Here is a 46,131-nt window from a genome sequence, read left to right on the forward strand (position 1 = left end):
CTCCGCTGGGGTTTCAACACGGCCAGTTTGGCACATTCGATGCCGCAAGGGGCCGTCCACCCATCATTCTAGGGCGAAGCAAGGAGGGAAGCGACGCGGCGCAGACCCTAGAATCTATTCCGCAACGTCGATCGAGGAATGCGGCGCTCCAGAATTGGCGCTTGTGGGCGCGCGTGTTTGCACCCCAGCGGTGCTCGAAAGTCACGGAATTCTCGGGTCAAGCCCGAGAATGACGAAGTGGCCGAACGATCGGCCTGCCGCTCAGCCGTAGATCTGCTTGTGGATCTGGTAGAGCATCTCGGAACGGTCGGCGCGCAGATCGGCGAGATCGCGGCTGGACAGGTTCTCGATTTCGGCGACGAGGCGGTTGTAGTGGCGGCGCTTGGCCATGGTGGCGCGGGCGCGGGAGACAATATTGTCGAACATGACAGGGTACCTTCTTCGTTGTTCCTCCCTGACGATTGCCAGCATGACACAGGAATGATGCATTGCAAAAGAAAGATGTTGCAATGCACCATTGCATCCAGCGCATAGCCGGTTAATTGCGCGCTAACGGGCCGTGTATCCGGCGCGCGGCCATGCAGGGTCGTCCGGCGTCATGCAGTTCTCATCCGTTTTTGTCATACAAATTGCTGGCCTGCCGTCTTGCCAGAACGGCTGCGGGCTGGCTTGATCCGCCCGTCACCTGATGCCGGGAGGAAATTGATGGCGGCCGCTGACTATTACGAAGTTCTCGATCCGCGCTTCGCGCGCCTGTTCAACGGCAACGCGCAGGTGGAGAAGTTGTTCACCGGATGCCGCTGGGCGGAAGGACCGGCCTGGTTCGCCGCCGGTCGCTACGTCGTCTGGTCCGACATCCCGAACAACCGCATGTTGCGCTATGACGAGACCGACGGCAGCGTCAGCGTGTTCCGGCAGCCGTCCGGCAATTCCAACGGCAACACGGTCGACCGGCAGGGCCGGCTGGTGACCTGCGAGCATTCCGGCCGCCGTGTCAGCCGGACGGAGTTCGACGGCTCGGTCACCACCATCGCCGACAAATGGAAAGGCAAGCGGCTGAACTCGCCCAACGACGTGGTGGTGCGCTCCGACGGCTCGATCTGGTTCACCGATCCGAGCTACGGCATCGACACCGACTATGAGGGCGACAAGGCCGAAAGCGAGATCGGCGCCTGCAATGTCTATCGCGTCGATCCCGAGACCGGCGATGTCGAGGCGGTCATCACCGACATGGTGCGGCCGAACGGGCTCGCCTTCTCGCTCGACGAAAGCCTGCTCTATGTCGTCGACACCGGCCGCACGCATGGCGAGAAGAACCCCGCGCATATGCGCGTCTTCAATGTCGGCAAGCACGGCAAGAAGGTTTCCGGCGGCAAGGTGTTCGCCGACTGCACCGCCGGCCTGTTCGACGGGTTCAGGCTCGATTCGGACGGGCGCATCTGGACAAGTGCTGCCGACGGCATCCATTGCTACGACCCCGACGGCACGCTGATCGGCAAGGTCAAGGTGCCGGAAGTGACCGCCAACTGCGTGTTCGGCGGCAACAAGCTCAACTGCCTCTACATCGCCGGCACCACCTCGCTCTACATGGTGCGGCTCATGGTGAACGGGGCCAAGACGTACTGACAGCGAGGCATATCAGCGGGAGAGAAAAATGCCATTCGTCAACATCCGCATCGTCAAGGAAGTGATCGCCGCCGATCCGGCCGGCAAGAAGGCCGACATCGCCAAGAAGGTGACTGCGGCCATCATGGACGCCACCGGGCTCGGCAATGACGATGTCTGGGTGGTGTTCGAGGAGGTCAACGCCCGCGACTGGTATATCGGCAAGACCGATGTCGAGACGCGGAGGAAGGGGTAGCTCTTTTCCTTCTCCCCTTGTGGGAGAAGGTGGCCTCGCGAAGCGAGGTCGGATGAGGGGTGCTCCAGCTTGGCGACGCCGTTTGTCCAGCGACGAGGTCGCCGTCGTCTCACTCCGCTGGAACACCCCTCATCCGTCTCGGCGCTGCGCGCCGATCCACCTTCTCCCACAAGGGGAGAAGGGGAAGACGCGCCACTCACCGTCCGCCAATAACCCCCACGAAAGCCTCGATCGCTCCCCGCATCGCCTGCCGGTTCGCATCTTCGCCAAGGATCATCTCCACCTCCGCCGGCTTCTTGCCCAGCAGCGCGATCTCCAGCGCCGTCTCCTCATACATCGCGAACGACATCGTCCGCATGATCTCGGCCAGCGCCGCCCGCGCATAGAGCGAGCGGGGCGAGGCGTGAACCAGCATCGCCGGCTTGCCGACCGCGGCGTCGCGCGAGACCAGCCAGTCGAGCGCGTTCTTCAGGCCGCCCGGCATGCCATGCGCATATTCCGGGCAGGAGACGATGACGCCGTCCGCGCGGGTCACCGCCTCGATCAGCGCCGCCGCTTGGGGCGGCGTGCGCGCGCCCTCGTCGTCGGGATTGAAGATCGGCAAGCGGCCGAGGCCATCATAAACCTCGACGCGGCAGGCCGCGGGCGCGTTGGCGGCCAATGCGGCAACCAGGGCCGAGTTGGTCGAGGCGGCGCGCAGGCTGCCCGATATGGCGATGATCTCGATCAAGGGAGAGCCGGACGAACGGTTGAGTCGTTCGGCAAGCCTACCACATGGTCTGGCGGTAATCGTGGTCCAGCTCGCGGTCGATCTCGCCGGCGCTTTCGCTGAGCGCCAGCTGGTCGCGGATGATCTGGCCGAGGGTCGGCAGGGTCGCGCGGTCGTACCAGGTCTCAGGCTTCCACAGATCAGAGCGCATGAAGGCCTTGGCGCAATGCATATAGGCGGCCTTGACCGTCACCACGATCACGCTCTGCGGCTCCTTGCCGTCGACGGCCAGGCGTTCGCGCAAGGTGGGATCGACGGTGATGCGGGCGTCGCCATTGACGCGCAGCGTCTCGTTCATGCCCGGGATGAGGAAAAGCAGTCCGACCGGTGGGTTGCGGATGATGTTTTCCAGCGTGTCCAGACGGTTGTTTCCGGGACGGTCGGGAATGGCGATGGTGGAGTTGTCGAGGATGGCGGCGAAGCCGGGCTTGTCGCCCTTGGGTGTGACGTCGGCATTGCCGGCGCCGTCGGAGGAGCCGATCAGGACGAAGGGGCTCTTGCCGATGAAGGAGCGGCAATGGCCGTCGAGGGCCTTGAGCTCCTTGCGGATCGAGCCGTCGGTCGGCCGGGGCGTCTTGTAGACCGTCCTCAGCTCGTCATGCGTAGTGAGGAATTCCATACCGCCCCCCTTTCTGACGCAATTCCGGACGGAGATTACGGCGAAGTCGCCGAACCCGACCGGCAGCCGCTTTTCCTGGAATTGCTTTAGTTTCCGGCCTTCTCTTGCTTGGACTTTTCCTCCAGCGAGTGGCGCATGATCAGCGGCATCTGGCTGAAGGTGAACAGCAAAGTGATCGGGATGGTGCCCCAGACCTTGAAATAAAGCCAGGTCGCCTCGGAAAAGTTGCGCCACACGACCTCGTTGAGCACGGCGAGGAACAGGAAGAACAGGCCCCAGCGGAAGGTCAGCTTGCGCCAGCCCTCGGCATCGAGCTGGAAGGCGGAATCGAAGACGTAGCCGAGCAGCGAGCGGCCGAACAGCAGCCCGCCGAGCAGCGTGACGCCGAACAGCGAATTGATGATCGTCGGCTTCATGAAGGCGAAGGTCTTGTCCTGCAGGTAAAGCGCCAGCGCGCCGAAGACGAACACGACGATCGCCGAGACCAGCGGCATCAGCGGCAGGCTGCGCGTCAGCAGCCAGGAGGCGCTCAGCGAAAGCGCCGTCGCGGCCATGAAGAAGGCGGTGGCGATCAGGATCGGCTCGCCGAGATGGGCGAGCACCGGAAATTTCTCGGCCAGCCACTCGCCGCGGATGGTGGTGAAGAAGAACACCAGGCCAGGGCCAAGCTCGAGCAGGAACTTCAAGCCGGGGTTGATCGGCTTGCGGCGTGGATCGGACGGGTCGCGTTCGATGATATTCATAAAAGTCCTTCTTGCGCACGATCTGGCCGAAAAGCAGGCGGCCTTGCAAGATCGCGCCTTGTTCAAGCCACGCCGGCGATGGCTCTCGCGAATTCGCTGGCGGAAAACGGTTCAAGGTCGTCGACCTGCTCGCCGACGCCGATGAAATAGACCGGCAGCCGGTGCTTGGCGGCGATCGCCACCAGAATACCGCCGCGCGCCGTGCCGTCCAGCTTGGTCATCACCAGGCCGTTGACGCCGGCGACGTTGCGGAAGATCTCAACCTGGTTCAGCGCGTTCTGGCCGGTTGTGGCATCGACCGTCTGCAGCACCGTGTGCGGCGCTTCGGGATCGAGCTTGCCCAGCACGCGCACGATCTTCTCCAGCTCGGCCATCAGCTCGGTCTTGTTCTGCAGGCGCCCAGCCGTGTCAATGATCAGCACGTCGGAGCCGGCCTCCTTGGCCTTCTCGAATGCGTCATAGGCAAGGCCCGCCGCATCGGCGCCGAGCTTGGAGGCGACGACCGGCGATTTCGTGCGCTCGCCCCAGATCTTGAGCTGCTCGATCGCGGCGGCGCGGAACGTGTCGCCGGCGGCTAGCATCACCTTGAGGCCGCCATCGGTGAGCTTGGCGGCCAGTTTGCCGATGGTGGTGGTCTTGCCGGTGCCATTGACGCCGACGACCAGGACGACATGCGGCTTGTGGCTGAGGTCGAGCTCGAGCGGCCTGGCGACCGGCGCCAGCACCTTCTCCACCTCCGCCGCCATCACGGCGCGGACTTCCGAGTCCGAGACATCCTTGCCGTAGCGGCTGGAGGCAAGCGAATCGGTGACGCGCAGCGCGGTTTCCACGCCGAGATCGGCGCGGATCAGCACGTCCTCCAGGTCCTGCAGCGTGTCTTCGTCCAATTTGCGCTTGGTGAAGACGCCGGCGATGTTGCCGGTGAGCTCGCGCGATGAGCGGGCAAGCCCTTCGCGCATGCGCTGAAACCAGGAGCGCCGCGGCGCCGGCTCCGGCGCCTTCACCGGCTCGGCCTTCTGTTCGACCTTTTTTGAGACCGTTACCTTGCCGGCAGAGGGGGCGGGTGTCGACGGCGACGGCAAAGCCTCCGGCTCCGGTGCGATCTCGGCATGGATCGGCTGCAGCTCGACGGGCGCGGGCTGTCGAATAGGAGGCGCGATTTCCGCTACGGCTTCGGCGGATGGTTCCACAGAGGGCGGCGCCGCTGGCGGAACCTCGATGGGCGCCGGCGTTTCGACCGGGACTTCGGCAGGCGGCGTCGGCACTTCGACCGGTGGCTGCTCAGGCAGCGGTTCCGGACGCGAAGGCTCGATGTCAGGCTGAGTCGGCACAGGTGCGGGCACTTCCTGCGGAGCAGGTTCGGGTGCTGGCGCGGGTAAAGGCTCAGGTTGTGCCGGCGGCACTTCCTCAGGGGCAGGCGTCTCCGGCTTCTCGGGCGCCGGTTGCGGCTCTTCTTCCGGCTCGGGCTGAGGCAGCGGTTCCGGCTCGGCGGGAATGGTGGGTTCTGGCACCGGCGGGATGGATGGAGCGGGCTCCGGCTTCGGCTCTTCGGGGACCGGTTGAGGCTCAGCCTCCGGCTTCAGCGCCTCCAGCGCGTCCCATTTGATCGGCGGCAGCGTCTCGTCGACGCGCTCCTCGACGACTTCTTTCCTGCCGAACGAAAATATCTTCTTGAAGAAACCAGCCATGCGTCTCGCAGTTCTCAGGCGGCTTGCGCGGCAAGCGGGGCCGCAATCAGTCGGGCGCCGTCATGGCCGGCGACCATGGCGTCGACGATTTCGCCGGGCGCGCCGGCGTCGATCGCGGCCAGCGTAAAACCTTCGGTGCGGCCAAGCCCGTCGCGCTCGACCAGAATCGATTGCCGTGTGCCGGAGAGCGACGACAAGTGACGACAGTAGGCGGCCTCGCCGGCGACGCGCAGCCTCGCGGCGCGCGCCTTCACCACCTCACGGCGAACCTGCGGCATGCGCGCGGCCGGCGTGCCTTCGCGTGGCGAGAACGGGAAAACGTGCAGATGCGTCAGGCCGCATTCCTCGACTATTCTTTCCGAATTCTCGAACATCGCCTCGGTCTCGGTCGGGAAGCCGGCGATGATGTCGGCGCCGAAGACGACGCCCGGACGCAGCTTGCGCACGTCCTCGCAGAAGCGGATCGACTGGTCGCGCAGATGGCGGCGCTTCATGCGCTTCAGGATCATGTCGTCGCCCGACTGCAGCGACAGATGCAGATGCGGCATCAGCCTCTGTTCAGTGGCGATGGCGTCGAGCAGGTCGTCGTCGGCCTCGATGGAATCGATCGAGGACAATCTCAGCCGCTTCACGTCGGGCACCTGGCGCAGGATCGTCTTCACCAGCTTTCCGAGTTTTGGCGCCCCCGGCAGGTCGGCGCCGAAGCTCGTCATGTCGACGCCGGTCAAAACGATCTCGGCATAGCCGTTGCCGGCCAGCCGCTTCACCTGCTCGACCACCGCGCCCATCGGCACGGAGCGCGAGTTGCCGCGGCCGTAGGGGATGATGCAGAAGGTGCAGCGATGGTCGCAGCCATTCTGCACCTGCACGAAGGCGCGCGCGCGGCCCTCGATGGCGTCGACCATGTGGCTTGCCGTCTCGCGCACCGAAAAAATGTCGTTGACGCGCGCCTTCTCGGTGTCGTTGACGCCGAAATCGGGCAGCGCGCGGTAGGAGTTGGCCTTGAGCTTCTCCTCATTGCCGAGCACCAGGTCGACCTCGTCCATCGCGGCGAAATTCTGCGGCTCGGTCTGGGCCGCGCAGCCGGTGACGATGATGCGGGCTGAAGGGTTCTCGCGGCGCGCCTTGCGGATCGCCTGCTTGGCCTGGCGCACCGCTTCGGCGGTGACGGCGCAGGTGTTGAAGATGAAGGCGCCGCCATTGAGCTCACCCAGGCCGGCGTTTTCGGCCTCGCGGCGCATCACTTCCGATTCATAGGTGTTGAGGCGGCAGCCGAAGGTGACGACGTCGATGCCTGTCGTGGTGGAGGCTTGGGATACCACGCCTTTTTGAAGGGCGGACATCAGGCGGCGCTTTCGGTGTCGCGAACCCAGGCGCCGGTCGAGGGATCGAAGCTGCCGGAAAATTCCCATTCGGCGGCACCTGTCAGGACGACGTGGTCGTCGTCGCGCCATTCGACGTTGAGCTCGCCGCCGCCGGGCGTGAGCAGCGTGACGCTGCGGCCGGTGCGCCTGGTGCGGGCCGCCGCCACCGCGGCGGCGCAAGCCGCCGAGCCACAGGCCTTGGTGAGGCCGGCGCCGCGCTCCCAGGTGCGGATGATCATCGTGCGAGGCGAAGTCACCTGGGCGATGGTGATGTTGGCGCGCTCGGGGAAGATCGGATGGTTCTCAAGCAGCGGGCCGAAGCGGTCCAGCTCATAAGACCAGACGTCGTTGTCAACCCAGAAGATCACGTGCGGGTTGCCCATCGACACCGCCGAGGGCGAATGCAGCACCGGGGCGTCGATCGGGCCGATCTGCAGCTCGATCATGCGGGTGTCGCGAAACTCTTCCGCCAGCGGGATCTCCTGCCAGCCGAAACGCGGCTTGCCCATGTCGACCGAGATAAGGCCGTCGGCATGCTCCTGCGCATTCAAGATGCCGGCGCGGGTCTCGAAGGTGAAGCTCTTGTTGCCCGTCTCGGCGGCCAGAGCCTGCACCACGCAGCGCATGCCGTTGCCGCAAGCCTGCGCGCTGGTGCCGTCGGAGTTCAGGATGTCGACATAATAGGCGGTGCCCGGCGTCTTCGCGTCGTGGATCGCCATGATCTGGTCGAACTTCGTCGCCGCGTCGTCATTGAGGGCGATCGCGGCCGCCGCCGTCACCTTGTCGGCGCGGCCGCGCATATCGGCAACGATGATCTCGTTGCCGATGCCGTTCATCTTGGCGAAGGGGGCGCTGCCTGCCATCTAACCGGTCGTTCCAATCCGTTTGGCCAATCCGTTTGGGCGCTATATGGCGGAAACGGGCGGGAATTACCAGTCCGGCGTTGGCTCTGGCGACGACGAAGAAGAGGCCGCGCGGCGACCGGTCGCGCAGCGACGATCTGGCGGTCGCGCCAGCGACGACCAAGTGGTCGCGCTTATGTTACCGCGAAGACGCCGAGCACGATCAGCAGGAAGATGATCAGCACGATGCCGATGAGGATGCGCGCGCCGGTAGCGGCCGCGCCTGCCAAAGCCGGCATGCCGAGCAGGCTCGCGGCGGCGGCAATGATGAGAAGGATGATGATCCACCTGATCATGGGGAAGCTCCAGCGGTTTGCGTCGTCCGATCAACGCGTTTGGCCGGTTTGGGTTCCTTTGTAGATGGCTGGCACGTCCCATAGCTCTCCCGGTCGCATGGCACGGAAACGCTCCGGCGGCAGGTCTTCGGCGGCCAGCGCCTCGGCCAGTTTCCGGGCCGGCTCCTCGACCGGCTCGTCGGTAAGGTGGAAGGTGCCCCAGTGGCAGCCGGCGGCGAAGGCGGCGTTGCACAGCTTCATGCCCTGAACGGCCTCCTGCGGGTTCTGGTGCTGCGGCGCCATGAACCAGCGCGGCTCATAGGCTCCGATCGGCAGGATGGCGAGGCGGAAGCCGCCATGCTTTTGCGCCATCAGCCGGTAGTTGATGCCGTCATGGAAGCCGGTGTCGCCGGCGAAGTAGATCTTGCCGGCCATCGTCTCGATGACGAAGCCCGCCCACAGCGCCATGCGGCGGTCGCGCCCGCCGCGCGCCGACCAGTGATGCGCCGGCTCGACATGGATGGCTGCCGTGCCGGCATCGAGCCTGTCGCCCCAATCATGCACGCTGAGCCGCATGCCGGGCGCCGCGCGGCCGATGATGGCGTCATTGCCGAGCGGCGCGATCACCAGCGGGTCGTGTCTCTCCCCCAGCCGCTTCAGCGTGGCGAGGTCGAGATGGTCGTAGTGATTGTGGCTGACCAGGACCAGATCGATCGGCGGCAGGTCGGCAAAGGCAATCCCCGGCGCATTAACCCTTCTCGGCCCGACGAAGGCGAAAGGCGAGGCACGCTCCGACCAGACCGGATCGGTCAGGATGTTCAACCCCGCCGTCTGGATGAGAAGCGAAGCATGGCCGACCATGGTGAGCCTCAGCGCGCTGCCTTCCACCCGTATGTCCGGCTTCGCCGGGGGATACGGGCTCGGAACCGAAGCCGGCCAGTTCGCCCGCCCGCCGCCGAATTGCCATTTGAGGAGATCGGTGAAGCTCCCGGGCGGCTTGCCGCCGGGATTGAAGAACAGGGCGCCGTCGAAATGATCGCTGGGCGGCCCGCTGTAGTAGCGGTTGGCGGTTCCTGTTCTCGCGGCCATGCTGTCTCCCGCCCGCTTGCGTCGTTTCCTGAGATAAGGACGCGCCGGCCTGGCGCAAGCATTTTTGCCGCCGCATGCCAATGGCCGAAGCCGGGCTCGTCTACGATCGGCAGACAGGGGTGATCGTCATGGTAATGAAGCGAACCAAGACACCGTGGATGAAGGCCGAGGATTTCGGCCGCTCGCTGCCGCTTGGGGTCGGCGTCAACCTGCTGGTCACCGACATCGCGGCTATGGAGGCCTTCTGCCGCGACGTGCTTGGCGCCCGGATTATCTATGGCGACGAGGATTTCGCGGCGATCGAGCTGTTGGGCTCGATCTTCATGCTCCACGCTGACCATTCCTATCTGGACAATCCGATGACCGGCGTCACCGCAGGCGCCGAGACTCGCGGGGCCGGTATCGAACTGCGCCTTTACGGCGCCGATCCGGACTCGGTCGAGAAAAAGGCGGCCGCGCTCGGCCACATCGTGCTGGCCGGCTCGATCGACAAGCCGCATGGCTTGCGCGAATGTTACATCGTCGGCCCGGATGGTTATGTCTTCGTGCCGAGCGCCAGGATTTAATGTTGATATTTCAATAGACTATAAGGTTTTCAGCGGCAGCTTCCGGACCGTGGCCCTCAGCTGCGATAAATTTGCAACAGCCGCTTCGAAAACCCTATTTTAACCATATCGGGTTGAAATTCTGCCACCTTCGCCGTCTTGGTGAAGCGGAGATTACGCGGATGGCTCCCCCCGGCCAGATCCGACGGAGGTGGTAAATGCATTTTTCAAGGACTGGCCTTGTGGCCGTATCGCTGGCCGCGCTCGTTGCGGGCGGCTGCTCGACCTCGCGCTTCTCGTCGATGGACGACCAGCAGCCGGCGCCGCTGACCCCGGCGCCCTCCGGAACGGTGACGCAGAATCAGCTGCCGCCGCCGGCTTCCCCCGGCGCCGCCGATGCGTCGCAATTCCCGACCGCTCCGAAGAACACCCAGGTAGCCTCGCTGCCGCCGGACGGCACCGCGCCTGCCGGCGCCACCGATCTCACCGCGGCCAGCGTCGCCGGCGTCTGGAACGTCAATGTCTCCGGGCAGAGCTGCAAGGTGGCGACGCCGCAGACCAAGTTCGGCGCCGGCTACCGCGCCGGTCCGCTGCACTGCCCGGCGCCGATCGACGGCATCAAGTCGTGGAATGTCGCCGGCAAGCAGCTGACGCTTTACGACGAGAACGGCGGCACGCTGGCCAGGCTCTATTCGTCCGGCGGCGAAAAGTTCGACGGCCAGACTTCCAACGGGCAGCCGATCTCGCTTACAAGATAACGCGAGGGTGTGCTGATATTCAGGTGAGGCCGGCCTGCAGATGCCGGCTTCCGGTCTTCGCCGGCCGAAGCACTGAGGAGTGGCGTGGCAGTTAAATTAAGGCTATGGCCGGCGAAGGCCGGTGCTCACGTACTTCAAGTACGCTCCGCTCCGGTTCTCGGAACCCGCAATTTTCGACTCGGCCTGACCTGAATCTCAACACACCCCGGCCCTTCCTCAGGCGTTCCGCGCAAAAAAATGCAAAAGACCGGACCCATGCATCTGCGCGACGGTATCCAGACCCACGCGACCGTCAGGCAGCGCTACGACCATCTCGTCCAGAGCGGCGCGGCTGAGCGCGACCCGGCGCAGGAGCGCATCGTCGCCGCGCTCGACCGGCTGACCGACGAGATCTCGGCCAAAAGGCTGGCGCATAAATCGAGCGCGCTGGGCTGGCTGTTCGCGGCCAAGCGGCAGTCGCGCGAGCCCGTCAAAGGCCTCTATATCCATGGTGGCGTCGGGCGCGGCAAGTCCATGCTGATGGACATGTTCTTCGAGCTGTTGCCGGTCCGGCGCAAGCGCCGCGTGCATTTCAACGACTTCATGGCCGATGTGCAGGACCGTATCCAGAGGCACCGGCAGGCGCGCAAGGAAGGCACGGTCAAGGAAGACGATCCGATCCCGCCGGTGGCGCGGGCGCTCGCCGATGAAGCCTGGGTGCTGTGCTTCGACGAATTCTCGGTCACTGACATCGCCGACGCGATGATCCTGTCGCGCCTGTTCTCGGCGCTGTTCGCCAGCGGCGTGGTGCTGGTCGCCACCTCCAATGTGGCGCCGGAGAACCTTTATCGCGACGGGCTGAACCGCCAGCTCTTCCTGCCGTTCATCTCGTTGCTGGAGCGCAATGCCCATGTGATGGCGCTGGATGCCGAGAAGGACTACCGGCAGGAAAAGCTCAACCGCCAGCCGGTCTATGTCACGCCGGACGACGCTGCGGCCGAGCGCGCGCTGGACGAGGCCTGGAAGGCGATGACGCATGGCCAGCCAACCGGCGAGGTGACGCTGACGCTGAAAGGCCGCCAGCTTGTCGTGCCGCGCGCCGCCGGCGATGTCGCGCGCTTTTCCTTTGCCGACCTCTGCGAAAAGCCGCTCGGCGCGCGCGACTATCTGGCGATTGCCGGCCGCTTCTCGACCGTTTTCATCGACCATGTGCCGGTGCTGGGCGAAGGCAAGCGCAACGAGGCCAAGCGCTTCATCCTTTTGATCGACACGCTCTACGACCACCGCATGCGGCTGGTGATGAGCGCGGCGGCGCCGCCCGAGCGGCTTTATACGGCCAAGCGCGGCACGGAAGTGTTCGAATTCGAGCGTACAGCCTCGCGCCTGGTCGAGATGCAGAGCCGCGACTGGCTGGACGGCTGGGCGGAACGGCGCGACAGGACGCAGCCTGCGGGGGCGCTGTCCCGCCGGCGTTAGAGGGTGCCCTGCTTAAATCACAACCGCGTCATCGCCCGGATGAAGCCTTCTGATTTCGACGTTCATTGTGTAAATTCTCCTCGGTCGGCTCACAAACTTTGACGTTTACGTAATTCCCGATACATCTAACCGATTGAAAACGTTAGGCTCAAAATAATCGTTTGAATTTCTTCCGCGCCGGAGTTATTCGGTGCGGCCAAATCTCGCGGTTTCCCGCATCCTTTCGGCCCTCCGGCCCGTCACGACTTCGTCACAGACAAAGGAAAACATCCTCACATGGCACGCAACAAGATAGCGCTCATCGGCTCGGGCATGATCGGCGGCACGCTCGCCCATATGATCGGCCTCAAGGATCTCGGCGACGTGGTGCTGTTCGACATCGCCGAGGGCATTCCGCAGGGCAAGGGTCTCGATATCGCGCAGTCTTCGCCGGTCGACGGCTTCGACTCCAGGCTGACCGGCGTCAACGACTATGCCGGCATCGAGGGCGCGGATGTGTGCATCGTCACCGCCGGCGTGCCGCGCAAGCCGGGCATGAGCCGCGACGACCTTCTCGGCATCAACCTCAAGGTCATGGAACAGGTCGGCGCCGGCCTCAAGAAATATGCGCCGAAGGCCTTCGTCATCTGCATCACCAACCCGCTCGACGCCATGGTGTGGGCCCTGCAGAAGTTCTCCGGCCTGCCGACCAGCCATGTCGTCGGCATGGCCGGCGTGCTCGACAGCGCCCGCTTCCGCTACTTCTTGGCCGAAGAGTTCAAGGTCTCGGTCGAGGACGTCACCGCCTTTGTGCTCGGCGGTCACGGCGATTCCATGGTGCCGATGATCCGCTATTCGACCGTCTCGGGCATCCCGCTGCCCGACCTCATCAAGATGGGCTGGACCTCGAAGGAAAAGCTCGACCAGATCGTGCAGCGCACCCGCGACGGCGGCGCCGAGATCGTCGGCCTGTTGAAGACCGGTTCGGCCTATTACGCGCCGGCGGCGTCGGCGATCGCGATGGCCGAATCCTACCTCAAGGACAAGAAGCGGGTGCTGCCCTGCGCCGCGCACCTCTCGGGCCAGTATGGCGTCAAAAACACCTATGTCGGCGTTCCGGTGGTGATCGGCGCCGGCGGCGTCGAGCGCGTCATCGAGATCGACCTCTCCAAGGCCGAGCAGAAGATGTTCGATTCCTCGGTCGCGGCGGTCCAGGGCTTGACCGAGGCCTGCACCAAGATCGCCCCGCATCTCGCCGGCAAATAACAGTCCTTCCCGGAGACCACGCGCATGAATATCCATGAGTATCAGGCCAAGGCGCTGCTGAAGACGTTTGGCGCGCCGGTCGCAAGCGGCGTTCCGGTGTTCAAGGCCGGCGAGGCAGAAGCCGCGGCAGAAGCGCTGCCCGGCCCGCTCTATGTCGTGAAGAGCCAGATCCATGCCGGGGGCCGCGGCAAGGGCAAGTTCAAGGAGCTCGGCCCCGATGCCAAGGGCGGCGTGCGCCTGGCGAAGTCGGCGGCGGAAGTCGTCGCCAATGCCAACGAGATGCTCGGCCACACGCTGGTCACCAAGCAGACGGGGCCTGCCGGCAAGCAGGTCAACCGCCTCTATATCGAGGACGGCGCCGACATCGAGCGCGAGCTCTATCTGTCGATCCTGGTCGACCGCTCGGTCGGCCGCATCGCCTTCGTCGTCTCCACCGAGGGTGGCATGGATATCGAGACGGTCGCCCACGACACGCCGGAAAAGATCGTCACCGTCGCCATCGATCCGGAAAAGGGTGTGAGCGCCGACGAGGTGAAGAAGCTCAACGCCGCGCTGAAGCTCGACGGCGATGCGGCGAAGGACGGCGGGACGCTGTTCCCGATCCTCTACAAGGCCTTTGCCGAGAAGGATATGAGCCTGCTCGAGGTCAACCCGCTGATCGTCATGAAGGACGGGCATCTGCGCGTGCTCGACGCCAAAGTGTCGTTCGACAACAATGCGCTGTTCCGCCATCCGGACGTGATGGAGCTGCGCGACACCTCCGAGGAGGACGAGAAGGAGATCGAGGCGTCGAAATACGACCTCGCCTATGTCGCGCTCGACGGCAATATCGGCTGCATGGTCAACGGCGCCGGCCTTGCCATGGCCACGATGGACATCATCAAGCTCTATGGTGCCGAGCCGGCTAACTTCCTCGACGTCGGCGGCGGCGCCTCCAAGGAAAAGGTCACGGCGGCGTTCAAGATCATCACCAAGGATCCGGCCGTCGAAGGCATCCTGATCAACATCTTCGGCGGCATCATGAAGTGCGACGTCATCGCCGAGGGCGTGATCGCCGCGGTCAAGGAAGTGGGCCTGAAGGTGCCGCTGGTCGTGCGTCTCGAAGGCACCAATGCCGAGCTCGGCAAGAAGATCATCAACGACAGCGGCCTCAATGTCGTGTCGGCCGACGATCTGGATGACGCGGCCAAGAAGATCGTCAAGGCGGTGAAGGGCTAACCAAGGAGAGCGCTGCGTGAGTAGCTTCCCAGTCCATTGGGAGGAAGAAGTTCAAAGCCTCGATCAGCCGGCCGCGTGTCCGTATTCGATCGATGAAATCGAGCAGTATCTTTGTTGGTGCCACGATCATTCGAAGTTGGACGAGAAGCCGATGCACTACAAAGTGCACGGCGCGGTCGCTGAGCAAACGGAAGATGAGCGGCATTTCTGGCTGTACCGGGCATCAGACGAGGTTGGGCGCGAGTGGTACGTTGTCGTTGGAAGCGGGAAGAGTCCGTTCAAACCTTCGATGAAAATGAGAGGTTGGATGTACGGCAAAGAGAACGTTCTTGGCCTTATGCCTCACCATTATCTGAGAGATGAGATTGGCGACCAGCGCCTCGCGGACGCCAGATGAAAAGGAATGAGCGGATGCCTCCGCGCAAGATAAACCTGGTCGAGGCGGCGGACGCGAAGATCGCCAAGGTCTTCGATCCGCATATCGCCGGCGACGTCAACGATGCCCAGGCCAAGGTCGCCAAGTTCGGCGAGGTTTTCGACTGGCATGCGCATGACCATGAGGACGAAGCCTTTCTCGTGCTGCGCGGCAGGATCGCCATCGACTTCCGCGACGGGCCGGTCGAGCTCGGCGAGGGCGACTTCATCGTCGTGCCGCGCGGCGTCGAGCATCGGCCGCGCTCGCTGACGAAGGAGCCGGTGGTGCTGATGTTCGAGCCGGCGACGACGCTCAACACGGGCAACGCCCGGAGTGACCTCACCGTCACCGACCTGAAGCGGCTCTGAGCCATGAACGCGTCACCCTTCTCTTCCCTCTCGGGCGGCCACCAACGCCTGCAGGCGCTGGTCGGCGCGTGGCGCGGCGAGGAAGAGATTGCGGCCACGCAATGGACCGATGCCGGCACGGCAACGTCGGAAGTGCAGTCCGAGGCTGAGTTCGGCGGCCTGTTCGTGGTGCAGCGCTATCGCCAGCGCCGCGACGGCACCGTCTCGTTCGGCGCGCATAATGTGTTCGGCTTCGACCAGCAGAGCGGCCTCGTCACCATGCATCAGTTCGACTCGATGGGATTCGTGCCGATGTCGCCGGCTACCGGCAGGTGGAACGGCAGCGAGCTGATGCTGGAACGCTCGTCGCCGCGCGGTGCCGCGCGCGCGGCGTACAGCTTTGACGGCGCTGACGCCTACCGCATGAAACTTCAGTTCAAGCCCGCCGGCAGCGATGCATGGCAAGACATGGTGAGCGGCCTCTACCGGCGCGTTCCGCCTTCCTCGATCAACGGTTTTTAGAAAAGGGCCACGATGTCCATTCTCGTCGACAAGAATACCAAGGTGCTGGTCCAGGGTCTGACCGGCAAGACCGGCACGTTCCATACCGAGCAGGCGCTGGCCTATCACGGCACCCGGATGGTGGGCGGCATCAACCCGAAGAAGGGCGGCGAGACCTGGACCGGTTCGAAAGGCGAAAACCTGCCGATCTTCGCCACCGTCGCCGAGGGCAAGGCAAAGACCGGCGCCAACGCCTCCGTCATCTACGTGCCGCCGGCGGGAGCCGGCGAGGCCATCATCGAGGCGATCGAGGCCGAGATCCCGCTCATCGTCTGCATCACCGAAGGCATCCCTGTGATGGACATGGTCAAGGTCAAGGCGCGGCTCGACCGCTCCATCTCGCGGCTGATCGGCCCGAACTGCCCGGGCGTGCTGACGCCCGACGAATGCAAGATCGGCATCATGCCCGGCAACATCTTCCGCAAGGGCTCGGTCGGCGTTGTTTCGCGCTCGGGAACGCTTACCTATGAGGCAGTCTTCCAGACCACCAATGTCGGCCTCGGCCAGACCACAGCGGTGGGCATCGGCGGCGACCCGGTCAAGGGCACCGAATTCATCGACGTGCTGGAGATGTTCCTCGCCGACGACGAGACCAAGTCGATCATCATGATCGGCGAGATCGGCGGCTCGGCCGAGGAAGACGCCGCACAGTTCCTCAAGGACGAAGCCAAGCGCGGCCGCAAGAAACCGATGGCGGGCTTCATCGCCGGGCGCACCGCGCCGGCCGGCCGCACCATGGGCCACGCGGGCGCGGTGATCTCCGGCGGCAAGGGCGGCGCGGAAGACAAGATCGCGGCGATGGAATCGGCCGGCATAAAGGTGTCGCCGTCGCCGGCCAGGCTCGGCACGACGCTGGTCGAGGCGATCAAGGGTTAAGGGAGTAGGGGAGTAAGGGAATAGGGGAGTAGGGAAAGATCAGCGGCAAAAATGCCCTACTCCCCTACTGCCTTACTCCCCTACTCCCTTCCAGAAAAGGAGACGGAGCCAGGCTCCGCAGACGAAAATGGCAAGACAAGATCAGGCCAACGACCAATTCTCGCTCACCTCATTCCTTTATGGCGGCAATGCCGACTATATCGACGCGCTCTACGCGGCCTATGAGGACAATCCGGCCTCCGTCGATCCGGAGTGGCAGGATTTCTTCGCGGCGCTGAAGGACGACGCGGGCGATGTCCGCAAGAACGCTAAGGGCGCCTCCTGGGCGAAGCCTTCCTGGCCGCTGCAGGCCAATGGCGAGCTGGTCTCGGCGCTCGACGGCAATTGGGGTCTGGTCGAAAAGGCGATCGAAAAGAAGGTCAAGGAAAAGGCCGTCATCAACGGCGCCGTGCTTTCCGACGCCGACGTGCACCAGGCGACGCGCGATTCCGTGCGCGCCATCATGATGATCCGCGCCTACCGCATGCGCGGCCACCTGCACGCCAATCTCGACCCGCTCGGCATCGCCAAGCCGCTCGAGGACTATAACGAGCTGTCGCCGGAGAATTACGGCTTCACCGAAGCCGATTACGACCGGCCGATCTTCCTCGACAATGTGCTCGGGCTCGAATTCGGCAGCATCCGGCAGATGCTGGATATCCTGACCCGCACCTATTGCTCGACGCTCGGCGTCGAGTTCATGCACATCTCCGACCCGGAAGAGAAGGCCTGGATTCAGGCGCGCATCGAAGGCGCCGACAAGGAGATCACCTTCACCGCCACTGGCAAGAAGGCGATCCTGTCGAAGCTGGTCGAGGCCGAGGGCTTCGAGCAATATATCGACGTCAAGTACAAGGGCACCAAGCGTTTCGGCCTCGATGGCAGCGAGTCGCTGATCCCGGCGCTGGAACAGATCGTCAAGCGCGGCGGCCAGCTCGGCCTGAAGGAAATCGTGCTCGGCATGGCGCATCGCGGCCGCCTCAACGTGCTCTCCCAGGTCATGGCCAAGCCGCACCGCGCCATCTTCCACGAATTCAAGGGCGGCTCGGCGGCTCCCGACGAGGTCGAAGGCTCGGGCGACGTCAAGTACCACCTCGGCGCCTCGTCGGACCGCGAGTTCGACGGCAACAAGGTGCACCTGTCGCTGACGGCCAATCCCTCGCATCTGGAAATTGTCGACCCTGTCGTGATGGGCAAGGCGCGCGCCAAGCAGGATCAGTTGTCCGGCCGTGAGCGCGGCGAGATCGTGCCGCTGTCGGAGCGCGCCAAGGTCATGCCGCTGCTGCTGCACGGCGACGCCGCCTTTGCCGGCCAAGGCGTGATCGCGGAAATCCTCGGCCTGTCGGGCCTGCGCGGGCATCGCGTCGCCGGCACGTTGCATTTCATCATCAACAACCAGATCGGTTTCACCACCAATCCGCGCTTCTCGCGCTCCTCGCCCTATCCGTCGGATGTGGCCAAGATGATCGAGGCGCCGATCTTCCACGTCAATGGCGACGATCCGGAAGCGGTGGTGCATGCCGCGAAGGTAGCGACCGAATTCCGCATGAAGTTCCACAAGCCGGTGGTGGTCGACATGTTCTGCTACCGCCGCTTCGGCCACAATGAAGGCGATGAACCGTCCTTCACCCAGCCGATCATGTACCGCAACATCCGCAGCCATAAGACCGTGGTGCAGATCTATGCCGACCGGCTGATCGCCGAAGGCCACGTCACCCAGGCCGAGGTCGACAAGATGCGGGCCGACTGGCGCGCGCATCTGGAAGCCGAATGGGAAGTCGGCCAGCACTACAAGCCCAACAAGGCCGACTGGCTGGACGGCGCGTGGTCGGGCCTGCGCACCGCCGACAACCAGGACGAACAGCGGCGCGGCAAGACCGCCGTGCCGGTGCGCACGCTGAAGGAGATCGGCAAGAAGCTGACCGAGGTGCCGAAGGACTTCGAGGCGCACAAGACCATCCTGCGCTTCCTCGAAAACCGCCGCCAGGCGATCGAGTCGGGCGAAGGTATCGATTGGTCGACGGCCGAGGCGCTGGCCTTCGGCGCCATCCTGCTCGACGGCAATCCGATCCGGCTTTCCGGGCAGGATTCGGAGCGCGGTACCTTCTCGCAGCGCCATTCGGTGCTTTACGACCAGCGCGACGAGAACCGCTACATCCCGCTCAACAACCTGTCGGCGGCGCAGGCCGGCTACGAGGTGATCAACTCGATGCTGTCGGAAGAGGCGGTGCTCGGCTTCGAGTATGGCTACAGCTTGGCCGAGCCCAAGGCGCTGACGCTCTGGGAGGCGCAGTTCGGCGACTTCGCCAATGGCGCCCAGGTCGTGTTCGACCAGTTCATCTCGTCGGGCGAGCGCAAGTGGCTCCGCATGTCGGGTCTCGTATGTCTGCTGCCGCATGGCTATGAGGGCCAGGGGCCGGAGCATTCGTCGGCGCGGCTGGAGCGCTTCCTGCAGCTTTGCGCCGAAGACAACATGCAGGTCGCCAACGTCACCACGCCGGCCAATTATTTCCATATCCTGCGCCGGCAGTTGAAGCGCGACTTCCGCAAGCCGCTGATCCTGATGACGCCGAAGTCGCTGCTGCGCCACAAGCGGGCGGTGTCGACGCTGCCGGAAATGTCGGGCGAAAGCTCGTTCCACCGCCTGCTTTGGGACGATGCGCAGCTCTTGGCCGACCAGCCGATCAAGCTGGTGAAGGACTCCAAGATCCGCCGTGTCGTGCTGTGCTCGGGCAAGGTCTATTACGACCTCTATGAGGAGCGCGAGAAGCGCGGCATCAACGACATCTACCTGCTGCGCGTCGAACAGCTCTATCCGTTCCCGGCCAAGGCGCTGATCACCGAGCTGTCACGCTTCCGCAACGCCGAGATGGTGTGGTGCCAGGAAGAGCCCAAGAACATGGGCGCCTGGTCGTTCATCGATCCCTATCTCGAATGGGTGCTGGCGCATATCGACGCCAAGCATCAGCGGGTGCGCTACACCGGCCGGCCGGCCTCGGCCTCGCCGGCGACTGGGTTGATGTCGAAGCATCTCAGCCAGCTGGCCGCGCTGCTCGACGACGCTCTCGGCGAATAAGGGCGCCGGGCGGGTAAGCAGACCGGACGAAACAGACCTCAAGAAGACAACGGACAGGCACAATGGCTACCGAAATCCGCGTCCCCACTCTCGGCGAATCCGTCACCGAGGCGACTGTCGGCAAGTGGTTCAAGAAGGTCGGCGACGCGATCGCCACCGACGAGCCACTGGTCGAGCTCGAAACCGACAAGGTGACGGTGGAAGTGCCCGCCGCGGGCGCCGGAACGCTGGCCGAGATCGCCGTCAAGGAAGGCGAGACGGTCAATGTCGGGGCGTTGCTCGGATCGATTTCGGCGGGCGGCGCGGCCCCGGCGACCAAGCCGCAGGCAGTCGCCCAGGCTTCCAGCCCGGATGCCGCATCCACCGGCAAGCAGGCCGCGGCCGAAACCGCCAGAATCGCTGGCGATGCCGGCCAGATCGAGCCGCGCACCATGCCGCCGGCGCCTGCCGCCGCCAAGCTGATCGCGGAGGCCAATCTCTCGGTCGACCAGTTGTCCGGCTCCGGCAAGCGCGGCCAGGTGCTGAAGGGCGACGTGCTCGACGCCATCGCCAAGGGCGCCCCTTCCCAGCCGGCCGAGACGCCGAAGGCTGCTCCGGCTCCAGCGCCGGTCGTTGCCCGGGCGCCGTCCTCGACCGCCGATGCGCCGCGCGAGGAACGCGTGCGCATGACCAAGCTGCGCCAGACCATCGCGCGCCGCCTGAAGGAGGCGCAGTCGACCGCCGCCATGCTCACCACTTTCAACGAGGTGGATATGAGCGCGGTGATGGCGCTGCGGTCCAAGTACAAGGACGTGTTCGAGAAGAAGCATGGCGTGAAGCTCGGCTTCATGGGCTTCTTCACCAAGGCTGTGACGCACGCGCTGAAGGAGATCCCGGCGGTCAATGCCGAGATCGACGGCACCGACATCATCTACAAGAACTTCGCCCATGTCGGCGTTGCCGTCGGCACCGACAAGGGGCTGGTGGTGCCGGTGGTGCGCGATGCCGACCAGATGTCCATCGCCGAGATCGAGAAGGAGATCGGCCGTCTGGGCCTCGCCGCGCGCGACGGCAAGCTGTCGGTGGCGGATATGCAAGGCGGGACGTTTACGATTTCTAACGGTGGTGTTTACGGATCGCTGATGTCGACGCCGATCCTGAACGCGCCGCAGTCGGGCATTCTTGGCATGCACAAGATCCAGGAGCGGCCGATGGTGGTCGGCGGCCAGATCGTCATCCGGCCGATGATGTATCTGGCGCTGAGCTACGACCACCGCATCGTCGACGGCAAGGAAGCGGTGACCTTCCTGGTGCGGGTCAAGGAAAGCCTGGAGGATCCCGAGCGGCTGGTGCTCGATCTGTGATCGGAGCCGATCCGCAATGAGCGGCTGGCTGGAACGGTTCGGGCTCGGCCGGACGGCATGCGGCTTGCGGCGTAGCATCTTCCTGCTTGGCCTCTCCGCCGCCATCCCGTCGCCCGCAATGGCCGCCGACTGGGATCCGGCGACGGCCAGCAGCAATTTCGGCATCTTTGCGCTCAGCGACGCGCAATTGGCAGAGCGCAAGATCACCGTCACGCCGATCGGCGAGCTCGAACTCCCGACCGGCGAGATCATCGCCTGCGATCCTCTGATCACGACCGACGACTGGCCGGCGCTGGCGCGCAGGGTGAAGCCCGGGCACTATCCGGTCGCGCTGTTCGAGGCGCAGGGTCGCGTGGCCGCGGCGTTCCTTCGCTTCCGGCCGGGCGTGCCGGTGCGCTGGGAGCTCGCCACATTGCCCGGCCAGGACGTCTCGACGCTGAACGGCGACGAAATCTTCGGCTATCCCGTCGATGCCGGCCTCGGCTCGTTCATGGACAAGGCGGCGATGGCCTTGATGACGGCCGCGCAGGACAAGCTGAAGCCCGATCAGAACTATTATGACGATGTGCTGGCGGCCGAGTTCGCGCCCAACCAGGACCGGTTCGTCATGCACCGTCCGGCCGCCGGCAATCCGGTCAACATTGCGATATTCTGGAGCGGCTGGGGCGATGGTTTCTATCCGTCCTTCTGGGGGCTGGACGCGGCGGGTGAGCCGGTGGTCCTGATGACCGACTTCGGCGTGCTCGAAAACGCCGACGGCCGCGAAAGCGACCAGGGCAAGCGATGACGAGTGCCGCCTCGCCCATGATCGGATTGATGGCCGGATCGCTGGCGCTTACGGCAGTGAATTCCAGCGCCGAGGCCGCCTGCCCGATCCAGCTTGCCATCTATGGCGAAGCAAAGAGCGGCGCCGAGATCGATTTCACGCCGGCCGGCAGTTCGGCGACGATCACCAACAATTTCCGCATGATCCTCGACAACAATGTCGTGCTCGACGGCATTGCCATGTGGACCGAGGGATCGGCCGCGCGGCCGCATGGCTCGCTGATGTACAAATGCCCGACCGGCGACGTCACCGGCGAGGAGCTTGCCGCCTGCACGGTCTGGGAAGGCGTCGTCTACAGCGCCGACGACAAGGGCACGATCGGCCTGCTGCCGGCCGAAGGCGCCGAGGCACCGAAAAGCCTGATCTTTCCCGATCTCGGAGCGTCGCTGGAGATGTCGGCCGCCTATGGTCCCGCCGGTTTCTCCAAGGTGCCTTGGGACATCTTCGTGCTGAAAGGCTGCCAGGAATGAGCGCCGAGAAAAAGACGCTGCTGGTTACCGGCGGCAGCCGCGGCATCGGCGCCGCCATCTGCCGGCAGGCAAGCCAAGCCGGCTACCGGGTGGCGGTCAACTATGTCTCCAACCAGGCGGCGGCGGACATGCTGGTCGCCGAGCTCAAAGCCGGTGGCGGCGATGCTTTCGCGGTCAGAGGCGATGTCGGCAACGAGGCCGATGTCCTGGCGATGTTCGAAGCCGTCGACCGGGCGTTCGGCCGGCTCGATGCCTTCGTCAACAATGCCGGCATCGTCGACGTCAAGGCGCGGGTCGACGAGATGAGCGCGGCGCGGCTGGAGCGCATGATGCGCATCAATGTCGTCGGCTCCTTTCTCTGCGCCCGCGAAGCGGTCAAGCGCATGTCGACGCGACACGGCGGCCAGGGCGGTGCCATCGTCAACTTGTCCTCGGCAGCGGCCAGGCTGGGTTCGCCCGGCGAATATGTCGACTATGCCGCCTCCAAGGGCGCGATCGACACCATGACCATCGGCCTGGCGCGTGAGGTGGTGCTCGAAGGCATTCGCGTCAACGCGGTCAGCCCCGGCATCACCGAGACCGAAATCCATGCCTCGGGCGGCCAGCCCGATCGGGTGGCGCGGATGCAGGATTTGCTGCCGATGAAACGCGCCGGGACAGCCGACGAAGTCGCCAGCGCGGTTCTCTATCTTTTGTCGGATGCGGCCTCCTATATAACGGGCGCGATCCTGAATGTGAGCGGCGGCCGCTGAGGGCCAGACCAGAAGGACACCATCATGGCTTATGACGTCGTTATCATCGGATCGGGACCGGGCGGCTATGTCTGCGCCATCAAGGCGGCACAGCTCGGGCTGAAGACGGCGGTGGTCGAGAAGAACGCCACCTTCGGCGGCACCTGCCTCAACATCGGCTGCATCCCGTCGAAGGCGCTGCTCTACGCCTCCGAGATGTTCGCGGAAGCCGGCCATGCCTTCGATACGCTGGGCATCGAGCTACCGGCGCCGAAGCTCAACCTGAAGAAGATGATGGCACATAAGGACGCGACGGTGACGTCCAACGTCAACGGCGTCGCGTTCCTGTTCAAGAAGAACAAGATCGATTCCTTTCGCGGCACCGGCAAGGTGATTTCCGGCGGCAAGGTTTCAGTGACGGGCGAGGACGGCAAGGTCGAGGAGATCGAGACCAAGAACATCGTCATCGCCACCGGCTCGGATGTCGCCGGCATTCCGGGCGTCAAGGTCGATTTCGACGAGAAGGCGATCGTCTCCTCCACCGGCGCGTTGTCGTTGGCCAAGGTGCCCGCCAGCCTCGTCGTCGTCGGCGGCGGCGTCATCGGGCTGGAACTCGGCTCGGTGTGGGCCCGGCTCGGCGCCAAGGTCACCGTGGTTGAGTTCCTCGACACTATCCTGGGCGGTATGGACGGCGAGGTGTCGAAGCAGTTCCAGCGGCTGCTTTCTAAGCAGGGTTTCGAGTTCAAGCTCGGCGCCAAGGTCACCGGCGTCTCCAAGGTCAAGAAGGGCGCCAGCGTCACCTTCGAGCCGGTCAAGGGCGGCGCGGCCGAAACCATTGAGGCGGACGTCGTGCTGGTCGCCACGGGGCGGCGCCCCTATGCCGACAGCCTCGGGCTGAAGGAAGCCGGCGTCGAGGTCGACGAGCGCGGCCGCGTCAAGACCGACGGGCATTTGAGGACCAATGTGCCTGGCATTTATGCCATCGGCGACGTCATTGCCGGGCCGATGCTGGCGCACAAGGCCGAGGACGAGGGCGTCGCGGTGGCCGAAACGATCGCCGGCCAGGCCGGCCATGTGAATTACGACGTCATCCCGAGCGTCGTCTACACCAGCCCGGAGATCGCTTCGGTCGGCAAGACCGAAGAAGAGCTGAAGAAGGCCGGCATCGACTACAAGGCCGGAAAATTCCCGTTCAGCGCCAATGGCCGCGCGCGCGCCATGTTGCATACCGACGGCTTCGTGAAGATCCTGGCCGACAAACAAAGCGACCGCGTGCTCGGCGTCCATATCGTCGGCTTCGGCGCCGGCGAGATGATCCACGAGGCGGCGGTGCTGATGGAGTTCGGCGGCTCCTCGGAAGACCTGGCGCGGACTTGCCACGCGCATCCGACGATGTCGGAAGCGGTCAAGGAAGCGGCGCTGGCCACGTTCTTCAAGCCTATTCACATCTGAAAGGCGTCATAGGCTTCTTCTATCTTTGTCTGCTATCGGCGTGGCGACTTCGGCAGTTTCTTCGCCTCCTTGGCCAAGGAGGCGATGCGTTCGTCAGCTTCCTGATGGCGTTCAAGCTTCCGCTGCCGATCGAATTTCTCGTACTGCGCTTCAGCGATACGCTTTGCGTCAGAGGTTTTCACGGAGCCGCCGGATCGCAGGACTGTTCGCCCAAGCTGACGCAACTGTTGGTCGAGAAGGGCCTGCGCATCCTGCATCACGACAAGCCTGCCCATGTCGAGCTGGTCTTCGAATATGTCGAGCAAGATGGTCGTGAGCCGGTTTAGCTCTTTGATCTCGCCTTCAGCGAGATAGTTCTTCGAAACGGCGACATCAGTCTTTCTAATGTTGTCGTTTGGCCACGACCGTAAGCCCATGTTTTCAAATTGGTAGTTTGCCCTGGCGGCGATTATTTCCGCGGGCGTCTGCGATGTGACCGCGTAGACCAGCTTGGCTTGCGTCCGTTGATAGAACTCGCGCGCCGCTTCGGTGGTGCCGTCGTAGTCCTGGCACATGGCGCAAATGCTGCGCAGCTCGCGGTAGATGTTCGCCTCGTCGGAACGAATGTCACGGATTATCTCACGTAGCTCAGCGACCCGATCTGCACTCTCGGGACGCTTTAGACGTGGAGAATCGACAATGAATCCCTTCTTGGCGAACTGGACCAGGATGCCCGTGGCCCAGCGACGGAAAAGAGTGGCCTGGGTCGATGACACCCGATAGCCAACCGAGATCACCATATCCAGGTTGTAGACAGCGACCGGCCTGCCCAGACTTATGTGCACTTTTTGCACAGAAGTCGCTTCGTCGAGTTCCCCCTCCTCAATTACATTGTTGATATGTCGCGTGATCGTGGTGCGATCCCGCCCAAATAGGTCGGCAATCTGCGCCTGCGTCATCCACAGGGTGTCACCTTCGAAGCGGATATCGAGCTGAATGCCTTTTTCGGTGCTGTAGACGAGAAACCGATCGCCAGTCTCTTCGTCTTCTACCAGATGAACCGGTTCATTTTCATCATCAGTCATAAGGATGCCCGACTCGGTTGCACGAGAACATTATAGCAACTTCCGCTACCGAACACCCGGTCATGCCACCATTCTCCGCGATTTGCCTGCCCCAACCAAAACGGCCCGCCTCTCGGCGGGCCGTTCATCTTCAAGCTGTTGCCAGGTTACTGAGCCGGCGCAGGTGCCGGGGCTGGCGCAGGGGTGGGCGCGGGCGCGGGCGCAGGTGCCGGAGCTGGCGCGGGAGCCGGGGCAGGCGCCGGAGTTGGCTCAGGCGCCGGAGCAGGCGTTGCAGGGGCCGGAGCCGGCGTGCTGGCGGCCGGCGGCTCAGCCGGGGCGGGCGCATGCTCGCCGCCGCTTCTGCCAAAGACATAATACGCAACCACGGCCAGGATAATGACAACAAGGGCGATCAGCCAGCCGCTGCCGCCGCCACCGCCACTCGAGGTGGGAGGCGTGCTCGAAGGGGTGAACGGGTCGTTAGGGTTCGCCATGAAACGTGTCCTCCTTGGATGAAAGTCATCAAAATAACAGCCATCAACGCGCTGAGCCCGCATCGGGTTTCACGCGGACGGACGGAAAGCGCTGAAAAACCGGCGTTTTCAGGTCCGCCAGCCGCCAGACGACTCAGTTGACGGCGGTAACAGTATACCCTGCCTTGCGAAAATCCTCGACCAGTCCTTCCGAACCGGGCAGATGCATGGCGCCGACGGCCATGAAGACGTTGCCCTTGGCCAATATCGGCCCGGCATGCGCCGCCATCACCTTATTGCGGCTGGTGATCATGGTCTGCTCGAAGGCGGCATAGCCGGCCTTGTCGTCCGCCGTCTCCGGCAGCACGGCGCGGAACAGCGGCCAGAACATGCCGACCTCGCCACGCTGGTAGAGCACGATCATCGTCTCGTTGACGTCGTTCACCTTGTCGCCGAGCTTCATCGTCTCGACCAAGCTCTTCATGTGGAATTCGATCGGCAGCGAGGCCATCGCGCGCAACTGATCGACGGCGGTTTCGAGCCCTTCGACGTCCTTGCCCGAAGCCTTGGCGTCCGAGGCAAGCTTGACGTCCAGCACGGGTTCGCCGGCGCTCTGGCGCGCCACCTCGCAGGCCGGCAACGCCATCATCGCCGACAGGATCCACGGCTTCATCTTGGCGACCGTCGCCGGCGGGATGCCGCGCGCGTCGAGCCCCTTGTCCAGCGCCGCCGCATCGTCGGGCGACAAGAGCGACGACAGCGTGGTGTTGTCGGTGAACATCATCAGGCCGGGTTCGCTGGCCATCGCGGCCATCATCTTGGCCTTGTCCATCGCATCGGTGGTTTCGATGACGATTGTGCCCGCGCCGTCATAGGCTTTCTGCGCCGCGGCCGGCAGCGTCGTGACGCGCGTATCCGTCATGTGCATGGTGCCGAACAGATAGGACGGTTTTTCGCCGGGCTTGTCCAGCTTCCACAGCAGGCCCTTGCCGTCGGGAACGGCCGCGGCCTCGGTCTCGACCTTCTTGAAGGCGGCGGGATCGTTCTTCTCCAGCGCGGTCAAAAGATCGGCGCCGGCGCAATTGGGCGCTGCGGCATGGGCCCGGCTGGCGAGCAGCAGAACGGCGAGGAAAGACAGGAAAAACAGCAGGTTGAGCGCTGCAAGCAGCTTCAACGAGACCAGGGCCGCGCGGTCGGCGATGGCGATGACGCGTTTCATGGGAAGCGTCTTAGCGCCGAAAAGCGGCAAAACGGTTAACCGGGAGGATGAAATTGTTTCCGGTCCGGTGAGCTTTGATGTTCGCTCGGGTTTTCGGAAGGAATGCGTTGACCGAAACGTCTATCGCTTCGTCATCCACGGGCGGAGCAAGGAGCGAAGCGACGCAGCGCAGACCCGAGGATCCATTCCGTGTCTTCAAAGCGCCGCTGCGGTCCAGAATTCTACACCGTTGCACCCCTCGGACGAGGTCACGGCAGGATACCAGGGTCTGCGTGCGTCGCTACGCTCCTTGCTTCGCCCTGGAATGACGAAGCCGCGGGGCTTCGCGCCACCCCAGCGGCTTCACGCCCTTGGATGCGCCTTCTCGTAGATGTCGAGCAGCCTTGCGGTGTCGACGCCGGTGTAGATCTGGGTGGTCGAAAGGCTGGCGTGGCCGAGCAGTTCCTGGATGGTGCGCAGGTCGCCGCCGCGGCCGAGCAGGTGGGTGGCGAAGGAATGCCGCAGGGCGTGCGGCGTCGCGGTGTCGGGCAGGTTGAGCGCCGAGCGCAGCTTCGCCATTTCGCGCTGGACGATGGCCGGGTTGAGCAAGCCGCCACGGGCGCCACGGAACAGCGGGCCGTCGGAACCAATATGGAAAGGGCAGAGCCGGCGGTATTCGGCAACCGCCTTGCGGGCTACCGGCAGCACAGGCACCAGCCGCGTCTTGCCGCCCTTGCCGGTGACGCGCAGCACGCTGTCGGCTTCCGTCGCCAGGTCGGCGCCGGTCAGGCCCAGCGCCTCGGAGATGCGCAGGCCGGAGCCGTAGAGCAGCGTCAGCACGGCGGCGTTACGCGCGGCGATCCACGGCTCTTCCGCCAGTTGGCCCTCCATCGCCACGACCTGTCTGGCGTCGCTTGCCGTCAGCGGCTTGGGCAGCGATTTCGGCTGGCGCGGCGCGCGCAGGGCTGCGGCGCCCGCCGCGTTGACCAGACCGCGTTTTTCGAGAAAGCGCAGCAGCGAGCGGATGCCGGCAAGGCCGCGCCCCAGCGTGCGGGCGCCAGCGCCGGTGTTGCGCCGCGCGGCGAGGAAGCCGCGCAAATCGGCCGGCCGCAGGTCGGCAATGTCGGAGATACCCGGCGCGCCGCCGCAATGGCCGGTCAAGAAATGCAGGAATTGGCGGGTGTCGCGCTCATAGGCCTCGACCGTTTCCGGCGACAAGCGGCGCTCATGCGCCAGCGTCTTCAGCCAGGTCTCGCGGGCCGCCTGAAGGTCGGGTTTTGACGGGATGAGGAATTCCTGCATGGCGGCAGTTTCGGGCATGCGGGTTAGGAAGCGGTGAAGAGGCCGTCATTGAAATGGCGGCTTGACGGCGTTAGAGCAGGAGCAAAGGAAGCGCCGCCGATGTCGAAGCTCGAAAACCCCGTACAGATGGCCGTCATCGGTGCCGCGCACGGCATCAAGGGCGAATTGCGGGTGAAAACCTTCACCGGAGACCCGCTGGCGCTGGCCGATTACGGCCCGCTTTATGCCAAGGACGGCCGCGCCTTCCAGATCACCGATATCAGGCCGGCCGGGACTGTGGTGGTCGTGCGTTTCAAAGGCGTCGGCGACCGCAATGCCGCCGAGGCGCTGGCCGGCACCGAGCTTTTCGTCGACCGCTCGGTGCTGCCCGACGAGGGCGAGGAGGACGAGTTCTATCACGCCGATCTCATCGGCCTCGATGTCAGGGATGATACGGGCGTCATCGGCAAGGTCGTCGCGGTGCATAATTTCGGTGGCGGCGACATACTCGACGTCACGCTTGCCGGTCGCAAGGGCGTGCTGATTCCGTTCACGCAGGCCGCGGTGCCGCATGTCTCGATCGCCGACGGATTCGTTGAGGTCAACCCTCAGGCGGCGGGGCTGGTCGAAGACGAAGAAGGCGACGAAGCGCCCAGGGATGCCGGCTTTGACCCGAAGGGTCGGCCGCGCGGACCGAAGGATGCCGGGGGCAACCGGTGAGCTTTGCCGCCTCGGTGCTGACGCTCTATCCGGAGATGTTTCCGGGCGCGCTCGGCCTGTCGCTGGCCGGCCGCGCGCTGGAGGCCGGAACTTGGTCGCTCGAAGCGATCCAGATCCGCGATTTCGCCACCGACAAGCACCGCACCGTCGACGACACGCCGGCCGGCGGCGGCGCCGGCATGGTGATGCGCGCCGACGTGCTGGCCAAGGCCATAGACCACGCCTCGCCGCCCGGCGATAAGCGTCCAAGGCTGCTGATGAGCCCGCGCGGCAAACCGCTGACGCAGGCCCGCGTGCGCGCGCTGGCCGCCGGCCCGGGGGCGGTCATCCTGTGCGGCCGCTTCGAAGGCGTCGACCAGCGGCTGATCGAGGCGCGGGGGCTGGAGGAGGTCTCGATCGGCGATTTCATCCTGTCGGGCGGCGAGCCGGCAGCACTTGTGCTGCTCGATGCCGTGGTGCGGCTGCTGCCGGGCGTCATGGGCAATGCGGTGTCCGGCGAGGAAGAAAGTTTCGAGAACGGGCTGCTCGAGCATCCGCACTACACGCGTCCGCAGGAGTTCGAAGGCAGGCCGATTCCGGACGTGCTGATTTCCGGCAACCACAAGAAGATTGCCGAATGGCGTCGCGCGGAGGCCGAGAAGCTGACGCGGGAGCGGCGGCCGGATCTGCTGAGGGCTGCTCAGCCCTTGGTGAAATAATAGAAGGCCAGAAACAGGCCGACGGCGACGACGAAGCCGCGCACGACGCCCTGCGGCACGCGCTTGGCGATCCAGACGCCTGCATAGCCGCCGAGCGCGCCGCCAGGGATCATGACGATCGCCTGCGGCCAGGCGACGACACCGCCCGAAACGAAGACCAGGATGGCGATGGCTGCGATGACCACGGCCAGCATGTTCTTCAGCGCGTTGAGCCGGTGGTAGTCGCCGGCCTGCGTCAGGCCGAGCGTCGCCAGCATCATGACGCCCATGCCGGCGCCGAAGAAGCCGCCATAGACGGAGGTCGCGAACTGGGCGAGCGATCCGGCGAATGAGCCGACCTTGGCTTCGGCCCCACCTTTGGGCGCCGGTTTCAGCCACGGCCCGGCGGCGAAGAGCGCGGTGGCGGCGATCAGCAGCCAGGGCACCAGCGCGCGGAAGGACGGGTTGGAGAGCGCAAGCAGGATCAGCGAGCCGGCCAGCGCGCCGAGGGCGGAGATGACGCAGAGCAGCAGCGCCTGGCGCCAGAAATGCCTGATGTCGTCGAGATAGGCGAGCGTCGAGGTGATATAGCCGGGAAACTGCGTCACCGAGGAGGTGGCATTGGCGACAATCGGCGGCAGGCCGACCAAGCTCATGGCGCCGAAGGTGACGAAGGTGCCGCCGCCGGCGACGGCATTGACCGCGCCGGAGACAAAACCCGAAAGAAAGAGCAAGGCGGCATCGAAGAAAGTCATTTCCCCGCTTAGGAAGCTTGCAAGCCGCGCGCAACCCGGCACGGCCGCAGTAAATGTGGGCCATGGGCGCAAAATATGCCGCAACGCCCTTGTTTTGATGCATGTCGTGGTCCCGGAACCGCGCGCACTTCCGGGCGACATGCATTAGGGCGTGACAAAGCGGCAAAATGGCTGTATGTGCCCGCCCGAACCGGAAGAACAATCTTTCGGACCCGTCAACAAGTGCGGTGTAGCCGTCCCTGCCCGGTGTCCCGATACAAATTTGGGGACAAAGAGCATAGCCGAGCGGTCATTGGAACTGCAAGGCGAGCGCAGGACGCTCTGACTGTCGGAAGAACAAGAAGTGGATATTTGAGATGGATCTCATCCGTCAGCTCGAGGCCGAACAGGCCGCCAAGATCGAAGCCAAGCGCAAGCTGCCCGAATTCCAGCCGGGCGACACCGTGCGCGTCCAGGTGCGCGTCACCGAAGGCACCCGCACCCGCGTCCAGGCCTATGAGGGTGTCGTCATCGCCCGCGCCGGCTCTGGCTTCCAGGAGAATTTCACGGTACGCAAGATTTCCTACGGCGAAGGCGTGGAGCGCGTTTTCCCGGTCTATTCGCCGATGGTCGAAGGCGTCGAGATCGTGCGCCGCGGCAAGGTTCGCCGCGCCAAGCTCTATTACCTGCGCGACCGTCGCGGCAAGTCGGCCCGCATTTCGGAAAACACCGGCGTGCGCGCCCGCAAGCTGAACGATGAAGAGCGCGATGCGCTGAACGCCGAGCGCGCCCGCATCGAGGCCGAGAAGGTCGCCGCCGCCCAGGCGCTGGCCGCCGAGACGGCCGCCAAGGAAGCCGCCGAGAAGAAGGCCGCCGCCGAGGCCGCTTCGGCCGAATAAGGTTTTTGCAAGACAGGTTCTGGAAAGGCGGCTTCGGCCGCCTTTTTTCGTTGTGCAGATATCGCAAGCGTTCGGAATTTGATCGAAGCCTTCGCGGTTTCGTCATTCTGGGGCGGAGCGACGCGAAGCGGAGCGCAGACCCTGGAATCTTGCCGTTACCTTCGCGAGCGATGCGGCGGTAGAGAATGGAACTCCGTCGAACTCTCCTGAGAGGATAGGTCTGCACCGCAGTATCGCTCTTATCTCACGGAATGGATTCCAAGGTCTACGCGCGTCGCTTCGCTCCTTGCTCCGCCCTGGAATGACGAAGGTAATAGGTCAGCGTTCCCTTCCTTCACTCCCGCCAACGTGCAGGAAGGGGTTGCCTGCAGCATGCCGCTGGAACGCGCCGAGCTGAAAGCACTGCACGGCCCGCTGACACGACTGGTCGCCGGGTTGCGCGAAGCCACGGCCGATCAGGACTGATCGCCGCAATCGCCGTCCCCGCAATCATCGCTGAAAAGCATCGGAATTCACATTGGCGAGCCCCGGCAGCGCGGGCCGGCTTGCAAGGCGCTTGCGGCAAGCTAAAGTCGGCGCGGTTTTCTCTTGGCGCGCGAACATCGCGCGGCCAAATCACATTCGGGGAGTTTGTCATGACCAAGTCGAAACTGCTGCTGGCCGCCATGATGGCGTGCCTTCTCGCGCCTGTCGCGGCGCTCGCCGATAACCTGCCCGATCTCGGCGGCAAAAAGGTCGTGGTGGTGACGGAAAACGCCTATCCGCCGCTGCAGTTCATCGACAAGAAGACCGGCAAGCAGATCGGCTGGGAATATGACGCGATGGACGAGATCGCCAAGCGGCTGAATTTCAAGGTCGAGTACCAGAACACCTCCTGGGACGCGATGATCCAGGCGGTTTCCGACAACCAGTACAACATCGGCATGACCGGCATCACCATCAAGGACGACCGCAAGGAGAAGGTCGACTTCTCCGACCCCTATATGCGCTCGGAGCAGTTCATGCTGGTGCGCGGCGACGAGAACCGCTTCACCGACGCCAAGAGCTTCGGCGCCTTCAAGGACGGGCTGATCGGCGCCCAGCCGGGCACCACGCCCTTCTACACCGCCGTCTACAGCGTGCTCGACGGCAACGAGCAGAACCCGCGGATAAAGCTGTTCGAGACGTTCGGCGCGACCGTGCAGGCGCTGAAATCCGGCGACGTCGACGTGGTGCTCACCGACGGCACCGCCGGCCAGGGCTATGTCGATGCCTCCGAAGGCAAGCTCAAGCTTATCGGCGGACCGCTCGGTACCGAGGATTTTGGGTTCATCTTCCCGAAGGGCTCGGACCTGGTGAAGCCAGTCAATGCCGCCATCGCTTCGCTCAAGGCCGACGGCACGATCGACAAGCTCAACAAGAAGTGGTTCCTCGACTACAAGATGGGGCAGTGAACTCGTCTTGTTGCGCGCAATGAGTTTGCAGGAAATCGCGCTGACATTGCGCCCAGGCCCCCCTCTCTGCCCTGCCGGATCCGGCCCTACGCTGTCGCTCCGGGCGTTCGTCGTTCGAAAAGCCAAGCAATTGGCTTTTCGTCCGCTACGCGGACCACTTCTCACCCCCCTCAAGGGGGGAGATCGGCAGCTTCGCCGACGGTGCTCCTCATTCAACGTTGGTGATTGGCGAAAGCTCACGCGAAGTTCGATCTCCCCCCTTGAGGGGGAGATGGCCGGCAGGCCAGAGAGGGGGGGCTGGGCGCTATCTTCTCGGGACGTCCGCTCCATCGGCACCGCCTGATGGCAGCGCTCGCGTCCACATCCAAACCCGAATTCCCCTGGTGGTTGGCCGCGGCGGCCATCCTTGCCTTGGCCGCCGCTGTCGCCATCGCTTCCAGCGACCTCTATGCGCAAGTCTTCGCCACAGTCGCCAAAGGCATCGGCATCACCATCTTCGTCACCGCGGTCGCTTTCGCTTTAGCCTCCGCCTTCGGGCTCGGCATTGCGCTGATGGCGCTGTCGGGATCGCAGTGGCTGCGCCAGATCGCGCGTTTCTATGTCGAGATCATCCGCGGCGTGCCGATCCTGGTGCTGCTGTTCTGGATCGCCTTTGCCGGCGCGCCGGCCTTCGTCGCCGCCTGGAATGCGCTGACCGCGCCGCTGCAGGGCGCCGGCCTGATGGGCGAGTTGCTGGTGCGCGACGTCTCGCTGCTCTGGCGCGCCATCATGGCTTTGACCATCGGCTACTCGGCCTTCATCTCGGAAGTGTTCCGCGCCGGCATCCAATCGGTCGAGAAGGGCCAGATCGAGGCGGCCAAGGCGCTCGGGCTCAGCCGAGTCCAGCGTTTCCGGCTCATCGTCTTCCCGCAGGCGATCCGCACCATCCTGCCGCCGCTCGGCAACGACTTCGTCGCCATGGTCAAGGATTCCTCGCTGGTCTCGGTGCTCGGCGTCGCCGACATCACCCAGATGGGCAAGGTCTATGCCGCGGGCTCCTTCCGCTTCTTCGAGACCTATTCGATCGTCGCCTATATCTACCTGATCCTAACCGTCGGCCTGTCGCTGGCGCTGCGGGGGCTGGAACAGCGGCTGCGTCGCCAGTATCAGGAATAGCCGGCTGCCTCGGGGCGCGCTACGATCCTTCAGCTCACCATCGCGGAGGAACTGCCCCATGAATTTCGACAAGGCCAATGCGGCGCTGGATTCCGTCTATTCGGCCGACTCGCCGGAAGGGCTCGCAAAGGCCTATGCCGAATGGGCCGCGACCTATGACAGCGAGACCGCCTCGCTCGGCTATCTTCTGCCTTTCCTCATCACCGCCTGGGTGGCGCGGCACGTGCCGACGAGCGAAGGTCCGCTGCTCGACGCCGGCTGCGGCACGGGCCTGTCGGGGCCGTCGCTGAAGGCTCTGGGCTATGGCGACATCGCCGGGCTCGACCTCTCCGACGACATGCTGAAGATCGCCGGCAGCCGCCATGCCAGTGGCAGGCCGGCCTATAGCGAGCTGAAGAAAGCGATGCTCGGCGGCCAGCTGCCCTGGCCCGACCGGCATTTCCGCGCCTTCTTCTCGACCGGCGTCTTCACCATCGGCCATGCGCCGGCTTCGGGACTGCATGAACTGGTGCGCATCACCAAGAGCGGCGGCCACGCCATCTTCACCGTGCGCGACCAGGTTTTCGAGAGCGGCGGTTTTCAGGCGGTGTTCGACGAGCTGAGGCAGGCGGGCAAATGGCGGCTGGTCGAGGAAAGTCCGTGGTTCCGCTGCTATGCCATCGGCGACCCGGCGGCGCTGGTGAAGACGTTTGTGTTCGAGGTGGTTTGAGCGCCAGCTTGCCTTCTCCCCTTGTGGGAGAAGGTGGCCGCGAAGCGGCCGGATGAGGGTGTTCCAGGGAATGCCGACGCCTCACTTCGCTGGAACACCCCTCATCCGTCTCGGCGCTGCGCGCCGATCCACCTTCTCCCACAAGAGGAGAAGGGGAAGTCGCGCTGATTGCCGAAAAGCCAAAACATTGCTATCTACCGCGCCATGGAAAAGCTTTTCAGCGATCCGGCCTATAAGGGTTTCGTGCTGCAGGACAGAAAGCGCCTGCCGTCGCGTTTCTCCGCGCGCGTCTGTGGCGCGCTCACCAGCCGACTTCGCTGAACCGACCGATCGCAGTCGTCGCGCCGGATTGCCGGCGTCCTTTTCCCATTCTCATATCGACGGATTTACGCACATGAGCGCACCGCGCACCCTCTACGACAAGATCTTCGACGACCACACGGTCGACCGCCAGGACGACGGCACCTGCCTGCTCTATATCGACCGCCACCTCGTGCACGAGGTCACCAGCCCGCAGGCCTTCGAAGGCCTGCGCATGAGCGGCAGAAAAGTCCGGCATCCGGAAAAGACGCTGGCCGTGGTCGACCATAACGTGCCGACCTCGCCCGAGCGCAAGTTCGGCATCAAGAACGAGGAAAGCCGCATCCAGGTCGAGGCGCTGGCCAGGAACGCCAAGGATTTCGGCATCGACTATTATTCCGAAAACGATATCCGCCAGGGCATCGTCCACATCATCGGGCCCGAGCAGGGCTTCACGCTGCCGGGCATGACCATCGTCTGCGGCGACAGCCATACCTCCACGCATGGCGCGTTCGGCGCGCTTGCGCATGGCATCGGCACGTCCGAGGTCGAGCATGTGCTCGCCACCCAAACGCTGATCCAGCGCAAAGCCAAGAACATGCTGGTGCGCGTCGACGGCCAGTTGCCGGAAGGCGTCACCGCCAAGGACATCATCCTCGCCATCATCGGCGAGATCGGCACCGCCGGCGGCACCGGTTACGTCATCGAATATGCCGGCGAGGCGATCCGCTCGCTGTCGATGGAAGGCCGCATGACGATCTGCAACATGTCGATCGAGGGCGGCGCCCGCGCCGGCCTGATCGCGCCGGACGAGACGACCTTTGCCTATGTCAAGGACAAGCCGCGCGCCCCGAAGGGCGCTGACTGGGATGCGGCGCTCGCCTATTGGAAGACGCTGCAGTCCGACGAGGGCGCGCATTTCGACAAGGTCGTGGTGCTCGACGCGCAGAAGCTGCCGCCGATCGTCTCCTGGGGTTCTTCGCCCGAGGACGTCGTCTCGGTGCAAGGTATCGTCCCCGATCCGCAAGCGATCGCGGACGAGAACAAGCGCACCTCGAAGATCCGCGCGCTCGACTATATGGGGCTGACGCCCGGAACCAAGATCACCGACATCGAACTCGACCGCGTCTTCATCGGCTCCTGCACCAATGGCCGCATCGAGGACTTGCGCGCCGCAGCCAAAGTGGTCGAGGGCAAGAAGGTCAACCCGCGCGTCAACGCCATGATCGTGCCCGGCTCCGGCCTGGTCAAGGAACAGGCGGAAGCCGAAGGCCTCGACAAGATCTTCGTCGCCGCCGGCTTCGACTGGCGCGAACCGGGCTGCTCGATGTGCCTGGCCATGAACGACGACCGGCTGAAGCCGCATGAGCGCTGCGCCTCGACCTCGAACCGTAATTTCGAGGGCCGGCAGGGCTTCAAGGGCCGCACCCACCTGGTGTCGCCGGCCATGGCGGCTGCCGCCGCGATCGCCGGTCATTTCGTCGATATCCGCGACTGGAAATAGGCGCCCCGGCTGCGTCTCTCAACAAAGGCCCGGACAGGACGTCCCGGCCTTTCACTTTTCGGCTATCTACCTGCGGATGATCTCGTGAAATTCCTCGCGCCGGCCGGGCTCGTCGGCGGCGACGACCAAGGCCAGCTGCCGCTCGTCGAAGATCCTGAACCACTCGTCCCACTCCACGAGCTCGTAGCCGCCGGTGTTGATCGGACGCTCCGGTCGGTCGGTGTCTTCATAGGCCTGTTGCCCGAACACCAGCCGCAGCATGGGCTGCGTTCCGGCCTCGGGCGAGACGTCGACGATGGCTGGGAAGCCGGCGCGCGCCGCCGCCCAGGAGCGAATTTCATCGTGGTTCGTCAAAGTGATCGTGCCGGCCATCTCTATCGTCTCCCGTCTGGCATCTCCTGTCCTGGCCGGACAACGCCGCTCCGGCAGGCCGGTTCCGCGCGGCATGCGACGTATCCATCGAGGCTTAACCGCTTGTTTGGGCTTGCGTCCTAGTATCTCCCCCTGGGTAAGTTGGGGAAAGTCGCAGTCCTTTGGACACCGGTCTGCTCATAGCGCTGCTCAATCCGACGATAGCGCTGGCGCTCGGCGCTGCGTTCCTCGTGCTGTGGTGCTATCAGCGCCATCGCCCGTATCTGGCCGCGCTCGGCGCGAGCTACTGCCTGTCGGCACCGGGCTTCCTGCTGCAATATTTCACGCTTCCGGTCGGCGTGGCGCTGACCAAGCTCGTTTCCAACGTCTGCTTCACGATCGCGGCCTGCTGCCTCTCCAGCGCGATCATCGCGCGCTACGGGCGGCGCGTGCCCTATGTCGGCATCGGCATGGTGACCGGCAGCGGGCTCGCCGCCTTCATCTGGTTCATGTTCGTCCAGCCGGATCTCACCTGGCGCGTGCTTGCGATGAATTTCGGCTTCGGCGCACTCAGCCTGCTGGTCGGCGCGGAACTGAGAACGGTGCGCAACAACGGCCCAACCGAGAAAATCCTGTTGGCACTGTCACTGCTTTCGGGGCTGAACTTCATCGCCCGCACACTGGTCGTCGTCATCGCGCACGGGCCGTTCCCCAGCTATGACGGCTTCTACGGATCGTCCTACTGGACGACCGCGCTGCTTTCGCACGCGCTGTTGTCGCTGCTGATCGCGCTTTGCCTGTTCACGGCGGCGGCGCTCGATGTGATGAGGGCGCTGAAGGACGAGACCCATACCGATCCGCTCTCGGGCATCCTCAATCGCCGCGGCTTCGAGGAGCGGGCGAGCCTGTTGCTCGACCAGTGCGGCAAGGCCGGATTTCCCGTCGCGCTGGTGCTTGCCGATCTCGATCACTTCAAGGCGCTGAACGACCGGCACGGCCATGAGGCAGGCGACCGGGTGATTGCCGACTTCGCCGCCAAGCTGCGTTCCGCCACCGGCGCGCGCGGGGCCGCCGGCCGCATCGGCGGCGAAGAGTTCGCCGTGCTTTTGCCGCTGAGCGACCTGGCGTCGGCAAGGCTCTTCGCCGAAGCGATCCGTTCCTTCTATTCGGCTGGCGCGGTCGACGGCCTGCCGCCCGACACGAGGGTCACCGCAAGCTTCGGCGTTGCCGCCCGCACCGGCAGGGAAGGGCTGATGCCGTTGATGCGGCGCGCCGACGAGGCGCTCTACAAGGCCAAGAAGAACGGCCGCGACAGCGTGCGCCTCTCTTACGAGCGGCCCGAGACCGCCTTCGTTGCCGAGCGGCTCGCAGCCGGGTGACACAAGTTGACACCCGCGCCTTCGTCATCCACGGGCGGAGCGACGCGAAGCGGAGCGCAGACCCGAGGATCCTGTGTGACCTTCGCCGAAGAATGCAGCGGAGCAGAATTCTGCACCGTGAGCGGCTCTCGAAAGTAACGGAATGGATCCTCGGGTCTGCGCGCGTCGCTTCGCTCCTTGCTTCGCCCGTGGATGACGATCGGAGGGATGGCTCGGCCAATCGCGGAACCAGGCGATTGCCATTGACCTCTAAGCGGCGTTCCAAATGCCCTGACGACCGGATGGGGCCTTTGAGCCAATCGCAACGGTCCGTGGCCCTTCCGCCATGCCTGGCGTTAACGTGATTTTCGCCGGTCGATGATTTGCTTCCGGTCAAGGAGCAAATATGGGCAGCGCCGACTTCATCCTGATGATCAACCTGCTCGTCGCCGGGCTGCTGGCGGCGGCGTTCATGGCGATTGCTGTCCATGACAGCGGACGCGTATCGGCGCGTTGGCTTGCCTTCAGCTATCTGCTCGGTATGGCCTATTTCGCCATCGAATTCAGCATCCCCGCCTTCGCGGACGCGCGGCTGCCGGTGGTTGCCGCCTTTGCCGTGTTCCTCGGCGCAACCATCGCCTTCAATGGCGGACTGGCCCACAAATATGGCGTGCGGCCGCCCTGGACGACGATGCTGTGCTTCCTCGTCGTCACCTCGGTCGCCGTCTATCTGGTGCAGGACCTGCCGCGCCACTCGCTGATGCGCATGATGGCCTACCAGCTTCCTTACGCCGCCATGCAGTTCGTTGCGCTCGGCATCGTGCTGTCCTCCCGGCAAAGGCTCGCGCGGCTCGACCATGTGCTGGCGCTGGTGCTCGGCGCCAGCGCCGCGCAGTTTGCCTCCAAGCCGCTCATCGCCGGCGCGCTGGGCGGCTGGGGCGCCAACCCGCAGGCCTATGTGCAAACCAGCTACGCGCTGGTGTCGCAGTCGCTCGGCACCGTGTTCGGGCTGGCGCTGGCGCTGCTTGCCTTGGCCGTGCTGGTGCGCGACGCGCTCAACGACGCGACTGCGAAATCGGAAACCGACGCTTTGTCGCGTCTGTTCAACCGCGGCGGCTTCGAACGCCATGCCCACCTTGCCATGCGGGACGCCGTTCGGCGCGGCGTGCCCGTGGCGCTGGTGATCGCCGATCTCGATTACTTCAAGAGCATCAACGACAGCTACGGTCATGCCTGCGGCGACCGTGTGATCGAGACCTTCGCCGGATTCCTGCGCGAAGCCGCCGCCGAACACCATGTCGCCGGCCGTATCGGCGGCGAGGAATTCGCCATCATCCTGCCGGGCACCAATCTCGCCGCGGCGCGGCTGTTTGCCGAAGGCGCCCGCAACGCGTTCGGCGCCCTGCCGATCGACGGGCTACCTGCCGACCATCGCTGCAGCGCAAGCTTCGGCGTGGCCGAGCTTGCCGACGACGAAGGTTTTGCCGATCTTTTGCGGCGCGCCGACGCCGCGCTCTACCACGCCAAGAATGCCGGCCGCGACTGCGTGCGCGTGTCAGGCGTGTCGGCGCGGCGCCACACGCCGGCTATCTTCAACGGCAAGGGTTGAGATTGGGCATCTCGCCGTCGGAAAGCCCGTACATATAGGAACGGCCCTTGACCAGCACCGGCGGCTGGTAGCAGCCGGGCTCGTCCGCATCGTCATAGGCGACATCCGGCTGGCCGGTGCCGGTGTATTCGGAAAGTTTTTTCGCGAGCTTGCCTTCGCCGATGACGATGCGCTTGTAGCCGGCGGCGCTGTCGATGACGAGGTTGCCGAAGGAATCGGCATAGACGCGGTCGTGATGGCGCAAGCCGGCCTCGGCCGGCGCGGCGATCGCCAGCGCCGCCAGCGTTGCGGCCGCGAGGCCTATCCGCACTGAATTCGAACGCATGTCGCTCTCCCTTGGTCGGCGCAGATCGCGCGCCTGGAATCCGGTTCGAATCGGAAATTAACTCTTTCTTAACCTTTGTTAAGAGGCGGGGAGGCTTTCCGCGCCGGTTCTTAAAGAACATGGTTAATTTTCGAGGGTCGGGCTTCGCAGGCGACGGGCGCGGTTCTGGATAGCCGGCTGACCCAGGGTCAACTTGATCTTGCGGCGCCGCATGGCTACAGCGGTCCACCGTCTCACGGAAAGGGCAACCGCCTATCTCTTTGTTTCGACGCAATTCCGGACGGAAGACCATGGCGAAGGCGCCGAACCCAACCGTTCACACTTTTCCTGGAATTGCTGTAGCGTGCCGCGCACGAAAGGGCAGCGCATGAGCTTTGGCCGCACGGTTCGAGTGTCGATCGCCATCCCGCTGCTTCTGGCGGCAGCGGCCTGCGTGCCGCAGGACGGCGCGCCGAAGGTGGCGAATGCCGCGGCGCCCGCCGCCTCGCCTGCTCCTCCCCCGCAATCCGCCGCAGCTGTGGCGGCGCCGGCAGCCGCAACGCCCGCCATACCTGCAACGGCCCCGGCAGCCACAACGGCGCCGGTACCTGCGACGGCGAAGGCGCCTGCAACGCTTGCGCCCGCAACCAGGATCATCACCGACCTTACCGTGCCGCGTTCCGGCGTCGGCACGGCCACCTACAGATGCGGCAATGGCGGCATGATCACCATCCAGAATCTGGGCAACGCATTGCGTGTCATGCGGCCCGATGGCACGGCCGAAGAGTTCGCGGCCTCGCCCGCCAACCAGAGCAGCCGCTACCAGGAAGCAGCGACCCATGACGCAATCGTGATCGACGGACACGAGGCGCTGGTGATGAAGAGGGGATCCACCCCGCAGACTTGCAGGCGCTGAGGTGCGACGATATTCGGGTGAGGCCGCCCGCCCGGATCCCGCCGCGGCCGGCCGCCGCGTCGGTCATCTGATTGCTGCGCTGCAGCGAACGCTGCGCCGGCTTCGAAACAGCCGCTAATCGATTGAAGCGCGCGGCCCTCAATTTGTCAGACTAAATGATGTTTCCAAAACGATTTTCCGGCTTTGACGCGGTGCAAAAAGAGCATTAGAAACCGGCTGTCCGATGCCATAAATGGGGGCGGCAAACGCCGCATTCCCATCGCGGCATTCAGGATGCCGAACTGGGGGAGCCATGAGCAAATCACCAGCCACCCGCGCAGTTGCCAGACGTGAACGGCCGCTCTCGCCGCATCTGACGATCTACCGGCCGCCGATCACGATGACGATGTCGATCATCCATCGCTTCACCGGCGGCGCGCTCTATTTCGGGACGCTGCTGGTGGCAGCCTGGCTGATTGCCGCTTCGAGCTCGCAGGCCGCATTCGACTGGGTCAACTGGGCCTTCGGCTCCTGGCTCGGCCGGCTGGTTCTGTTCGGCTACACCTGGGCACTGATGCACCATATGCTGGGCGGGCTGCGCCACCTCGTCTGGGACACCGGCGCGGGACTGGAAAAACACACCGCGTCCAGGATCGCCTGGGCGACACTCGCCGGCTCGATCGTGCTGACGCTGCTGATCTGGATCGCCGGCTACATGGCGCGGGGGGCTTTGTGATGAGCGCGAACAATTCGGACATGCGCACGCCGTTGGCGAGAGTGCGGGGCCTGGGCTCGGCGCGCGAGGGCACGCAGCATTTCTGGCGCCAGCGGCTGACGGCGATCGCCAACATCCCGCTCATCCTGTTCTTCGTCGGCTTCCTGATCGCGGTCAACGGCCACGGCTACACGGAAGTGCGGGCGGCGCTCGCCAATCCCTTCGTGGCGCTGGTGCTGACGCTGGTGCTGATCTCCGGCCTCTACCACATGCGGCTCGGCATGCAGGCCATCATAGAGGATTACGTGCATGGCGAAGGCATGAGGCTGGCGCTGATCGCTCTCAACACCTTCTTCGCGGTGGCAGTCGGCGTCGCTTCGCTGTTCGCCCTGCTCAAACTCGCATTCGGAGGCTGACGTCTTGGCCAATGCAAACACCGCCAACGCGGCTTCCGCCTATACCTTTGTCGACCACAAATTCGACGTCGTCATCGTCGGCGCCGGCGGCGCCGGCCTGCGCGCTACGCTCGGCATGGCCGAGCAGGGGCTGCGCACCGCCTGCATCACCAAGGTTTTCCCGACGCGCTCTCACACCGTCGCCGCGCAGGGCGGCATCGCCGCCTCGCTGTCGAACATGGGGCCGGACTCCTGGCAGTGGCACATGTACGACACCGTCAAGGGCTCGGACTGGCTGGGCGATGTCGACGCCATGGAATACATGGTGCGCGAGGCGCCGGCCGCCGTCTACGAGCTCGAGCATTATGGCGTGCCGTTCTCACGCACCGAGGAAGGCAAGATCTACCAGCGGCCGTTCGGCGGGCATATGATGAACTATGGCGACGGTCCGCCGGTGCAGCGCACCTGTGCGGCCGCCGACCGCACCGGCCACGCCATCCTGCACACGCTCTACGGCCAGTCGCTTAAGAACAACGCGCAGTTCTTCATCGAATATTTCGCGCTCGACCTGATCATGGAGCCGGACGGCACCTGCACCGGCGTCGTGGCCTGGAACCTCGACGACGGCACCATTCATCGCTTCTCGGCCAAGATGGTGGTGCTGGCGACCGGCGGCTATGGCCGGACCTATTTCTCCGCCACCTCGGCGCATACCTGCACCGGCGACGGCGGCGGCATGGCGGCCAGAGCCGGGCTGCCGCTGCAGGACATGGAGTTCGTGCAGTTCCACCCGACCGGCATCTACGGCGCCGGCTGCCTGATCACCGAGGGCGCGCGCGGCGAAGGCGGCTATCTCGTCAATTCCGAGGGCGAGCGCTTCATGGAGCGCTACGCGCCGTCGGCCAAGGACCTCGCCTCGCGCGACGTCGTCTCGCGCTGCATGACGCTGGAGATCCGCGAGGGCCGCGGCGTCGGCAAGAACAAGGACCACATCTTCCTGCATCTCGACCATCTTGACCCGGCCGTGCTGCACGAGCGGCTGCCGGGTATTTCCGAGTCGGCCAAGATCTTCGCCGGCGTCGACCTCACCAAGGAGCCGATCCCGGTGCTGCCGACGGTGCACTACAATATGGGCGGCGTGCCGACCAACTACTGGGGCGAGGTGCTCAATCCGACGGCCGAAAATCCGGACAAGGTGTCGCCCGGCCTGATGGCGGTGGGCGAGGCCGGCTGCGCCTCGGTGCACGGCGCCAACCGGCTCGGCTCCAACTCGCTGATCGACCTCGTCGTGTTCGGCCGCGCTGCGGCGATCCGCGCCGGCCATGTGATCGACCGCAAGTCGGCGATCCCGTCGCCCAACGCGGCCTCGGTCGAGAAGATCATGGAGCGCTTCGACAGGCTGCGCCACGCCAACGGCTCGACGCCGACGGCCGTGCTGCGCGAGAAGATGCAGCGCGCCATGCAGGAAGACGCCGCCGTATTCCGCACGCAGGAATCGCTGGAGAACGGCTGCAGGCGCATTTCGGAACTCTGGGGCGAGCTCAAGGACATCAAGGTCACCGATCGCTCGATGATCTGGAATTCCGACCTCGTCGAGACGCTGGAGCTGGAAAACCTGATGGCCAACGCCATCACCACGGTTTACGGCGCCGAGGCGCGCAAGGAGAGCCGCGGCGCGCATGCGCGCGAGGATTTCTCGGCGCGCGACGACGCCAATTGGCGCAAGCATACGCTGGCCCATCTGAGCGAGGACGGCAAGGTGACGCTGACCTACCGGCCGGTGCATACCGAGCCGCTGCTGGCGGAGAAGGACGGCGGCATCAGCGTGGCCAAGATCGCGCCGAAGGCCAGGGTGTATTGACGCGGCAATGATAAAGCGGTCGAAATTACCCGACGGAACTTCAGTGTACGACTACACTGGTGCGAGAACGGAGTTTCGAGGCCCGACAGATGTCGCCGTCTACCTGGAAGAAATCCAAGAATTTCTTGGAGAATTCCTGGGCGAACAAGCAGGCGTTTTCCACGAAATCATCTCTGATAAAGTACATCTTGATCTACTCGTGTTTCCACCAAACGATATTAAAGATAACTGGACTCTTGTAACGAGCGGGATGAGCGACCTCCCGATGAATGCCCCAGACAATCTCCACCCCCGCCAGGATTTCGAACGAGCCGAACTGGTTTTTACGCTGCCGGCGACGTGGTTTGCTGCTGGGGAAAACGGAATGATCTCCGAAAATCAACTCGCTGATCCGAATAAATACTGGCCCATCCGCTTGATGAAGTCGCTCGCCCGAATGCCTCACGACTATGGAAGCTGGATATGGAGTTCGCATACTGTTGCGTCACAAGGCAGTCCGCCGGAGCCTTACGCCGACAACACCAAAATGTCCGGCGTAATTCTTCTCCGTCCACCGAGTTGGCCCGAAGGGAGAGATGTCCTCCATGCGGTCGACGGCACTAAGATTAATTTCTTCGCGGTCGTCCCGCTTCACGCAGATGAGATGACGCTGAAGCTGAATAAGGGTGTTAAGGCTCTGATTATTGCACTCGACAGCGCAGGTGTTTCCGATGTGTTGGATGCAGGCAGACCAAGTATCGTCAAGAAGAAGCGCTACCTAGGGCTCTTCTGATGACGATTTCGCTGATCTTTATGAACAACCTAGTCGACGTCAAGGTCGCCGCCGTGAACGAAATCTGGTCCGGGCTGAAGCTCGTCATCCGAAAGGACCGCAGGTAATGGTCGAACTCACGCTTCCCAGGAACTCGAAGGTCCAGCAAGGCAAGACCTGGCCTAAGCCGGAAGGCGCGACCAACCTGCGCGAATACCGCATCTACCGCTGGTCGCCGGACGATGACGCGAACCCGCGCATGGACACCTATTTCGTCGACATGGACGATTGCGGGCCGATGGTTCTCGACGCGCTGTTGTGGATCAAGAACAAGATCGACCCGACGCTGACGCTGCGCCGTTCCTGCCGCGAAGGCATTTGCGGCTCCTGCGCCATGAACATCGACGGCTCCAACACGCTGGCCTGCACCAAGGGCGTCGAGGACATTTCGGGCGCGGTGAAGATCTATCCGCTGCCGCATATGCCGGTGATCAAGGACCTAGTGCCCGACCTCACCAATTTCTATGCCCAGCACGCCTCGATCGAGCCGTGGCTGAAGACGGTCTCGCCGACGCCCGCCAAGGAATGGCTGCAGAGCCACGAGGACCGCGAGAAGCTCGACGGGCTCTACGAATGCATCCTGTGCGCGTGCTGCTCGACCTCCTGCCCGAGCTATTGGTGGAACGGCGACCGTTATCTCGGCCCGGCCACGCTGCTGCAGGCGTACCGCTGGCTGATCGACAGCCGCGACGAGGCGACGGGCGAACGGCTCGACAATCTCGAAGACCCGTTCCGGCTCTATCGCTGCCACACCATCATGAACTGCGCGCAGGCCTGCCCGAAGGGGCTCAATCCCGCCAAGGCGATCGCCGAGATCAAGAAGATGATGGTGGAGCGGCGCGTTTAGTTCTCGCGGCCTTACTCGCAGGTAGCGATCCTTCGCGCCCCCTCTGTCCTGCCCGTCCTCCGCAGCAGCTACGCTGCCGCTTCGGAGGGTAAACCGGGCATCTCCCCCGACACCTGCTAGGGCATATACACATCTTTCTGCGACGGATTGACTCGGTTGTGGCTGCTCGGATTCCGTGGCGGCGCAGGGTAT

General features: G+C 64.4%; 48 protein-coding genes and 1 pseudogene. 34 read left to right on the forward strand and 15 right to left on the reverse strand.

Translation table 11 applies throughout. From position 1 onward, the window contains the following. Positions 1-261: 261 nt before the first annotated feature. The gene (locus FJ425_RS29080; protein ID WP_246678058.1) at positions 262-426 is read right to left on the reverse strand and encodes a hypothetical protein; all 165 of its coding nucleotides are present in this window, start codon (positions 424-426) and stop codon (positions 262-264) included. A gap of 279 nt (positions 427-705) precedes the next feature. On the opposite strand from FJ425_RS29080, the gene FJ425_RS29085 reads away from it, so the two are divergent. Together FJ425_RS29085 and FJ425_RS29090 are read left to right on the forward strand one after the other, a co-directional pair. Next, complete coding sequence (locus FJ425_RS29085; RefSeq protein ID WP_140727657.1) at positions 706-1,626, forward strand: SMP-30/gluconolactonase/LRE family protein; 921 nt, start codon at positions 706-708, stop codon at positions 1,624-1,626. 28 nt (positions 1,627-1,654) lie between these two features. After that, entirely contained in the window at positions 1,655-1,861 is a 207-nt protein-coding gene (locus FJ425_RS29090; RefSeq protein ID WP_140727658.1) for a 4-oxalocrotonate tautomerase family protein, read from the forward strand. A gap of 196 nt (positions 1,862-2,057) precedes the next feature. Here the strand turns inward: FJ425_RS29090 and FJ425_RS29095 are convergent, their stop codons facing one another. From FJ425_RS29095 to FJ425_RS29130, 8 genes are all read right to left on the reverse strand, one after another. Next, positions 2,058-2,591 carry an NADPH-dependent FMN reductase gene (locus FJ425_RS29095; protein ID WP_140727659.1) on the reverse strand — a complete coding sequence of 178 codons (534 nt, stop codon included), beginning with the start codon at positions 2,589-2,591 and terminating at the stop codon, positions 2,058-2,060. A gap of 37 nt (positions 2,592-2,628) precedes the next feature. Next, positions 2,629-3,249, reverse strand: coding sequence for a pyridoxamine 5'-phosphate oxidase family protein (locus FJ425_RS29100; RefSeq protein WP_140727660.1), 621 nt, complete (start codon positions 3,247-3,249; stop codon positions 2,629-2,631). A gap of 86 nt (positions 3,250-3,335) precedes the next feature. Beyond that, positions 3,336-3,992 (reverse strand): septation protein A, encoded by a 657-nt coding sequence (locus FJ425_RS29105; RefSeq protein WP_140634896.1) that lies wholly within the window; start codon positions 3,990-3,992, stop codon positions 3,336-3,338. Between the two features lie 62 nt (positions 3,993-4,054). Further along, positions 4,055-5,680, reverse strand: coding sequence for a signal recognition particle-docking protein FtsY (gene ftsY, locus FJ425_RS29110; RefSeq protein ID WP_140727661.1), 1,626 nt, complete (start codon positions 5,678-5,680; stop codon positions 4,055-4,057). Positions 5,681-5,694: 14 nt separating this feature from the next. Next, positions 5,695-7,023: a tRNA (N(6)-L-threonylcarbamoyladenosine(37)-C(2))-methylthiotransferase MtaB gene (mtaB, locus tag FJ425_RS29115; protein WP_140727662.1), complete on the reverse strand. Its 1,329-nt coding sequence runs from the start codon at positions 7,021-7,023 to the stop codon at positions 5,695-5,697. Further along, positions 7,023-7,907 (reverse strand): diaminopimelate epimerase, encoded by an 885-nt coding sequence (dapF, locus tag FJ425_RS29120; RefSeq protein WP_140727663.1) that lies wholly within the window; start codon positions 7,905-7,907, stop codon positions 7,023-7,025. Before dapF ends, mtaB begins: the two co-directional genes overlap by 1 nt. A 173-nt stretch (positions 7,908-8,080) precedes the next feature. Next, entirely contained in the window at positions 8,081-8,242 is a 162-nt protein-coding gene (locus FJ425_RS29125) for a DUF1328 family protein (RefSeq protein ID WP_031195454.1), read from the reverse strand. A gap of 30 nt (positions 8,243-8,272) precedes the next feature. Next, a complete protein-coding gene (locus FJ425_RS29130) occupies positions 8,273-9,310 on the reverse strand; it encodes an MBL fold metallo-hydrolase (RefSeq protein ID WP_140727664.1) in 1,038 nt (345 codons plus the stop codon). Between the two features lie 80 nt (positions 9,311-9,390). Here FJ425_RS29130 and FJ425_RS29135 point away from each other — a divergent pair, with 80 nt between their 5' ends. The 15 genes from FJ425_RS29135 to lpdA all read left to right on the forward strand — a co-directional run bounded on the left by FJ425_RS29135 (position 9,391) and on the right by lpdA (position 24,667). Further along, positions 9,391-9,876 carry a VOC family protein gene (locus FJ425_RS29135; RefSeq protein WP_246678060.1) on the forward strand — a complete coding sequence of 162 codons (486 nt, stop codon included), beginning with the start codon at positions 9,391-9,393 and terminating at the stop codon, positions 9,874-9,876. A gap of 197 nt (positions 9,877-10,073) precedes the next feature. After that, entirely contained in the window at positions 10,074-10,613 is a 540-nt protein-coding gene (locus FJ425_RS29140) for a protease inhibitor Inh/omp19 family protein (RefSeq protein WP_140634884.1), read from the forward strand. A 255-nt stretch (positions 10,614-10,868) separates the two neighbouring features. Then, entirely contained in the window at positions 10,869-12,068 is a 1,200-nt protein-coding gene (gene zapE, locus FJ425_RS29145) for a cell division protein ZapE (RefSeq protein WP_140634882.1), read from the forward strand. A 276-nt stretch (positions 12,069-12,344) separates the two neighbouring features. Beyond that, the gene (gene mdh, locus FJ425_RS29150) at positions 12,345-13,313 is read left to right on the forward strand and encodes a malate dehydrogenase (RefSeq protein ID WP_140545550.1); all 969 of its coding nucleotides are present in this window, start codon (positions 12,345-12,347) and stop codon (positions 13,311-13,313) included. A gap of 24 nt (positions 13,314-13,337) precedes the next feature. Further along, the gene (gene sucC / locus FJ425_RS29155; protein WP_140634881.1) at positions 13,338-14,531 is read left to right on the forward strand and encodes an ADP-forming succinate--CoA ligase subunit beta; all 1,194 of its coding nucleotides are present in this window, start codon (positions 13,338-13,340) and stop codon (positions 14,529-14,531) included. Positions 14,532-14,547: 16 nt separating this feature from the next. Continuing rightward, positions 14,548-14,928 carry a hypothetical protein gene (locus FJ425_RS29160; protein ID WP_140634879.1) on the forward strand — a complete coding sequence of 127 codons (381 nt, stop codon included), beginning with the start codon at positions 14,548-14,550 and terminating at the stop codon, positions 14,926-14,928. Between the two features lie 14 nt (positions 14,929-14,942). Beyond that, on the forward strand, positions 14,943-15,314 hold the full coding sequence (locus FJ425_RS29165) for a cupin domain-containing protein (protein ID WP_140634877.1): 372 nt from the start codon (positions 14,943-14,945) through the stop codon (positions 15,312-15,314). A gap of 3 nt (positions 15,315-15,317) precedes the next feature. Continuing rightward, a complete protein-coding gene (locus tag FJ425_RS29170; protein ID WP_140634875.1) occupies positions 15,318-15,815 on the forward strand; it encodes a DUF1579 family protein in 498 nt (165 codons plus the stop codon). A 12-nt stretch (positions 15,816-15,827) separates the two neighbouring features. Then, positions 15,828-16,730 (forward strand): succinate--CoA ligase subunit alpha, encoded by a 903-nt coding sequence (gene sucD / locus FJ425_RS29175; protein ID WP_140634873.1) that lies wholly within the window; start codon positions 15,828-15,830, stop codon positions 16,728-16,730. Between the two features lie 127 nt (positions 16,731-16,857). After that, entirely contained in the window at positions 16,858-19,845 is a 2,988-nt protein-coding gene (locus tag FJ425_RS29180; protein WP_140634871.1) for a 2-oxoglutarate dehydrogenase E1 component, read from the forward strand. Positions 19,846-19,907: 62 nt separating this feature from the next. Further along, positions 19,908-21,188, forward strand: coding sequence for a 2-oxoglutarate dehydrogenase complex dihydrolipoyllysine-residue succinyltransferase (gene odhB / locus FJ425_RS29185; RefSeq protein ID WP_140634869.1), 1,281 nt, complete (start codon positions 19,908-19,910; stop codon positions 21,186-21,188). A gap of 118 nt (positions 21,189-21,306) precedes the next feature. Then, the gene (locus FJ425_RS29190) at positions 21,307-21,975 is read left to right on the forward strand and encodes a DUF4241 domain-containing protein (RefSeq protein ID WP_246673536.1); all 669 of its coding nucleotides are present in this window, start codon (positions 21,307-21,309) and stop codon (positions 21,973-21,975) included. Further along, positions 21,972-22,484 carry a hypothetical protein gene (locus FJ425_RS29195; protein ID WP_140634865.1) on the forward strand — a complete coding sequence of 171 codons (513 nt, stop codon included), beginning with the start codon at positions 21,972-21,974 and terminating at the stop codon, positions 22,482-22,484. The genes FJ425_RS29190 and FJ425_RS29195 overlap by 4 nt, the downstream gene beginning before the upstream one ends. After that, positions 22,481-23,236 carry an SDR family oxidoreductase gene (locus FJ425_RS29200; protein WP_140634863.1) on the forward strand — a complete coding sequence of 252 codons (756 nt, stop codon included), beginning with the start codon at positions 22,481-22,483 and terminating at the stop codon, positions 23,234-23,236. Before FJ425_RS29195 ends, FJ425_RS29200 begins: the two co-directional genes overlap by 4 nt. Positions 23,237-23,260: 24 nt before the next feature. Beyond that, entirely contained in the window at positions 23,261-24,667 is a 1,407-nt protein-coding gene (gene lpdA / locus FJ425_RS29205; RefSeq protein WP_140634861.1) for a dihydrolipoyl dehydrogenase, read from the forward strand. Positions 24,668-24,699: 32 nt separating this feature from the next. Here the strand turns inward: lpdA and rhuM are convergent, their stop codons facing one another. The 3 genes from rhuM to FJ425_RS29225 all read right to left on the reverse strand — a co-directional run bounded on the left by rhuM (position 24,700) and on the right by FJ425_RS29225 (position 28,683). Beyond that, a complete protein-coding gene (gene rhuM, locus FJ425_RS29210; RefSeq protein WP_140634859.1) occupies positions 24,700-25,731 on the reverse strand; it encodes a RhuM family protein in 1,032 nt (343 codons plus the stop codon). A 606-nt stretch (positions 25,732-26,337) separates the two neighbouring features. Next, positions 26,338-27,402 carry a TraB/GumN family protein gene (locus tag FJ425_RS29220; protein ID WP_140727665.1) on the reverse strand — a complete coding sequence of 355 codons (1,065 nt, stop codon included), beginning with the start codon at positions 27,400-27,402 and terminating at the stop codon, positions 26,338-26,340. Between the two features lie 342 nt (positions 27,403-27,744). After that, positions 27,745-28,683, reverse strand: a complete 939-nt coding sequence (locus FJ425_RS29225; RefSeq protein WP_140634855.1) for a tyrosine recombinase XerC — start codon at positions 28,681-28,683, stop codon at positions 27,745-27,747. Positions 28,684-28,782: 99 nt separating this feature from the next. Here FJ425_RS29225 and rimM point away from each other — a divergent pair, with 99 nt between their 5' ends. Both rimM and trmD read left to right on the forward strand, forming a co-directional pair. After that, positions 28,783-29,382, forward strand: a complete 600-nt coding sequence (gene rimM, locus FJ425_RS29230) for a ribosome maturation factor RimM (protein WP_140634853.1) — start codon at positions 28,783-28,785, stop codon at positions 29,380-29,382. Next, positions 29,379-30,080 carry a tRNA (guanosine(37)-N1)-methyltransferase TrmD gene (gene trmD / locus FJ425_RS29235; RefSeq protein WP_140727666.1) on the forward strand — a complete coding sequence of 234 codons (702 nt, stop codon included), beginning with the start codon at positions 29,379-29,381 and terminating at the stop codon, positions 30,078-30,080. Before rimM ends, trmD begins: the two co-directional genes overlap by 4 nt. On the opposite strand, the gene FJ425_RS29240 is transcribed toward trmD, so the two are convergent. Beyond that, positions 30,062-30,814 (reverse strand): sulfite exporter TauE/SafE family protein, encoded by a 753-nt coding sequence (locus tag FJ425_RS29240; protein ID WP_140727667.1) that lies wholly within the window; start codon positions 30,812-30,814, stop codon positions 30,062-30,064. The genes trmD and FJ425_RS29240 overlap by 19 nt on opposite strands. A gap of 356 nt (positions 30,815-31,170) precedes the next feature. Here FJ425_RS29240 and rplS point away from each other — a divergent pair, with 356 nt between their 5' ends. The 6 genes from rplS (at position 31,171) to leuC (ending at position 36,793) form a co-directional block, all read left to right on the forward strand. After that, complete coding sequence (gene rplS, locus FJ425_RS29245) at positions 31,171-31,692, forward strand: 50S ribosomal protein L19 (protein ID WP_095769549.1); 522 nt, start codon at positions 31,171-31,173, stop codon at positions 31,690-31,692. 635 nt (positions 31,693-32,327) lie between these two features. Beyond that, positions 32,328-33,125, forward strand: a complete 798-nt coding sequence (locus FJ425_RS29255; protein ID WP_140727668.1) for a transporter substrate-binding domain-containing protein — start codon at positions 32,328-32,330, stop codon at positions 33,123-33,125. 342 nt (positions 33,126-33,467) lie between these two features. Next, the gene (locus FJ425_RS29260) at positions 33,468-34,280 is read left to right on the forward strand and encodes an amino acid ABC transporter permease (RefSeq protein WP_140727669.1); all 813 of its coding nucleotides are present in this window, start codon (positions 33,468-33,470) and stop codon (positions 34,278-34,280) included. A gap of 58 nt (positions 34,281-34,338) precedes the next feature. After that, positions 34,339-34,989, forward strand: a complete 651-nt coding sequence (locus FJ425_RS29265; protein WP_140634846.1) for a class I SAM-dependent methyltransferase — start codon at positions 34,339-34,341, stop codon at positions 34,987-34,989. 168 nt (positions 34,990-35,157) lie between these two features. Further along, complete coding sequence (locus FJ425_RS29270) at positions 35,158-35,310, forward strand: hypothetical protein (protein WP_181174941.1); 153 nt, start codon at positions 35,158-35,160, stop codon at positions 35,308-35,310. Between the two features lie 73 nt (positions 35,311-35,383). Beyond that, on the forward strand, positions 35,384-36,793 hold the full coding sequence (gene leuC / locus FJ425_RS29275; RefSeq protein WP_140727670.1) for a 3-isopropylmalate dehydratase large subunit: 1,410 nt from the start codon (positions 35,384-35,386) through the stop codon (positions 36,791-36,793). Between the two features lie 66 nt (positions 36,794-36,859). Here leuC and FJ425_RS29280 read toward each other — a convergent pair whose 3' ends face one another. Then, positions 36,860-37,165 (reverse strand): hypothetical protein, encoded by a 306-nt coding sequence (locus FJ425_RS29280; RefSeq protein ID WP_140545492.1) that lies wholly within the window; start codon positions 37,163-37,165, stop codon positions 36,860-36,862. Between the two features lie 161 nt (positions 37,166-37,326). Here FJ425_RS29280 and FJ425_RS29285 point away from each other — a divergent pair, with 161 nt between their 5' ends. Continuing rightward, entirely contained in the window at positions 37,327-38,523 is a 1,197-nt protein-coding gene (locus FJ425_RS29285) for a GGDEF domain-containing protein (RefSeq protein WP_140727671.1), read from the forward strand. A 385-nt stretch (positions 38,524-38,908) separates the two neighbouring features. Further along, positions 38,909-40,111, forward strand: a complete 1,203-nt coding sequence (locus tag FJ425_RS29290) for a GGDEF domain-containing protein (RefSeq protein ID WP_140727672.1) — start codon at positions 38,909-38,911, stop codon at positions 40,109-40,111. Here the strand turns inward: FJ425_RS29290 and FJ425_RS29295 are convergent. Next, entirely contained in the window at positions 40,095-40,436 is a 342-nt protein-coding gene (locus tag FJ425_RS29295; protein WP_140727674.1) for a hypothetical protein, read from the reverse strand. The genes FJ425_RS29290 and FJ425_RS29295 overlap by 17 nt on opposite strands. A gap of 343 nt (positions 40,437-40,779) precedes the next feature. On the opposite strand from FJ425_RS29295, the gene FJ425_RS29300 reads away from it, so the two are divergent. The 7 genes and pseudogenes from FJ425_RS29300 to FJ425_RS29330 all read left to right on the forward strand — a co-directional run bounded on the left by FJ425_RS29300 (position 40,780) and on the right by FJ425_RS29330 (position 45,939). Continuing rightward, a complete protein-coding gene (locus FJ425_RS29300; protein WP_246678061.1) occupies positions 40,780-41,331 on the forward strand; it encodes a hypothetical protein in 552 nt (183 codons plus the stop codon). 292 nt (positions 41,332-41,623) lie between these two features. After that, complete coding sequence (gene sdhC, locus FJ425_RS29305; protein ID WP_140727676.1) at positions 41,624-42,046, forward strand: succinate dehydrogenase, cytochrome b556 subunit; 423 nt, start codon at positions 41,624-41,626, stop codon at positions 42,044-42,046. Next, positions 42,046-42,441 (forward strand): succinate dehydrogenase, hydrophobic membrane anchor protein, encoded by a 396-nt coding sequence (gene sdhD / locus FJ425_RS29310; RefSeq protein ID WP_140545484.1) that lies wholly within the window; start codon positions 42,046-42,048, stop codon positions 42,439-42,441. Before sdhC ends, sdhD begins: the two co-directional genes overlap by 1 nt. A gap of 4 nt (positions 42,442-42,445) precedes the next feature. Then, positions 42,446-44,281: a succinate dehydrogenase flavoprotein subunit gene (sdhA, locus tag FJ425_RS29315; protein ID WP_140727677.1), complete on the forward strand. Its 1,836-nt coding sequence runs from the start codon at positions 42,446-42,448 to the stop codon at positions 44,279-44,281. Between the two features lie 43 nt (positions 44,282-44,324). Next, complete coding sequence (locus FJ425_RS29320; protein WP_181176101.1) at positions 44,325-45,053, forward strand: suppressor of fused domain protein; 729 nt, start codon at positions 44,325-44,327, stop codon at positions 45,051-45,053. A gap of 29 nt (positions 45,054-45,082) precedes the next feature. Beyond that, positions 45,083-45,160: pseudogene (locus tag FJ425_RS29325) on the forward strand (DUF3052 domain-containing protein); the annotation flags it as partial. Next, the gene (locus tag FJ425_RS29330; protein WP_140634833.1) at positions 45,160-45,939 is read left to right on the forward strand and encodes a succinate dehydrogenase iron-sulfur subunit; all 780 of its coding nucleotides are present in this window, start codon (positions 45,160-45,162) and stop codon (positions 45,937-45,939) included. The pseudogene FJ425_RS29325 and the gene FJ425_RS29330, both read left to right, overlap by 1 nt. Positions 45,940-46,131: the final 192 nt, after the last annotated feature.

This window comes from Mesorhizobium sp. B2-7-2 (assembly GCF_006440775.1).
Lineage (GTDB): Bacteria > Pseudomonadota > Alphaproteobacteria > Rhizobiales > Rhizobiaceae > Mesorhizobium.

What these genes read in the sequence shown, in the direction of transcription:
- FJ425_RS29080 (WP_246678058.1), bottom strand. Translation starts at nt 426, where the DNA reads ATGTTCGACAATATTGTCTCCCGCGCCCGCGCCACCATGGCCAAGCGC.
- FJ425_RS29085 (WP_140727657.1), top strand. Translation starts at nt 706, where the DNA reads ATGGCGGCCGCTGACTATTACGAAGTTCTCGATCCGCGCTTCGCGCGC.
- FJ425_RS29090 (WP_140727658.1), top strand. Translation starts at nt 1,655, where the DNA reads ATGCCATTCGTCAACATCCGCATCGTCAAGGAAGTGATCGCCGCCGAT.
- FJ425_RS29100 (WP_140727660.1), bottom strand. Translation starts at nt 3,249, where the DNA reads ATGGAATTCCTCACTACGCATGACGAGCTGAGGACGGTCTACAAGACG.
- FJ425_RS29105 (WP_140634896.1), bottom strand. Translation starts at nt 3,992, where the DNA reads ATGAATATCATCGAACGCGACCCGTCCGATCCACGCCGCAAGCCGATC.
- ftsY (WP_140727661.1), bottom strand. Translation starts at nt 5,680, where the DNA reads ATGGCTGGTTTCTTCAAGAAGATATTTTCGTTCGGCAGGAAAGAAGTC.
- mtaB (WP_140727662.1), bottom strand. Translation starts at nt 7,023, where the DNA reads ATGTCCGCCCTTCAAAAAGGCGTGGTATCCCAAGCCTCCACCACGACA.
- dapF (WP_140727663.1), bottom strand. Translation starts at nt 7,907, where the DNA reads ATGGCAGGCAGCGCCCCCTTCGCCAAGATGAACGGCATCGGCAACGAG.
- FJ425_RS29125 (WP_031195454.1), bottom strand. Translation starts at nt 8,242, where the DNA reads ATGATCAGGTGGATCATCATCCTTCTCATCATTGCCGCCGCCGCGAGC.
- FJ425_RS29130 (WP_140727664.1), bottom strand. Translation starts at nt 9,310, where the DNA reads ATGGCCGCGAGAACAGGAACCGCCAACCGCTACTACAGCGGGCCGCCC.
- FJ425_RS29135 (WP_246678060.1), top strand. Translation starts at nt 9,391, where the DNA reads ATGGCCGAAGCCGGGCTCGTCTACGATCGGCAGACAGGGGTGATCGTC.
- FJ425_RS29140 (WP_140634884.1), top strand. Translation starts at nt 10,074, where the DNA reads ATGCATTTTTCAAGGACTGGCCTTGTGGCCGTATCGCTGGCCGCGCTC.
- zapE (WP_140634882.1), top strand. Translation starts at nt 10,869, where the DNA reads ATGCATCTGCGCGACGGTATCCAGACCCACGCGACCGTCAGGCAGCGC.
- mdh (WP_140545550.1), top strand. Translation starts at nt 12,345, where the DNA reads ATGGCACGCAACAAGATAGCGCTCATCGGCTCGGGCATGATCGGCGGC.
- sucC (WP_140634881.1), top strand. Translation starts at nt 13,338, where the DNA reads ATGAATATCCATGAGTATCAGGCCAAGGCGCTGCTGAAGACGTTTGGC.
- FJ425_RS29165 (WP_140634877.1), top strand. Translation starts at nt 14,943, where the DNA reads ATGCCTCCGCGCAAGATAAACCTGGTCGAGGCGGCGGACGCGAAGATC.
- FJ425_RS29170 (WP_140634875.1), top strand. Translation starts at nt 15,318, where the DNA reads ATGAACGCGTCACCCTTCTCTTCCCTCTCGGGCGGCCACCAACGCCTG.
- sucD (WP_140634873.1), top strand. Translation starts at nt 15,828, where the DNA reads ATGTCCATTCTCGTCGACAAGAATACCAAGGTGCTGGTCCAGGGTCTG.
- FJ425_RS29180 (WP_140634871.1), top strand. Translation starts at nt 16,858, where the DNA reads ATGGCAAGACAAGATCAGGCCAACGACCAATTCTCGCTCACCTCATTC.
- odhB (WP_140634869.1), top strand. Translation starts at nt 19,908, where the DNA reads ATGGCTACCGAAATCCGCGTCCCCACTCTCGGCGAATCCGTCACCGAG.
- FJ425_RS29190 (WP_246673536.1), top strand. Translation starts at nt 21,307, where the DNA reads ATGGCCGCCGACTGGGATCCGGCGACGGCCAGCAGCAATTTCGGCATC.
- FJ425_RS29195 (WP_140634865.1), top strand. Translation starts at nt 21,972, where the DNA reads ATGACGAGTGCCGCCTCGCCCATGATCGGATTGATGGCCGGATCGCTG.
- FJ425_RS29200 (WP_140634863.1), top strand. Translation starts at nt 22,481, where the DNA reads ATGAGCGCCGAGAAAAAGACGCTGCTGGTTACCGGCGGCAGCCGCGGC.
- lpdA (WP_140634861.1), top strand. Translation starts at nt 23,261, where the DNA reads ATGGCTTATGACGTCGTTATCATCGGATCGGGACCGGGCGGCTATGTC.
- rhuM (WP_140634859.1), bottom strand. Translation starts at nt 25,731, where the DNA reads ATGACTGATGATGAAAATGAACCGGTTCATCTGGTAGAAGACGAAGAG.
- FJ425_RS29220 (WP_140727665.1), bottom strand. Translation starts at nt 27,402, where the DNA reads ATGAAACGCGTCATCGCCATCGCCGACCGCGCGGCCCTGGTCTCGTTG.
- FJ425_RS29225 (WP_140634855.1), bottom strand. Translation starts at nt 28,683, where the DNA reads ATGCAGGAATTCCTCATCCCGTCAAAACCCGACCTTCAGGCGGCCCGC.
- rimM (WP_140634853.1), top strand. Translation starts at nt 28,783, where the DNA reads ATGTCGAAGCTCGAAAACCCCGTACAGATGGCCGTCATCGGTGCCGCG.
- FJ425_RS29240 (WP_140727667.1), bottom strand. Translation starts at nt 30,814, where the DNA reads ATGACTTTCTTCGATGCCGCCTTGCTCTTTCTTTCGGGTTTTGTCTCC.
- rplS (WP_095769549.1), top strand. Translation starts at nt 31,171, where the DNA reads ATGGATCTCATCCGTCAGCTCGAGGCCGAACAGGCCGCCAAGATCGAA.
- FJ425_RS29255 (WP_140727668.1), top strand. Translation starts at nt 32,328, where the DNA reads ATGACCAAGTCGAAACTGCTGCTGGCCGCCATGATGGCGTGCCTTCTC.
- FJ425_RS29260 (WP_140727669.1), top strand. Translation starts at nt 33,468, where the DNA reads ATGGCAGCGCTCGCGTCCACATCCAAACCCGAATTCCCCTGGTGGTTG.
- FJ425_RS29265 (WP_140634846.1), top strand. Translation starts at nt 34,339, where the DNA reads ATGAATTTCGACAAGGCCAATGCGGCGCTGGATTCCGTCTATTCGGCC.
- leuC (WP_140727670.1), top strand. Translation starts at nt 35,384, where the DNA reads ATGAGCGCACCGCGCACCCTCTACGACAAGATCTTCGACGACCACACG.
- FJ425_RS29280 (WP_140545492.1), bottom strand. Translation starts at nt 37,165, where the DNA reads ATGGCCGGCACGATCACTTTGACGAACCACGATGAAATTCGCTCCTGG.
- FJ425_RS29290 (WP_140727672.1), top strand. Translation starts at nt 38,909, where the DNA reads ATGGGCAGCGCCGACTTCATCCTGATGATCAACCTGCTCGTCGCCGGG.
- FJ425_RS29295 (WP_140727674.1), bottom strand. Translation starts at nt 40,436, where the DNA reads ATGCGTTCGAATTCAGTGCGGATAGGCCTCGCGGCCGCAACGCTGGCG.
- sdhC (WP_140727676.1), top strand. Translation starts at nt 41,624, where the DNA reads ATGAGCAAATCACCAGCCACCCGCGCAGTTGCCAGACGTGAACGGCCG.
- sdhD (WP_140545484.1), top strand. Translation starts at nt 42,046, where the DNA reads ATGAGCGCGAACAATTCGGACATGCGCACGCCGTTGGCGAGAGTGCGG.
- FJ425_RS29330 (WP_140634833.1), top strand. Translation starts at nt 45,160, where the DNA reads ATGGTCGAACTCACGCTTCCCAGGAACTCGAAGGTCCAGCAAGGCAAG.